The following is a 57,132-nucleotide window of genomic DNA, read 5'->3' as shown; positions in this document are numbered from 1 at the left end:
GCAAAGGGAGCAGGCTGCGCGAATTCCTGAAGATCAGGCGCCGATCAAACTACACGCCAGGAGGGGCCGGCGCGTAAGCCGCACGCGGAATGTGGCCGTGGTACAGGCACACGCCGACGACGCCATTCCGCTGGCCGGCCATGCGTGATCCATCACATCGCCGCTGCGCCACAGGGCATACGCCGGCCATTCCGCATCGATCCCGGTCGTGCAAATCGGCTCAGAGGGCGAACGTGTAGGTGTATTTTACGATCAGCGTCCGTGCGCCGGAGACCGGCAACACGGCGATGTCGCTGAACCGGTTGCGGTCCGAATTGAGCTGCTCGTCGTACACGATCCAGAGGTCGTTCCCCTCGCGGAAGTTGTAGCGGAGACGTAGGTTCGTCGAGAACCGGTCGGCCGCGCTGTTATACTGGATGAAGGCGTTGGCCGAAAGCATGGTATTCAACGCTGTGCCGATGCGAAGCCGGCTGACGTGGACGTCGAGGGCCTGGTCGCGGTCCGGGAAACGGATGCGGCTGTATTCGTATTCCCCCGTGAGTTCGAGAAATTTGGAGACGTACCAGGTGGGCGTCAGCGTGATCGTGTTGCGCCAACCATCGAAGAATGAGCCGGAGTCTAGGGCGAAGCTGACTTTTTTGAGCTGGGTCTGCGGCATCCCGTACTCGATGGAGATGCCGGCATTGGTGTACGAGCCGGCCGGCACCTCGGCATCCTCCGAGAGGACAAACGGGACGAGCAGATCCTCGTACACGACGCGTCCTTCGATGAGGCCGCTAGACAGCCGTTTGTCGCTGAACGACCACGCGAGGGTGCCTTCGGCGGACTCGGCGGTGCCGTCGGCATTGCGGAGGTAGGAGTTGCCACCCAGGGCGAGGGTGTGCCAGATGAACTTCGAAGCTTCACCCGGGAGCCAGGTGTACGAGACGCTCTGATCGGAGAGCAGAAAGTCATTCCGTTGGATGAAGCCGATGCCCGGGTTATAGTTCTCGCCGGACCACACCCAGCCGCTCCGGTATCCGAAGCCGGCGCGGCGCCGGCGTTCGACCTCGGCCGTGAGCCGGCCGCCGCTGGTGACATCGGCGCCGGCGAGGTCGCGTTTGTCGAACGTCTGCGCCCACTGGACATTGAGGAAGTCATCGCCGAAGAGGCGAATCAGGCCGTCGAGGCCGTAGGCCACGTTGTAGCTGCCATCGACCCCGATACGCGAGGTGCCCATGACGCCGGCGTACGATTGCGAGTTGATCACCTGCCGGCGCGCCCGCAGCACGCCGAAGTTCTCCGACGGCAGGGCATCCGCCTTGGCGGTGTGCATATCCAGGAAACCAAATTCCCAGCCGCCCACGCGGCCGACGACGCGTGCGCCGCCGACGATGCGAACGGGCACGCCGCCTTCGGTGAGGCCGATGCGCCGGCTGTGGAAGAGCCGGCTCTGGCCGCCCGTTCGGAAGTCGAACAAGCTGGAGCGCTCCTGGAAAAACTGGCGTTTTTCGGGGAAGAACAACGAAAACCGGGTGAGATTGACCTGCTGGTCGTCGGCCTCGGCCTGGGCGAAGTCCGTGTTGACGGTCAGGTCCAGGTTGGTGTTGCTCGTCAGCCCGTATTTGATGTCGATCCCGACTTCGTGCTTCCAATCGTTCTGCGCGATGTACCGCGCGCTGGGTTCGTCGAGGTTCTGGACCATGCCGCTGCCGCCTAGGGCATAGGGCGTGATATACACCGGATTGCTGGGGGTGATGTCCTCCATGACGATCTTCTTCGCCTTCGAGGGTTTCAGAAAGGCCCAGTTTACCGTTGGGGGGATATCGGGATAGATGAGCCGTTCGCTGCGGCGGGCGACCTTGCGCTGGACCGTCATCCCCATGATTACCTTGCCGTCTTGCGGTTCAAAGCGGAGGCTCGAAAAGGGGATGCGCATCTCGGCAAACCATCCCTCGGGGGTTATCTGCGTTTTTACGTCCCAGAAGGTGTTGAAACTACGGTTCATCCACCCGCTGGTCGAGATGCCGCCGCCTGTGGCATCGTTCGAGATGGCCCCATCGAGTCGGTTTCCTGCCGGCGTCGTCGTGAAGAGGACGCCGGTCTCGTTGTCGTTGTACGTGTCCAGCAGGATCTCGAAGTGGTCGTCGCCGCTGAGGCGGTCCCGGTAGAGGGTATTGGCCCGGATGCCGTCCTGGTCTTTGTCGAACGCGCGGAGCGAGGCGTAGATGTAGGTGTCGTCGTAGCCGAACCGGATTTCCGTGTGTTCGGTGGCCGGCTCGGCGTACCGGGGTTCGTACTGGACCATCGGTAGCGGGTCGATGGCCTCCCAGTCCGGCTCGTCGCTAAATCCATCGAGGACGATGGTTCCGGTCATTCGGTGCAGGACGAGGGGGGAATCGTCCTGCTGGGCAAGGGCGGCTTGGGGCGCACAAAAGGCGGCCAGAACAACAAAGAAGGGCAGGCAGCGCAAACGCATGGCAAAAAACCACAAACATGAAGGGGTAGGGGATGTCCGCTAAGCTACACCCCTGCTCTTCGTGAAGCAATCGGCCGCCGTTATTCGATGCTCGTCAGTTGTTCGGCGAGTTCTTCCCACGATGCGTAGAGCGATGCCAGTTCGTCCTTGATCGTCTGATAAGCAATGGTAGTGGTGCGGGCCTTTTCGGCGTTGTCGTAGAGTGACGGGGAGGCGAGGGCTTCTTCCAGCTTCAGTTTTTCAGCCTCTTTCCTTTCGATGCGCGATTCAAGATCGCGGTGGGCCGAACGAAGCTGCTGCGGCGAGAGGCTGGATCCGTTCTTTTTGGGCGAAGCAGCCGGTGAGTGGCCTCCCGACGCGCCGCCATTCCGGTCCGCATCGCGGCGGCGCTGGCGTTCCTCGGCCTCCAGGCGTTTCTGGTCCTTCGTCTTGGGGCCGCCAGCGCGCTTGACGCCCTTGTCTTCCCCCGAGTCATTTTTGACAAACGCCTGCGTCTCCTCGCGGCGCGCCACCTGGCCGGCGGTGCCGTGTTCGATCTGCCATAGGTAGTCGGCGTAGTTGCCCAGGTATTCCCGTGCCTCGCCATGTTCGACGCGCCAGACCTTATTGACGATCTGGTCGAGGAAGTGGCGGTCGTGGCTGACGACGACGAAGGTGCCGGAATACTGCTTGAGCGCCTCGATGAGAACGTTGATCGAGCGGATGTCCAGGTGGTTTGTGGGCTCGTCGAGGATGAGGAAGTTCGCCGGCCGGAGCAGGGTCCTAGCCAGGGCGACGCGGCTTTTTTCACCTCCCGAGAGCACCTTCGTATACTTGAAGACATCGTCGCCCGAAAACAGGAACGCGCCGAGGACGGAGCGCAGCTCAGTCTCCGTATGGCCACGCCCTACCTCGTGCATCGATTCAAGGACCGTGTAATTCGGATTGAGTGTGTCCGCCTGGTGCTGGGCGAAGTAGGTCATCTCGACCTGGAAGCCCAGCTTGCGGGTGCCGTCGAAGTCTTCGGTTCCGTTGAGGATACGGGCGAGGGTGGATTTACCCGCCCCGTTTTTACCCGTCAGCGCGATTTTGTCGCCGCGCTCGATGGTCATGCCCCGGGCATTCTTGAAGACCTCGATGCGCCCTTCCGCGGTCTCGTACGTCTTGGAGAAGTCCGTCAATTCGAGGACGACGCGCCCCGACGCCTTGGGCTCTGGGAAGCGGAAGTGGATGCCGGCTTCTTCGTCGGGCGGCGGCGGGACGCGCTCGAGCTTGTCGAGCATCTTCACGCGGGACTGCGCCTGTTTCGCCTTCGTGGCTTTGGCCTTGAAGCGCGTGATGAAGCGCTCGGCTTCGGCGATCTGCTTCTGCTGATTTTCGAAGGCCGCGCGCTGGATGTCGCGCTGGAGGATGCGATCCTTGAGGTAAAACGTGTAGTTGCCGGCGTATTCGATGATCTTTCCCCGGATGAGTTCGGCCGTGGTGCGGACCATCCGGTCGAGGAAGTACCGGTCGTGCGAGACGATGACCACCGTGCCAGGGTAGGCCTTCAGGTACTCTTCGAGCCAGGCGATGCTGTCGATGTCCAGGTGGTTCGTGGGCTCGTCGAGCAGGAGGAAGTCGGGCTGGCGGAGGAGCAGCTTGGCCAGGGCGACGCGCATGCGCCAGCCGCCGGAGAAGGTCTGCAGCGGGCGGTCCATGTCCTCGGGTTCGAAGCCGAGGCCGGCCAGGACGGACTCCGTCCGGTCCGAGATCCGGTGCGACTCGAAGCCGGCGAGACGGGCGTGGGCGTCGTCGAGTGCGTGGAGGAGCTTCAGGTAGGCCGGCGACTCGTGGTCCGGGTGCCGGTCCAACTCGTGGGCGATCCGCTCCTCGTCGGCCTGGAGTTTCAAGATTTCAGCGAAGGCGAGCATGCCCTCCTCCTTGATCGTCCGGTCCGTGGGGGCTTCCTGGATGTCCTGCTCGAGGAAGCCAACGGTGGTGGTGCCGCCCATGGTCACCTCGCCGCCATCGATCGGCTGGCTGCCGGCGATCGCGCGCAGCAGTGTCGACTTGCCGGCGCCGTTGGGCCCAATGAGTCCGATGGACTGGCCGGGCTTGACGGTCCACGTCAACCGGTCGAATATCTGCCGGCCGCCGAAGGCGAGGTCTATGTTTTGAAGCTGGATCATGATAGGTTGCAAGTTGGCAGGTTCCAGGTCGCAAGTTGGCTCTGGAACGGGCCGAAAAGGGCAGGGCTGAAAACTCGAAATGGGCGGGGATGATCCGTTAACTTTGGGCTAACCCGCGGGGCGTCTGACTTCGGGCACCCCCCATTTCAGGTCGCACCTCGCATGGACAACGTGGCCGGCTCGGCGCCGGACGTATTGTCGCAGAGACGCCGTGACCCGTGAACATGCACCCCGTCATTCCGAGATTGAAGCGGAGAAGTGTAGCAGTAAGCGCCAAAAATGAATGGAGGTTCATCCATTCCCCCTCCATGACTATCGCACGTTTGGCTAGCTTCATTGCTGATCCCAAAGTGTCATTTCAAGTCTCCCTTCCTCTCTTGCATTACCCATACCATCTGGTCACGGGGCAGCCTGTCCCTTTTGCCTGATTTATATATGAGCAGCTCACTAACCTGGATGAGTACCCTTATCCTGGTTGTTTTATTCGGGCTCCCCGCTCAAGCCTATCCCGTCAATCACAACCCGGATGATCTGGCGTTGCGTCGATCAACGGCTCTTGGGGTGGCTGATCGTTCAGGCGAGGTCGCACAGGCTGTCAGTGCCCCACTGCTACTTCCCCCTATTTTTACATCCGGGGCTGTGCTGCAGCGTGATGTGGTTTTTCCCGTCTGGGGCACGGCCCTGGCCGGGGCTAGCGTCACGGTCTCGTTGAACGGAATCAGCGAGACGACCGTCGCGGAAGCCGATGGCAACTGGCGGGTTGATTGTCAGGCTATGAATGCCGGCGGACCTTACACCATGGTGATTGCCTCGTTAGCGGAAACGATTACGCTAACAGATATGTACATCGGCGACGTATGGCTCGCCTCGGGGCAGTCCAACATGGAGTGGAAAGTCAGCCAGCTCCCGATCGCTTCTGACGTGATTGCTGCCGCCAATGACCCGCGGATTCGTCAGTTCAAGGTCTCGAGTTCGCTAAATAGCGAGCCCAAGAGTGCATTGCCGGCTAGCAGTTCCTGGACTGAGGCGACACCCAGTTTCGTAGGTAACTTTAGCGCGGTCGGTTACTTTTTTGCAAAACATCTTCGCGAACATGTTGATGTACCCATTGGAATCATCAATGCTACCTACGGAGGCAGTCGTATCGAGACCTGGATGAGTGAGGGGATGCTGGGCTACGACGAACAAGATGTCATACTTGGCGACGGCGCGGCTCATCGGCAACCTACCATGGCCTACAACGCGATGATCCACCCATTGCTTCCTTTCCCGGTTAAAGGCTTCCTGTGGTACCAGGGTGAATCCAATAACGCAACGCTGGCGGATGTGACCGCCTACGCTTCACAATTTCAGACGCTGATTCAGGGTTGGCGCAGCATCTGGGGCCTCGGAGATCTCCCCTTTCTCTGGGTCCAGCTCCCGAACTTTGGCGGGGTGCCCGGTCCGATTCCTCCTCAAGGACACCTGTGGCCCCTCTTTCGCGCAAGTCAAGATGCTGTACGGGTACTTCCCAATACGGGCCAGGCCATCACCATTGATGTCGGTGATCCTACCAATATCCATCCTGCGGATAAAGAACCCGTTGGCTACCGGCTCTCTTTGATCGCCCGCAAGATGGTGTATGGAGAGCATATCATTTATTCCGGCCCACTCCATACAGGCGATGTCTTCCATGAGGACGGGCGAGTGAGTATCCATTACGACCAGGTAGGCGCCGGATTCGTTGCGGATCCAGATGGTGTGCCGGGCAGCTTTACCCTCCTGGGGGAAGATGGCACCTACGTAAGGGGAGAAGCCGCTATCGAGGGTGACCGGATTGTTGTATGGCACGATGACGTACCGGAGCCGGTGCTCGTTCGTTATGCCTGGGAAAATAATCCCATCAACCCAAACCTGTACAACAGCGAGGGGTTACCCGCGGCACCTTTTGAAGCTGTCGTGTCCGCGCCCGTCGAGCCACCGGACGAACCGGTAACCATTCCACTGGGAGATTTGAAACGAGGCGTTTCCGGTCAGGATGGCGCAACGGGTACCGGGTACATGATGTACTCGGAAGAAAATATGAAGACCCGCTTTGCGGCCTTTCCACCCAGTTTCTGGGCGGCCGATCACCTGATCGTGGTTCGATATAAAAATGGTCAGTGGGAGTATGACACCAACCGCGATTACTACGCCTTCACGCCCCGATCCACCGACCGCCTGTTGGCTGAGCTGGACTTCACCAACGACACGGCCACGTTGCTGGTCGGAGCATTAGACACGATAGAAGGAATCGGTAGCGGCTATACCTCCGGCGACCTGGTCATCACGCCCAATGTGTGGAATGGGAGCCCTGATATGGGCGAATTCTATGTGGAAGGAACGGAAGTGGCCCTTGTTTTTGAAGCGGATAACTGGCCACCGGTGCTTAATGCCATTGGTGACCAGGCCAATGAGTTGCATGATGTGGTCAGTATGACACTGAGTGCCAGCGATGCCGATGGCGATCCGCTAACCTATACCGCCTCGGGTTTGCCCGATGGCCTCACACTTTCCGGCGCCATCCTTTCAGGCACGGCCCATACCGCCGGCAGCTATACCGTAACGGTAACGGTAAGCGACGCGGACGGGGCCACGGATAGCGAAACCTTTGCCTGGATCGTTACCGAAAGTGAGCCGGCGATTTTGCTGCTGGGAGATCTCAAAAGAGGGATTTCAGGCCAGGACGGTGCTACCGGTACCGGCTATATCATGTATAGCGAGCAGGATTTACATGAACGCTTTGCCGGCAATCCTCCCAGCGTCTGGGCGGCAGATCACCTGATTGTCGTACGTTTTTCCGGGCAGTGGCAATACGACACCAATCGGGATTACTACGCCTTTACACCCGTTGAAAGTGACCGCCTCCTCGCGGAAGTCGACTTTACCAGCGATACCGTGACCATGCTTCAGGGGATCGACACGCTGGTGGAAGGCATAAGCAGCGGCTACGTCAGCGGCGACCTGACCATCGCGCCGAACATCTGGAATGGCGCGCCGGACACGGGAGAGTTCTACCCACAAGGTACCTTCGTGGTTGTTACCGGGGTGGCAGCAAAAGCCGCGGATCAACCCTACGCATTGGCATCTGATGTGCCAGACCGCTTTGCGCTGGGGTCCATCTACCCCAACCCATTCAACAGCACAACAACGATCGCGTATCAACTGCCCGAGGAGAGTCCGGTGCGGATCGAAATCTTCAACATGTTCGGTCAGCGCGTGAACGTACTCCTCGACAACGGCGCCATGCCGGCCGGAAGTTGGACGAGCATCTGGGATGGGACGGCTGAGAGCGGCATGCCGGCGGCGGCCGGGGTATACATGGTGCGCTTGCAAGCGAACGGGTATACCGAGAGCCGCACGGTAGTGCGGGTGAAATAGCGCGCCATGTCCGTGGTGAGCCTTTGCGGCGTGACGATGAATCGCATCCCTGTTATCCCGACGCGACTAATCCGATCTGTATCCGTTGATAGAGGACTACCACCCAAGCGGAGAGCGGCAGAAAGCCTATAGCGAAGCCCACGCTAAAGATAGCATCCATCCTGTCGGGGAAATAAAGCCGAATCCCTGGGGACTATATGACATGCTCGGCAATGTCTGGGAAAGGGTGGAAGATTTGAAAAGGCCCTACCGAATCGAATCTGAGACGGATCCAGTCGGGCCCAAAAGCGGGGCCGGGCGCGTGCTCCGGGGCGGCGCTTTCCTCAGCAATGTTGACTACTGCCGCTGCTCCTACCGCTACGGCGGCGATCCGGACTTCCGCTACGACGATGTGGGTTTTCGGCTTGTGCTGCGCCCTTTTCCCTCTGACCGATGAACCTCTGATCTCTGGTACTCTGAACCGTGTGGGGGATAGGTGGGGAGATCAGACCGCCCGAAGGGCGGCGGGTTTTTTCAGCGGGTTTCCTTCCGGGCGGCGTAAATCTCCTGGATGACGTGATCGATCGTCACATCCTTAAAAAGCTCCTTTCGTTCGGCCGTATAGTCCCCATATCCCGTCGTAAACTGACCGATAAAACGCGCTGCGTCGGCGGCGCCCAGCTCGCGGACCAGTACGCGGATGGCCTGCTCGGTTATTTCTTGTAAGGATCTTACCGGGACTCCCATAATTCCAATTCCTGTGCGAGTTCCAGAGGGGAAACGGCTTTTACCCCTGTGAGCTCGCGTTTGGCTTTTCTGAGTAACGCATCGTCGCTCGTGCAGAAATAACTGGCACCGCCCGCTTCGGCGCAGGCCAGATGTAAACTATCCAACGTATCGACGCCTTTTTGGTTTAACTCGCGCGCCCGCTTCTCGATTTCGGCGGTAACCAGTACGCTGATTTCAGCCGTTGATACGGTTTCCGAGGCGAAATCCAAACGCGTCCGATCCGGGTTTTTTGCAATCTCGAAGTCGAGGACTTCTGACGACACGAGACCGCATGTGCCTGAATGGATGCGTTCCAATACATAGAGGATGGCTTCCGCCTCCTGGCGAATGCGAAGCTGCGATCGGTCGTCCAGAGGGCGCTGCAGACTGCACGTGTCGAGGTAGATTCTCATGGCGAGAAGCTATGACCGAGTTGTGCCGCCTGCAACTGTTTATGCAGGTGATCTCCTTGGGCGGGGCATGGCCCGCTCGATCCCCCTGTTAATACGCATGCTCACTCACAAACCCCCGCCACAGCGTCAGCCACATGATCTTTACATCCAGCCCGATGGACCAGTTCTGGATGTAGTACAGGTCGTACTCGATCCGGCGCTCGATCGAGGTATCGCCGCGGAGCCCGTTCACCTGGGCCCAGCCGGTGATGCCGGCCTTCATTTTATGGCGCAGCATGTACCCCGGCACCTTCCCCCGGAATGCCTCGATAAACACCGGCCGCTCGGGGCGGGGGCCGACGACGGACATATCCCCCTTGAGCACGTTGATGAACTGAGGCAACTCGTCAAGCGACGATTTGCGGAGGAATGAGCCGAATCGCGTCGCTCGCGCCTCGCCGGCTTTCGCCCATACGGGGCCCGAGGTGGACTCGACGTTTACGGGCATCGAACGGAACTTGAGCATGTCGAACACATGCCCATTCAGCCCCATCCGCTGCTGGCGGTAAAACACGGGGCCGGGGGAGGAGAGCTTGACGCCGACCGCGATGACTAGCATCGCCGGCGCGGCGATCAGTAGGAAGAGGGCGGAAAAAACGACGTCCACAGCCCGCTTCACGAACCGCCGGAACTCGACCGGGGCCTCGTCGATGAGATGCAAAACGGGCAGCCCGTCGATGTCGGTCACGCGGCTGTTCAGGAGGTCGAACTGGAGCAGATCCGGCACCAGGCAGACGTGGGTCAGCCGGGTCGAGAGCACGTTCACCATCTGCTCGATCTTCCCGGTGGCGGCGAGGGGGAGGGCGATGTACATGTAGTCGATGGACTTCCCCTCCGCCGCGAATCGATCCACGATGGCTGAAGCATCTTCCACGCGGCCGATGACATCCGTCTCGGTTTTGTGGTCATCCAAAAAACCCACCACCTGGAGGCCCATCCACGGGTAGGCCTCGAAGGCATTCTGTAGCCGCCGGCCAGCTTTACCCGCGCCGGCGATCAACACCCTCCGCTGGTACTTCCCCCGCGCCCGCGCCCGGCGAATCAGGGTGAACAGGATCACGCGCACTACGATCATGAGCCCCGGCGTCAGCAGGCCGAAGAGGATCATGTGCAGGCGCGAGAAATAGAGCGCACGGTAAAACGAAAGCGACGCGGCGACGATGAGCAGCCCCAGTAAGACGGCGCGGGCGACGGTGAAGATGAGCCTCGGGAGCCGCTGCGCGCGGTCCGGCGCATACAGGCCCGAGAGGGTGAAGACGCCCATCGACAGAATGAGCACCCACGGGAAAATCGCCATATAGCGCTCGAGGGGGAGCCACTCGGGCGGGGTGAGGAGCTGGAAGCGGATGAACCACGCGACGATCCAGCCCAGCGTGACCATCACCAGGTCCGCCGCGAACAGCATGCGCTGAAAAAGCCGGCTTTGCTCCTGTAGCATAAGGCCTTCTGGGGTTGGAGCGTTGGATGTCGACTGTTTAACGCCCCACCGTTTAAACGTTCAATGCGTCCATCGCAAGGGCGATCGCTCCCAAGACGCCGGCCCGGTCGCCCAGGCCGGGCGGGACAATGTACGCGTCCATGTTCTGCAGGATGGCGGGATGCTGGACGTACCCGTTGAGCGCCTTCTGGACGCGCGACCGGATCATCGGGAAGAGGTGCTGCTGGTCCATCACCCCGCCGCCCATCACGATGCGTTGCGGCGACAGGGTGAGGATATAATTGACCAGCGCCATGGCCAGGTAATGGGCCTCGATGGCCCAGGCCGGATGGTCGGACGGAAGCTGCGGCGCCGGCTTCCCCCAGCGTGCCTCGATCGCCGGACCGGTAGCCATCCCTTCCAGGCACGGCCCGTGGTACGGACAGTGGCCGGCGAACGTGTCGCCCTCGGCACGAGGCAGCATCAAGTGACCCATCTCGGGGTGGACGAGTCCATGAAGGCAGCGTCCGTTAACAATCGCTCCGCCCCCGATACCCGTGCCCACCGTGAGATAAAGCACCGTGTCTAGCCCGCGAGCCGCGCCCCAACGCGCCTCCCCAAGCGCGGCGCCGTTGACGTCCGTGTCGAATCCGACCGGCACGCCCAGTTCCCTTCCGATGTAGCCGCCGAAGTCGGTGTTTGCCCACCCGGCTTTGGGTGTCGTGGTGATGTAGCCCACATACGGCGACGACGGATCGGGGTCGACCGGACCAAACGAGGCGATCCCGATGGCTTGCAGACGCACGTCGTGCGCACGAAAAAACGCCAGCGCACGGGCAAACGTCTCCGCCGGCGAGGTCGTCGGAAACCGCTCGATCGCACGGACGTCGTCGGGTCCAGAGGCGATGGTGCAGACAAACTTCGTACCGCCGGCCTCGATGCCTCCGTATAAGGGTTGGTCGGTGTTCATGGACTCAAAGGAAAAAGGCAAAGTGTAAAAGGCAAAGTGTAAAAGGAAAAGTGAAAAAGGCAAAGTGTAAAAGGCAAAGTGAAAAAGGCAAAGTGTAAAAGGCAAAGTGTAAAAGGAAAAGTGATAAGTGGAACGTGAAAAGTGGGAAATCTAAAGCTGTTTCCGGCACTCGCTTCATTCGCTAATCACGAATCGCTAATCGATTAATCGCTAATCAAGGAGCCAGCCGGCGCGCTCGAACCCGGCGTGCATCGTCATCTCGGTCGAATTCGGCCCCGGGATGAGGTTAGTCGCGCCCACCAGATCCAGAGAGTGCTCACGCGTCAACCAGCCCCGGCGCGTCACGAACTCATCTTCCATCATGGCCGTGTGGGCCGCCGGCCCCCCGAACGAGATCAACCCGAGTCGGAAGAAATGCCCTGCGAGTTCTAGAAGGGACGTTCCGTCAAGATTCATGGCCTGTGCGTCATTACGTTCAACGTTAAACGTTCGTGAGGTCGATCTTAAGTGCGATGTCTAACGCCTCAACGGAGTGCGTCAGGGCGCCGCTCGATATAAAATCTACCCCCGTCGCGGCGATGGCCGGCACGGTGGCGAGCGTCACGTTTCCCGAGGCCTCGGTGACGAGCCGGCCGGCGATGAAGCGCACAGCCTCCTCCAGGAGCGAGGTGTCTATCGCGCCGGCGTCGGTGAGGCGGACCATGTTGTCGAGCAAGATGATGTCGGCCCCGCCGGCGGCCAGTACGGCGCGCACTTCGTCGAGCGTCCGGGCTTCGATTTCGATCAGGAGGGAATCCGGGCGCCGGTTTCGGAAGGCGAGTGCGGCGGCGAGGACGGTCGCGATCCCGCCAGCGGCGGCGATGTGGTTGTCTTTGATGAGGATGCGGTCGTACAGCCCGATCCGATGGTTCTCGCCGCCCCCCAGCTTCACGGCCCATTTGTCCAGCAACCGCAGCCCTGGCGCGGTTTTTCGAGTGTCGAGGATGCGAGCCCGATGCGGCGCCGCGGCGTCGGCCATGCGGCGCGTGAGGGTGGCGATGCCGCTCATGCGTTGCAACAGGTTGAGCGCGAGGCGTTCCCCGATGAGCAGACTGTGCGCTCGGCCGCGGATGACGCCCGGGACATCGCCGCGTTTGATCGGCGCGCCGTCGTCGACGGCCCAGTCGATCGCTACCTCGGGATCGACCCGCTGAAAGACACGCGTCGCGACGAACACGCCGGCGAGTACGCCCTCTTGCCGGGCGATAAACCGACCCGTGGCTCGCTGGCCGGTGGGAACGGTCGCCCTGGTGGTCACGTCGCCCGGGCCGACATCTTCAGCCAGCGCGTTATCGATCTGGCGATCCATTTCAGCGAGCGAGAGATAGGGAGGGAGCGAATTCACAGGCATGCGGGCCGGAGTCAGACCGAAGGGAGCGCTTCAAATAGCCGGCGGATCCGGGCGGGGGCGACGACGGGGCGGTTACGGGCGGCGTCGAAGAAGCAGAGGGTGACGTGGCCGGAGACGAGGAGGTCGGGCTCACCCTGCCGGCGCACCTCGTAGTCGATGCGGATCCGGGTGGACGGGACGCCGGCGAAAACGGTCTTGATCTCCAGTAGATCGTCGTATTGCGCGGAGCGTTTGTACTGGACGGCGAGGTCGATCACCGGCATGCGGATGCCTTCGTCCTCGAGGGTCTTGTAGGCGAGGCCCAGTTCGCGGAGGCCTTCCGTGCGCGATGCCTCGAAATAATCCAGGTAGTGGGTGTGATACACGACGCCCATCGGGTCGCATTCCCGATAGCGGACCCGGTGGAGATAGGTGTAGACGAACATGGGCCTGGGAGGGGTTGGAGGCCGGTTACGCTGCCGGCTTTTTCTGGCGAGACGTCGCTTTTTTCCCGACGTCCGAGTGGCCGTTATGGGACCCGGCAGGGGCGATCGGGTCATAGAATACCCCCATCGCGTCGAATTTCTCGAGACGGCTGGCGATGAGTTCGGCCGGTGAGCGCGTTTCGAGTTCTTTCAGGTGGCGCGCAATAGCCGAGCCGACGGAAGTGAACGCTTGCTGCGGGTTGCGGTGGGCGCCGCCGATGGGTTCGGCGATGATCTCATCGATCACGTGGACGTCGATCAGGTCCGGCGCCGTCAGTTTCAGCGCACGGGCTGCCTCTTCCTTGAAATCCCACGACCGCCACAGGATCGACGAGCAACTTTCCGGTGAAATGACAGAGTACCAGGCATTTTCGAGCATGAGGATCCGGTCCCCGACGCCTATGCCCAGTGCCCCGCCGGAAGCCCCCTCGCCGATCACAATGGTGACGATGGGCACCTTCAACCGGGCCATTTCGAACAGATTCCGGGCGATAGCCTCCGCCTGGCCGCGTTCCTCGGCTTCGAGGCCCGGGTACGCGCCTGGCGTATCGAGGAGGGTGACGACCGGTTTGTTGAACTTCTCGGCGAGTTTCATCATCCGGAGCGCCTTGCGGTATCCCTCGGGGTTCGGCATGCCGAAGCGGCGGTATTTACGGCTTTTTGTGTCCCGGCCTTTCTGGTGACCGATGACCATGATCGTGGCATCGCGGTAACCAAACTGGCTCCCCCGAAACCGGGCGAAGCCGCCAACGATGGCTGGATCGTCCGCGAACGTGCGGTCGCCATGCAACTCGATGAAATCGCGCGTCAGCGTTTCGATGTAGTCGAGCGCATAGGGCCGGAGCGGGTGCCGCGCGATCTGGACGTGTTGCCACCGGGTAAGGTCGGCATAAATGGACACGCGCAACTCCTCGACACGACTCGAGAGGGCGGCGATCTCTTTGGAGAGGTCTATCGAACGATCTTCTTTATCGAACGCACGCATTTCATCGAGTTTCTGTTCGAGCTCGATGAGGGGCTTTTCGAAATCCAAAAGATACGTAGGGCTAGGCTTTGCCATGGGGCGATCAGGGTGGGCCGGCCGCGCGATGGGCTTCGGAGGAGAAGGGCGCGGCGAGCCGGAATGTCCAGCTAGTTCGTTGGATGGATGCGCGTCTAATGTACGACGAAGCCGGCAAAGAACACAGAGAAGGGGGAATTGTTGATGGTCAATTGACAATTGTCAATGAGGTCATAGCCATTGACCATTGATCATAGATCAGCGTTGCAGCTTCTTCTTGATTGTATGGAGGATAATGTCGAGATCGAGGGTGGCGCACTGGTGGCGGACGTAGAACCAGTAGGCGCGGTTGATCTCGTGGTCGTCGGGGTCGTCGGTGGCGAGGGTCTCGGTGATGGTGAAGACGCCCGGCTTGAGGTTCCACTCGGTGGGGATGGCGATGGGTTCGTTGACGCGGTAGCCGACGAGCGACCGGCTGCCGTTGAGGACGGCGGGGAACTGGCGGGTCCGCCGGCGTAGGCCGCGGAACCAGCGGGACTGCTCCCAGGTGTCCGAGCACAGCACGATGAGCGGGTGCAACGTTATTCCGATGAGGGCTACAGGCACCTCGAAAAGCCGCCGGCCCAACTGGCTTCGGCGCCGACCCAACGTGTAGTCGGCCGTGACGCGCGTCGGGTAGGAGAGGTCGTCTACGGTAGAATGGCCGATGATATGTTTGCCGCTTTCGCTGAGGATCTTGAACTCAATATCAAGGTCCCGCAACTCCTGGATCTGTGCGAAGACGACCCGGTTCGAGATGCCGTTTGAAGCGAATACGACGGCGTCGATCTGCTGGAGCCGGATAAAATCGCGTATATGGCGTAGCGCTCCAAGGTAGGGCACCATACGTTCCGCCGGCCGGGGCGGCTCGTCATCCAACGATACATACCCCACCAGCTTGCAGGGCGGGTTGGGATGGCTGATGAGCGTCCGTTCCAGCCGGTTCGCTTCCCCGGCGCCGCCCACCAGGATGGCCCGGTGGAAGCCGTCGCGCATCAAGTGCCGGCGGACGCGCAATACGACCCGCATGAGAAAGCCAAACGCGAGGCTGGCCGAAAACGCGATCAGCACGACCAGACGCGAAAACGCAATGCTCGGTAAAAAGACGGCGGCTGTCGCCAGCGTCATGATCCCCAGGACGTTACCCACCACGATCGGCCGGATGCGGGTATGCCCGGACCCTCGGTATCCCCCGGCGGCGGCCGTTCCGGCGACGGTGCTGAGGACGTAGATCGGGATGACGACGGTGAGGAACAGGGGCGGCATCGCGATATCGAGCGACGAGAAGCGCAGGATGCCGGCCAACAGCATCAGCAGGTAGATCACGACGGCGTCGACGATCGGCCAGCGATACCGCCGGTAGCCATTAATGAGGACCTGCGCCGCGGCCCGGATGAAGATACCCACATGGAGCAACGGCCGAATCAACCAGGAGTACCCGCTCTGAAAATGTTTTTCGGTGAACAGCAGCATGGCGCCGTAAAAAAGCTGCACGTAGCGCAATTCACCCTTCTTGGTGCTCTCCCCTTTATAATGGATGATCTGCGTTTCGGGGGTATAATAGATCTTCCAGCCGGCTTTCTGGATCCGGTAACACCAGTCCAGATCCTCGCCGTACATAAAGAAGTCCTCGTCCAGTAAGCCGGCGCCGGCCGAGCCGTTCAGGTGCTCGAGGTCGTCGAAGGAAAACCCCGGCTGTTCCTGGCTGAGACGCTCGGCGTGCTCGCGTGAGAACAAGAGGGCGGCGCGGCGAACCATCATGCAGGAGCCGCTGAGTGCGTCTACCTCCGACGTTTCGGTGTTCGGTATATAACTCAGGTTGTAGCGCGCGAAGACAGGGCTCTTCGGGAAGAGTTTGCTCAGGCCAATGAGCCGGTAGAAGGCCACGCTCGGGGTGGGGAAGGCGCGCCGGCTCTCGGGCGCGAACGTGCCGTCGGGATTCAGGATCTTGCAGCCCAGCGCGCCGGCGTCCGGGTGGCGCTCCATGAAGCGCACCATGGTCGACAACGTGTCCTCCTGGACAATCGTATCGGGGTTCAGGATAAGGAGAAAGCGGCCGCGCGCCAGCCGAATGGCCTGGTTGTTGGCCTTGCTGAAACCGGTGTTGGCGGTGTTGGCGATTAGATGCACCCGCGGAAAGCGGGAGCGCACCATCGACGTGGAGCTGTCTGCGGAGTTATTGTCTACGACAAAAATTTCGACGGAGAGGTCGGCACAGGCCCGCTCTACCGAACGGAGGGCCTGCTCCAGGAATTCGCGGACGTTATAATTGACGATGATGACAGAGAGGTCGATCAGATCGGCGTCGGCGTCGAGGCCTGGGCCGCTCCCGAGCGGATGCGGGGGGGACGCAGTGTACATAGGCTCCGAATCGTGCTTGCGGTAGATGGATCGGCGGGGTGAGCCGGCAGGGTGAGCCAGCAAGGTCGACCGGTGGAGGCCATATCCGACGCAAGCTGCAATGCCTCGGAAAACGACACAGCCTGAAACTCGGCCCGGGAAACGTCAACTGTTTCGCTCGTTCGAGGAGTATACTGAGCCGTGTGGAGAGTATCTACATCAAAGTTCGGGCCACGCCGGCATGATCATCATTTTTTTACTTCCTCCCATCCAGGACCTCCCGACCGGTGGAAACCGGTACAACGCGGAGGTGATTCGCCGGCTGACGCCGGCGCGGTGCCAGCCCGAGGTGTGGACGGACGGCAACGCGCCGGCGCCGTGGCCGGCGGAAGCGGTCGTATTGGTCGATAGCCTTCTGGCGTTGAATCCGACTCCGCTGGCGGCGATCCGCGCCCGTGCCGGGGCCCGCCGGATCGCGCTGCTTGCCCACTATTTGCCCCACTGCGACCCTTCGGCGACAGGTTATAATGCGCTTCCATCGGGCATCGACCGGTACGTGGTTCCAAGCCGGTTCATGCGAGAGGGATTGATTCGAAACGGCGTGGATCCCGGCTGCATCGCCGTGGCCTACCCCGGCACTGACCCCGCTCCTCCGGCCCCGCGCCGGCCCGCGGACTCCTCGCTTCGGTTACTCACCGTGGCTTCCCACCTGCCCGTAAAAGGACTGATCGAGGCCGTCGAGGCCCTCGCGATGCTCTCGAATCGAGACTGGCAATGGGATATCGTAGGAGACAATTCGCTTGACGCGGCGTACAGCCGGCGCCTGGCGGTGGCCGCTTCCGCGCCGCCGTTTGCCGGCCGTGTGCGCCTGCTGGGATCTCGACCCCATACCGAAGTGCGGCAACGGCTGGCCGTGGCAGATCTTCTCGTCGTGCCTTCCCGATTCGAGTCCCTGGGCATGGCAATCCGCGAGGCGATGGCGGCCGGCCTCCCGGTCGTGGCGTTTGACGTAGGCGGTGTATCGGAGAGCGTCGCCCACGAACGGACGGGCTTGCTCGCGTCGGCCGGCGACTTCGGTGGGCTGCGTGGCGCCGTGGAGCGACTCATGGACGACCCGGCCCTGCGTCATCGCTTCGGGGCCGCCGCCCGGGAGGCCAGCCGGTCTTTCCCGCGTTGGGAAGACGCGGTGTCGGTGATCACGCGTCACCTCACCGACGCCCCGTGAACGGAGCGGTCTGCGTACAGCCAGTGGAAATAGCGCAGAAAGGAATAAACGAGCGCGACCGTGCCGGCCAGCGCGAGCACCTTCGCCGGCAAGGGCGGCAGTACGTAGACGGCAATGAACGACAGAATACACCCCGTATAGATGTATCGGGCCCAGGAGGACTTGTATTCGCGTTGTGGACCCTCGACCGGGGCGAAGTGCATTGCCAGGACAAAGACATAGCGCATCGTGCCGGCGATCAGCACCCAGGGGCCTAGTAGACCCTGAACATACAGGCTGAACCCCAGCAGCAATACAAAAAGCGCGTCGCTCTCCTTGTCGAAATACTCCCCGAAGAGCGAGGTCTCGCCATGCCCTCGCGCGATGTAGCCATCGAGTCCATCCAGGGCGAAGACGGCGAGCCAGACCAGCACATATACCGGGTGAGGGGCCAGGAAATCGGCCGAGACGGCGGCGGCGAGGCTGATGACCAGGCGCAGGGTGGTGAGTCCGTTGGCCGGCCCGAAGCGGCCGGTCGGCGTCCAGCTATCCCTACATGCAACGACGAGTACCACGAACGAAACAGCAGCGACCAGTGCGGTCACAAGCGTTCGGTCAGCGGCGAACGCGGCGACGCCGGCGGCAAGCAGGGCGATAGCGTGGAAGAAATTCCAGCGCTCAAGGCGCTCGGTATCGTTCATGGGTGAGCAGGAGTGGTTAAACGTGAACAAGGTACGAAGATTCTCCACACCGAGAGATGCGGGGGATCGCCGGCACTAGAAAGGTGTTTCGAAACCCAGCATCATCCCTTTGCGCTCCATCGATCCCCGAATCCCTTGCCGCACTACCGTATCCCAATCGTTCGTCGCGAGCTCAAAGAGACGCTGGCGCTGGCGTTGCCCGTCGTGGGATCGCAGTTGGGGCTGATGTCGATGGGATTTGTGGATACGGTGATGGTGGGCCGGCTCGGACCGGAGGCGCTGGCCGCGGTGGCGTTAGGGAGTACGCTGTATTTCTTCATGGCGATTGTCTGCATGGGCGTCGTATTTGCCGTTGGGCCAATGGTTTCGCAAGCGTATGGCGCGCGGGATTACGAGGTGATCGGGAGGAGTGTGCGTCAGGGGTTGTGGATGGGCGTCGTGCTGGCTGTGCCGTCCATCTTCCTGCTTCGGAACGCCAACCTGGTGTTTGAATGGATGGGCCACGAGCCCGCTACGGCGACGCTTGCCACGGCGTATCTGCGGGCGATCGTGTGGGGATTCGTGCCTTTTTTGTGGTTCGCCGCACTCCGTGGGTTTGTCGAAGGCGTCTCCCGGCCGTTTCCGGTGACCGTCATCACCCTGATGGGTCTGGGGCTAAACATCGTGGCCAATTACGTGCTCATGTATGGAAAGCTCGGTTTCCCGGCCCTCGGCGTGGTGGGTGCCGGGTATGCAAGCGCGACCGTGTTCTGGGTTATGTGCGGCGTACTGGCCATGTTGGCGCGCCGTCACCCCACGTTGAAGCCGTTTGCCGTATTCACGAAGCTCCGCAAGCCCGACCGCGAGTACTTCGGTAAACTGTTTCGCATCGGCTGGCCGATCGGGGCGTTGCACGGGGTGGAGGCCGGCCTCTTTGCCATCACCGCCCTGCTCATTGGCGTGATCGGCACGACGGATCTGGCGGCCCATCAGGTGGCCATCCAGTTCGCCGCGTTTACGTTCATGGTGCCTCTCGGTATCGGGATCGCCACGTCGGTGCGCGTGGGCCAGGCGGTGGGGCGAGGAGATCCTGTGGGTACGCGCTGGGCGGGTTATGTGGGCATCGCGCTGGCGATCGGCTTCATGGGGTGCGCGGCCATCCTGCTCTGGGCGGCGCCCGAAGCAGTTGTCGCGTTGTATCTGGATGTGGACGACCCCGCCAATACGGAGGTGGTGGCCCTGGCGGTGCGGCTGCTGGGGTTTGCCGCGCTCTTTCAGGTATTCGATGGCGCCCAGGTCAGTGCGGCCGGCGCGTTGCGGGGGCTGAAAGACACGCGCGGGCCCATGGTGATCGGCATCCTGTCGTACTGGGGAATCGGCTTGAGCACGGGATGCCTCCTGGGATTCGGGTTCGATCGGGGCGCCGTCGGCCTGTGGACGGGGCTGGTGCTGGGGCTGGTGTTTGCGTCGGTGGCGCTCATCTGGAGGTTCGCCTTTGCCTCGCGGCGGGCGAGTAACCGGATGGTGGAAGAGGCGTCGGCCTGATTCGAGCGCGGGGTAACATTAGCGCAGGTCGATCGGAAAAAGTGACCGGCTTTCCGGCGGCGGTTGGTGGACCGGCGATCCGGGACTGCCGGGTTGGGCGGGGAATTTGATTGGTTCTGCGCGACGGCGAGGGTGCGCGCCCTCCTCGACCCGGCGCCGCCGAGGGCGGGCACAGACGTTGATCAGGGGTTGTCCGCTTGTCTCCCGACAGCCCCCCGCGCCCCTGGGTGCGGGGGTGTCAGAAGTGAATGTTCAATGAGTTTCAGGAGCGCGTGAAACTATAACGATGCGCTTTCTTTTTACTCGAAATTCAATCGAAACAGGGTAAAATATCCATTCGATTAGGCTAAATTCGCAGCCACTAATTTTCTGAAGGTGCGCAACGAGCCTAGGGATCCCCTCGCGCGCACCGACAGGGATTTCATAACCCGTGTCATGAACTGAGCGTCGATTTCGAATGCCGCAGTCCTTCTCTAAGGGGGCCAACTCGTTGCCGGCCCTATCCCTTCTCGGAGCCCTCGTCAGTGGTGTTCTTCTCATAGGGCTCGTGTGGTACTACTTTTCACCCGAGTTCATCGACGTGGGGCACGCACCGGTGCAACCGGTTCCGTACAGCCACCGGCTACATGCGGGGCAGCTCGGGCTCGATTGCCGCTATTGCCATACCAACGTCGAGGTGTCGCCCATCGCCAATGTGCCGGACACGCAGACGTGTATGAACTGCCACGCGCAGATCAAGCCGGAGTCGACGAAGCTGCTGCCCGTGCGGGAAAGCTGGGCGTCGGGCGAGCCGTTGGAGTGGGTAAAGGTAAACTACATGGCGGAGTATGTGCAGTTCAGCCATGCCGTTCACGTGAACCAGGGCGTGGGCTGCGAGACGTGCCACGGTCGGGTCGACCAGATGGAGGTGGTAGCTCAGGTGGAACCGCTCTCGATGGGGTGGTGCCTCGAGTGCCACCGTCAGCCCGAGCTGTACCTCCGCCCGAAGGAAGAAGTCACGACGATGGGATATGTGCACCCGTCGGATTTTGTGCAGCGCAACCTGGATCGGGTTGCCAACGAAGGGATCACGCCTCCCACCAACTGTTCGGCCTGCCATTATTGATCGGCCCCATGGGGCCGTGTTGTACGTTCGGGTATCTGCCCGACGTTCGGCTGAGAACTCCGGCGCATATTGTCTGAAACGATAGCCAGTTATGATCGAACTACCCGTGATTGACGCCGCCTCGTCGGCAGAGGGAGACCAGAAGCAGCACTTTTGGCGCAGCCTGCAGCACCTGCGGCAGGATCCACAGTTTAAGCGCCTCGGGAATGAGGAGTTCATGCCGGGCGCGAGTGATTCCCCCGGCGGCAGCTCCCGGCGTCAGTTCCTACAACTGATGGGTGCTTCGGTGGCGCTGGCCGGGTTGACGGGGTGTCGCCGGCCGGTTGAACTTACACTGCCCTATGCGCGGAAGCCTGAGGAGATCATCCCCGGGATTCCGCTTTTTTACGCGACGGCGATGCCGTTCCGCGGCGTGGTGTCGGGCCTGCTGGTGCAGAGCTTCGAAGGCCGGCCGACCAAGGTTGAAGGTAATCCCGAACATCCGGTCAGCCAGGGCGCGTCCGGTCTGTTCGAGCAGGCGTCAGTCCTGAATCTGTACGATCCGGACCGCTCCAAGCACGTGCTGCGCGACGGGAACGAAGCCACCTGGTCGGACTTTGTCGCGTTCTGCCAGGGCTTCCTCGCCCAGGCCGGTACTCGCAAAGTGGCGGTGTTATGCGAGCAGACCTCGTCGCCAACGGTGAACGCGCTCCGCGGCCGGCTCGCGCAGGTGTACCCGCAGCTTCGCTGGGTGACCTACGCCGCCGAAGGGGACGACCCGGCCCGCATGGGCATGCAAGAAGCGTTCGGGATGGCGCTGCGCCCGTCCTACCGTTTTGAATCGGCGGAAGTGATCGTCAGCCTCGACGCCGATTTCCTGAGTCCCGCCGAACGCAACTTCGTCGCAAATACGCGCGGATTTGCCGCCAGCCGGCGCATGACCTCCGCGCAGGACGACATCAGCCGGCTCTACGTCGTCGAAAGCACCTATTCGGTCACCGGCGGCACGGCGGACAACCGGCTCCGCCTGCGCTCCAGTCAGATCCCCGCGTTTGCCGCCGCCCTGGCGGTGCGCCTCGGGGTTGAGGGCGTCCAGGGGGTGGGCGCAGAATTTATCGACCACCCGTACGTCCAGGCCATCGAGCGCGATCTGCTCCGCGCCGGCTCGAACGGGGTGGTGCTCGCCGGCGAAACCCAGCCGGCCTCGGTCCACGCGCTGTGCATGGCCATCAACAAGCGGCTCAGCAGCATCGGCAATACGGTCTTTCTGTACGAGACGAACGAAGAAGTCAAGCCCGCGCAGGCTGAACAGCTCCAACAGCTGGTGTTCGACATGAGCAACGGCTCGGTCGATGCGCTGCTCATGATCGGTGTGAACCCGGTGTACGACATGCCGGGTGAGATCGATTTCGCCGGCGCCCTCGCGCGGGTACCGACGACGATCCACCTCGGCTTCCATCAGGACGAGACGGCTGTCGCCAGCGGTTGGCACATCCCGCTCGCGCACTACCTGGAAGCCTGGGGCGACGGACGCGCCTACGACGGCACCCTCTCGGTCATCCAGCCGCTCATCGCCCCGCTGCACGACGGAAAGTCGGACATAGAAGTGCTCCACACGTTCGCCACGGGCCTCGACGTGTCGGGTTACGACCTCGTTCGCGAGCAGTGGCGGACGGTGCTCGAAGGCGATATCGAGGCGGCCTGGAAAAAGGTGATACACGACGGCTTCCTCCCGAACAGTGGCTTCGCCATCGTAGACCCGGCCCTTCGCCCCGTCGCGGGCGCCAGCCCGTATACGGTCAGCGGCGATGAAATCGAAGTGGTCATTCGGCTCGACAACAAGGTGCTCGATGGCAGCTTCTCGAACAACGCCTGGTGCCAGGAACTACCCGATCCGGCCTCTAAGGTGGTGTGGGATAACGTGGCCCTGATGAGCCCGGCCACGGCGGAACGCCTCGGCCTCGAAGTGCCCTACGATAAAGGCATGCACTACGCCGACGTGGTCGAGATCACGGCCGGTGGCGGTGTCGTGCAGTTGCCGATCTGGATCCTTCCCGGCCATGCGGACGACTCGGTTACCGTGACGCTAGGCTACGGTCGCCAGATCGTTTCACATCGTGCGGAGCGGATCACGAACTTCTTCGATACAGACGATAAGACCGACATCTACGGCAAGGGGGCGGTCGCTACGGGCGTGGGCGCCAACGTCGCCACGCTCCGCACCCCGGGCGCCATGCGCATCGCGACGGGTGCAACGGTGAGCAAAGTGTCGAGCGGTTACCTGGTGGCCACCACGCAGGATCACGGCTACATGGAAGGCCGGCCGTTTTACCGCATGGCCACCGTCGACACGTATCGCGAAGACCCCGGTTTCGCGGCAGACGCCATCAAGACCTTGCCGGGCGGCGAGCCCTGGGCGGATTATCCCGCCCTGTGGCAGGAGCGCCACCCGACGACCGAGCCGGCGCTGAAGGACAACCCGTACCATGTCTACCAGTGGGGAATGGTGATCGACCTCAACACGTGCACCGGCTGTAACGCCTGCGTGGTCGCTTGCCAGTCGGAAAACAACATCCAGGTTGTCGGAAAAGACCAGGTGAGCCGGGGCCGCGAATTGAGCTGGATCCGAATGGACCGCTACTTCGTGAGCGAGGAGGGCCAGGAGGCAAACCCGAAGATGGTCATGCAGCCTGTGTTGTGCATGCACTGCGAAAACGCCCCGTGTGAGGCCGTCTGTCCGGTGGCCGCGACGGTCCATTCGCCGGATGGCACGAACCAGATGATCTACAACCGGTGCATCGGCACGCGCTACTGCGCGAACAACTGCCCGTACAAGGTGCGCCGGTTCAACTTCTACAACTGGGCGAAGACACTGCCGCTCGAAGTACACATGGTGCAGAACCCCAACGTGACGGTCCGCTCGCGCGGCGTCATGGAGAAATGTTCGTTCTGTATCCAGCGCGTGCGTCAGGCGAACATCCGCACCAGCCTCGAGAATCGCGCGATACAGGATGGCGAGGTGAAGACGGCCTGCCAGCAGGCATGCCCCGCCGGCGCCATCGTGTTCGGCAATATCAACGATCCGAATAGCGACGTGTCGAAGGCGCGCCAGGACAACCGGCGCTACGAGATGCTTGCCGAACTCAGCACGAAGCCCCGGACTTCCTACCTGGGGCGCGTGATGAATCCCAATCCAGAACTTGAGGCCGCCACGGCCTGATCCGAAAGGATCGGCCCGATCGGTTGACCCGCTACCCAGCGCATTAGCAACAGAACGTATCGTGAGCAAACCAGCAACGACACACGGAGAAGGGGTCCACCTTGATCCCCCGCTTATCACCGGAAACCTTTCGTTTCACGACATCACCACCATGGTGTCGCTGCATACGGAGAAGAAGACGCCGCTGGCGTGGTACGCCGCCTTCGGCTTTGCGAGCAGCATCGCGGGGCTGCTGCTAATCATGATCGCCTACCTCGTCTGGAACGGCACCGGCGTCTGGGGCCTCAATAACCCGGTCGGCTGGGGGTGGGCTATCGTCAACTTCGTGTTCTGGGTGGGTATCGGCCACGCCGGCACGCTGATTTCGGCGATCCTCTTTCTCTTTCGGCAGAAATGGCGGACGTCGATCAACCGCGCCGCGGAAGCCATGACGCTCTTCGCCGTCATCTGCGCGCTCGTCTTCCCGGGTATTCACGTCGGCCGTATCTGGGCCGCGTACTGGATGCTTCCCATTCCGAATCAGATGGACATGTGGCCGCAGTTCAAGAGCCCGCTGCTCTGGGACGTGTTTGCGGTTTCCAGCTACTTCCTCGTGTCGCTCGTGTTCTGGTATGTAGGTCTCATTCCGGACCTCGCCACCCTGCGCGACCGCACCCGGAAGGTGTGGCGGCATAAGGTGCTCTCGTTCTTCTCGATGGGCTGGACGGGTGCGAACCGGCACTGGCGCAACTACGAAAAGACGTACCTGATCCTGGCAGCGCTCGCCACCCCGCTGGTGCTTTCGGTGCACTCGGTCGTGTCGTTCGACTTCGCCGTATCGGTCGTCCCGGGCTGGCACACCACCATCTTCCCGCCGTACTTCGTCGCCGGCGCTATCTTCTCCGGCTTCGCCATGGTGGTGACCCTGATGGTCATCTCGCGGAAGGTGTATGGCATCGAGAACCTCATCACGATCGCGCACCTGGAAAAGATGAACATCATCATCCTGGTGACGGGCACGATGGTCGGTTTTGCCTACATCACCGAGTTCTTCATCGCCTGGTATTCGGGCAGCCAGTACGAATTCTACGCCTTCCTCAACCGCGCGACGGGGCCGTACGCCTGGGCGTACTGGACCATGATGTCCTGTAACCTGCTCTTCCCGCAGTTCTTCTGGATCAAGAAGCTTCGCCGGAGCATCCCGTTTATGTTCGTGACGTCGATCATCGTCAACATCGGGATGTGGTTCGAGCGCTTCGTGATCACCGTTATCTCCCTGCATCGGGATTACATGCCCAGCGCGTGGGATTATTACTCGCCGACCTTTGTCGACGTCTTTACGTTTGTAGGCACGTTCGGCCTCTTTCTAACGCTTTTCCTCCTCTTCTTGCGCTGGGTGCCGATGGTGGCCATTGCCGAGGTGAAGGGCGTCATGCCCGAGGCGGATCCTCACTATTATGACGAGCATCACGGCGACGGCCACTCCGGCCACGCTGCCCACCAGGTGAAGCCCGGCGGACATTAAGCCGGCGCGGCCCATCTGGACAACGGTTTTGACGACACGCGATCTCTCGAGCCATGTTTAAAAATCTCATCCGCTCCTCGAAAACCTCGATGGGCATCTTCGACAGCAATGCCGACGGTGTCTACGGCCTGCTCGCCGAGTTTTCGAACCCGAGCACGCTGCTCCACGCCGCCGCCGATACACACCAGGCCGGCTACTCGGATTACGATGCCCACAGCCCGTTTCCTGTCCACGGCATGGATAAGGCGATGGGGCTGGGTAATTCGAATATCGGGTATGTGGTCATCCTTGGCGGAGCAACCGGCCTCGCGCTGGCCACCTGGCTCCAGTGGTGGACATCGCAGATCGACTACCCGATCAACATCAGCGGCAAGCCCTTTTTTGCCGTCGAGCCTTCCATCCCGGTGATGTTCGAGTTGACGATCCTGTTTTCGGCCTTTGCGGCGGTGGCCGCGATGTTTGCCTTCAACGGCCTCCCTCGTCCTTACAATCCGCTCTTTTATTCGGAGGCCTTTACCCGTGTGACGGACGACGGCTTTTTTCTCCATATCGCGGCTTCGGATGCGCAGTTTGATCTGGAGAAGACCACGGAATTCCTGAAGCGCATCGGTGCGATGAGCGTCGAGGTTATCCACGATCACGGTGTTGCCGACATGGGCATCGCCCCCGCCCCGGCCGCCGCCGATACCCACGCGGCAACCCACTGACGTTCCGAGTTATTCACGATCCGATCGATCGATACTGATGAAGCGCATACCGATGAAGCGAATCCCGTTAAAGCGAATAGTGGCGACATACGGACTACTGGCCAGCCTCCTGGTGCTGACGGGATGCCGCGGAACGGAGTCCAGCAAGCCTCCGATCCACATCAACCCGAACATGGACCGCCAGGAGAAATTTATCGGCCAACAGGAGAACCGATTCTTTGAGAACCGGATGGCCATGCGGCCGCCCGTTCCCGGAACGGTGGCGCGCGGATTCCTTCGAGAAGACAGCCGGTTTTATTTCGGCCGCGAAGCGAGTGGCGCGCTGGTGGCCGCCATGCCGCTTCCGGCCACGGCGGACCTGCTGTCCCGTGGTCAGAATCGGTACGACATCTACTGCGCCGTGTGCCACGGCCAGGCCGGCGACGGCAAGGGCATCATCATGGTGGGCAACGGTGGGGCCGGCTACGGCTACGTGCCGGCGCCGGATTTCCATGTGGACCGCCTGCGCACGATCGAAGACGGCTATATCTACGATGTGATCACGAACGGCATCCGAAACATGCCGCCGTATGCGCCGCAGATTCCCGTGGCCGATCGGTGGGCCATCGTCGCCTATGTCCGCGCGCTCCAGCGCAGCCAGAACGCGCCGGCGACCGATGTGCCGCAGAGCGAGCTGAGCCGGCTACAAACCGGCGGCTGAACCCCTTCACGGATTCGACTTCCTAGCGAGCGCGGGCGTAGGCCCGCCGCATACTGAGTTTCCATGGCTGAGATCAAATCTAATTCGCCCCTGACCTGGCTGGCCGACCCCTTTCGGCCCACCGGCGCGGATACCGACGCGACCTATCGCTTCTCCGGCGGGTCGGCGTGGTGGCTCGCGCCACTCGCGATCGGCATCGTGTTGCTGGTCATCACCGCCATCGGCGGCGCGGCGGACCGGCAGCAGTTCTTCTTTTCGTACCTGATCGGCTGGGTGTTCTGCCTGACGATCGCCCTCGGCGCGCTCTTTTTCGTGCTTATCCAGCACCTCACGAGGTCCGCCTGGAGCGTGGTCGTCCGCCGTATCCCGGAAGCGCTCATGTGGACCTTCCCACTGCTCGCGATCCTCGCGTTCCCGGTGATTTACGGGATGCATGACCTCTACCACTGGACGCACCACGAGCTGTTCGATCCCACCAATCCGGCCTACGACCGTGTCATCGCCGGCAAAGAGGCGTACCTGAACGTTCCCTTCTTCCTCCTCCGTCTGCTGTTTTATTTCGCCGTCTGGACCCTCGTCACCTACCGGCTCTACAGCCTATCTCTGCGTCAGGACGTCACCGGCGATCCGGCGATTCCTGCAATGCAGCGCAAAACGAGCGCCTGGGGGCTCCCGCTCTTTGCCATAACGACCGCCTTTGCCGGGTTCGACCTGCTGATGTCGCTGGATCCGCACTGGTTCTCCACTATGTTCGGCGTGTATTTCTTCGCTGGCTGCTTCGTGAGCGCCCTGGCCCTCATCACATTTACCTCGCTCCTGGTGCAGGGCCCCGGCGGGATGCTGCCCGGCGTCGTCACCCTGGAGCACTATCAGGACCTGGGCAAGCTGCTGTTCGGCTTTACCGTTTTCTGGACCTACATCGCGTTCAGCCAGTACATGCTCATCTGGTACGGTAACCTCCCCGAGGAAACCGTCTGGTTCCGGCATCGCCTGGAGCATGGGTGGGAGTACCATAGCGCGGCCCTCCTCGCCATGCACTTCATCATCCCGTTCATCGTGCTGATTTCGCGCGGCGCCAAGCGGTCGCCGGCCGTGCTGGGGTTCATGACTGTCTGGATGCTCGTGATGCACTGGTTCGATCTGCACTGGATCGTCATGCCGGTGCTCGATATCGCCCGTGGCGGTCATGCCGGCTTCCACTGGCTCGACTTCACCAGTTGGCTCGGCCTCTTCGGGGTGTTTTTCGGGGTGTTCATGTACCGCCTCAGCCGGCACAGCCTGGTGCCCGTGAACGACCCGAATCTGCAGAAGTCGCTCCGCTTTACAAACTCGTAATCGTCACTTTGCCAGGTACAACGCAGTGAATCCTACCTCTCCTACGACGCACGACGCGCACGACCACCACGGCGGCCCGACCGATATCGAGAACGAGGGCATCAATGCCAGCTTTGTCTTCGGCATCATGCTCGGCACGATCGTCATCGTGATCATGCTGGTCGCGGTGGGCTTCACCGTCACGAGCGTGAAAAGCCTGGAAATCCGGAACGTGGCTACCGCCGCCATCCAGTATCCAGAATTACGTAGTCTTCGCGCTGATGCCGCGAGCCGGCTTTCGCACTACGCCACCGTGGACGCGGGAAGCGGGGTCTACCAGATCCCCATTCAGGAGGCCATGAAGGCGATCGCAAACGAAGCTTACGCGAAGGGCATGCAAGCGGCCCATTCGTCGGAACCCCGACTCGCGCAACCGATTAAGTAACAAGCAGAACGGACACCGAAGCGGCATGCCGCGAGCCCTATCCCTCATATCGCTCCTCGTCCTACTGGCCCTACATGCGGGTGCCGGCGCAGGGAGGGTGTACGCCCAGAAATCAGGCGAACTCCCGGCGGTGTTTGATGGGGTCGGGCTGGATCAACGCCTCGGCGCCGCTATTCCCGATACGCTGGTTTTTTATAACGAAGCCGGCGAGCCGGTGACGCTGGGGAGTTATTTCACGACCGGAAAACCGGTGCTGCTCTCTTTTGTATACCACACATGTGAGATGGTGTGCAGTATCCTGCTGACGGGCCTGACAGGCACCCTGGGCCAGATGGATTGGACACCCGGGGTGGAGTTCGAGGTGCTGTCGATCAGCTTCTCGGCTCAGGATACGCCCGCAGATGCGGCGCGCCAGAAGGCGCACTACCTCGCTATGCTCGGGAAACCCGAGGCCGGCGCGGGCTGGCACTTTTTGACAGGGAGCGAGGCCTCCATCCTCGCCCTGGCGAATGCGGTCGGCTTTCGGTTTAAGTGGATCGAGGAGATCCAGCAGTATGCCCATCCGGCGGCCCTCACGTTCTTGACGGCGGATGGCCGGATTTCCCGGTATATTCAGGGACTCAGCTTCGAACCTCGTGCGGTACGGCTGGCCCTGCTCGAAGCCTCGAACGGTACGATCGGCACACCGATCGACCAGATCATTCTCTACTGCCTCAAGTACGATCCGGATGCCAATTCGTACGTCTTGCAGGCCTCCAATGTAATGAAGCTCGGAGGAGGGCTGACCGTGCTGGCGCTCGGTCTGGCGCTGACTCTGTTCTGGCGACGTGAGCGAATGCGGCTGGCCGCGGCGGCTCTCCATTAACACCAATACCATGGAACCTAAAGGAACCCTCTGGCTGCCACCGGCAGAATCGACGCTGGCGCCCGAGATCGACAGTCTTTTTTATTTCGTCTACTGGATCAGCGTGATCATCTTCGCGCTGGTGGTGCTCGCCATGTTAATCTTCGTGGTGAAGTATCGCCGGCGCAAGGCCGACGAGATGCCGCCGCATGTCGAGGAAAATAAGCTCATGGAGCTCTCCTGGATCGTAGTGCCGACCATCCTCTGCCTCATCGTCTTCACCTGGGGCTTCCAATCGTTCCTGCGACTTAGTACCGCGCCTCCGGATTCGTACGAAATCACGGTGCGCGCCAAGAAGTGGCTGTGGGAGTTCGAATACCCGAACGGCACCCGCGCCACCAACGAACTGCGCGTGCCGGTCGGTCGGAATGTCCGCCTCGTGATGAGCAGTGAAGATGTGCTCCACAGCTTTTTCGTGCCGGCCTTCCGCGTCAAACACGATGTGCTGCCCAACCGGTACACAGCGGTCTGGTTCAACGCAACCACCGAAGGGGAGAAGCATATCTTCTGTACGGAATATTGCGGCACGCAGCACTCCGGCATGTTAGCCAAGGTGATCGTGTTGCCGCAGGAAGAGTTTACCGAATGGGTCGAGTCTGGAGGTGGGAATTTCGACGAGATGCCCCTGCCAGAATACGGCGCGACGCTGTATCAGCAGCAGGCGTGTTTCACGTGCCACTCGATCGACGGCACCCAGGTCATCGCACCTTCGTTTAAAGGTCTCTACGGCTCTCAGCGGACGTTTGAAGATGGGTCGACGGCAACGGCCGACGACAACTACATCCGCGAATCGATTCTGAATCCGATGGCGCATATCGTCCAGGGATTCTCGCCGATCATGCCGGCCAGCTACAGCAGCCTGGACGAACGTCAGGTGTCGGCCCTGATCGAATTTATTGAGCTGCAGCAGTAACGCCCCGCCTCCCCGAATGCGTTAATACACCCTACGAACATGAGTCATTCTGCCTCGTCGGCGCACAGCGCTGAAGCCACGGCAACCCATCAGGGGTCGGAGAACTACCTCAACCACGTCAAGACGGTGTGGTCGTGGATGTCTACGATCGACCACAAGCGGATCGGCGTGATGTATATGATCACGCTCTCGATCATGTTCTTCATCGGCGGCATACTCGCCCTGCTCGTACGTCTCGAGTTGATGACGCAGGGGCAGACGATCATGGGGCCGGATGCCTATAACCAGGTCTTCTCGATGCACGGCATCGTGATGGTCTTCCTGTTCCTGGTGCCCTCGATTCCGGCCATCTTCGGCAACTTCATCCTGCCGATGCACCTGGGCGCGATCGACGTGGCGTTCCCACGGCTAAACCTGGCGAGTTATTATGTGTACCTCGCCGGCGGAGTGTTAGTCCTGCTGGGTCTGTTCGCCGGCAGCGTGGATTCGGGATGGACGTTTTACGCGCCCTATTCGACCACGACGAACTCTTCGGTCCTATTCCTGACGATGGCGGTCTTTGTAGCCGGCTTCTCGTCAATCTTCACCGGTATCAACTTTGTCGTGACGATCCACAAGATGCGCGCCCCGGGCCTCACCTGGAATCGGCTGTCCCTCTTTTCGTGGAGCATCTACGCCACCAGCATCGTGCAGGTGCTGGCGACCCCCGTGATCGGCATCACGATGATCCTCCTGTTCGCCGAACGCTTCCTGCAGATCGGCATCTTCGACCCGCTCCTCGGCGGCGATCCGGTGCTCTACCAGCATTTCTTCTGGTTTTACTCCCACCCGGCCGTTTACATCATGATTCTGCCGGCGTTCGGGGTGATCTCGGAGCTTATCGCGCCGTTCTCGCGCCGGGCCATCAGCGGCTACAAGTTCGTCGCGCTGTCATCCGTGGCCATCGCGTTCCTGGGCTTCCTCGTCTGGGGCCACCACATGTTTGTCTCAGGACAGTCCGCCGTCTCGTCCATCGTTTTCTCCCTGATCACCTATCTCATCGGGATTCCTACAGGTGTCAAGGTGTGTAACTGGGTGGCCACGATGTACAAGGGCTCGATCTGGCTCATGACGCCCATGTTGTATGCGCTGAGCTTTCTCTTTCTGTTTACCATCGGTGGGCTTACAGGCATCATGCTGGGTGTGCTGGCGATCGACGTACACTTGCACGATACGTACTTCGTGGTCAGCCACTTCCACTACGTAATGATGGGCGGCACCGTGATTGCCGCCCTGGGCGGGTTACACTACTGGTGGCCCAAGATCACGGGCAAGATGTACCACGAAGCCTCGGCCCGCATCGCGGCGCTGTTGATCTTCTTCGGATTCAACCTGACGTTTTTCCCGCAGCTGATCCTCGGCAGCCAGGGCATGCCGCGCCGGTATTACGATTATGTGCCGGAATTCGCGAACCTCCACCTGGCCTCGACGATCGGCTCCTGGGTGCTCGCGCTCGGGTTGTTCACTGTGCTGGGATGCCTCATCCATTCGCTGAGGCGCGGTCAACGCGCGCCGGCCAATCCGTGGGGCGCCGCCACGCTCGAGTGGACCAACGCCACGTCGCCGCCCGTCGCGCACAACTTCAGCGCGCAGCCGATCGTGACGCACGGACCGTACGACTTCGAAGTACTCCGCGACTCCTTCGCCGGTGATGGCGCGAACCAGGCCGAGCCTGAACCTCGGATCCGCCACTGATCCTCGACTACCGTTTCAATACACCCTTTTGGGAAACCGCGCCGCTTCGGCGACGCACTCCAACCAACAGCTGACGTATGGCAACGACTTCAACCGTAACATCCTCCATGGGTAGCGGACACGCGGAGCCGGCGCATCCCTCGCACCTGCAACACCACTTCGTGACGTCCGAACAGCAATTTGACGCTGCGAAGATGGGCATGTGGCTCTTCCTCGTTACGGAAATCCTGCTTTTCAGCGGTATGTTCGTGGCCTACACGGTCTACCGCGTATGGCACCCGGAAGTGTTTCAGGCCGCCAGCAAGCTGCTGGACTGGCGCCTCGGCGGCTTTAACACGCTCGTCCTGCTGGCGTCTTCGCTTACGGTCGCCATGGCCATCCACTTTGCACAGAAGGACAACCGGAAGATGCTGATCACCAACCTGGTGATCACGGTGCTGCTCGCCGGCGTCTTCATGGTCGTCAAGTATTTCGAGTATACATCCAAGTTCGAACACGGTATCTTCCCGGGGGCGCATTACGCCAGCCACGACCTCGAAATGCTGTATGCTCCGCAGTTCTTCAGCATCTACTTCATCATGACCGGCATCCACGGCGTACACGTGCTCGTCGGGATGTTCTTGATGAGCTGGCTGGTCTTTCGCGCCATGCGCGGCCACTTTTCGAGCAGCTGGTACACCCCGGTCGAACTCACCGGTCTGTACTGGCACATCGTCGACATCATCTGGATATTCCTCTTCCCGTTGATGTATCTCATCTAGCGCGCGCATAAACGCACACCCACTGTTGTATCAGGACACGCTTCCAGATTTCTTCCAGGCACTATGGCACACGCACACGCAGCGAATCACGGACACCACATCATCCCGCTCAAACTGCTGCTCTCCGTATTCGGCGGGCTGGTGTTCCTGACTATCTTTACCGTGTTGACGGCCGAATTCGTTGATCTCGGGCCGTTTAACATTGTCCTCGCTATCGTGATTGCCATCATGAAGGCGGGTCTGGTCGTCACGTTCTTCATGGGGCTGAAGTGGGACAACCGGGTGAATGCCCTCATCTTCGCCGTAGGCTGCATCTTTGTCATCGTGTTCCTCACCTTCACCATATTCGACACCGCCTTCCGCGGCGATATCGGGAATGTGGGTAAACAGACGATCGAAGAAGAACGACGTGCGCTGGAAGGCGTGGATGAGGCCGCGCCGCCGGCGGCTCACTAAGCTCCTCTAGCGCTATTTTGAATGATGATTCCGGGCGGTGCGGCTTTTGTCGCACCGCCTATTTTGTATCGGAACCTCGAGCAAAGCGCGTTGTCAGATAGGCTGTTCCTCCTCCTGTTGGCTTTTCTGTCCGCACCTCGTCAGGGTTTTTGCAGCACCCCTTGAAAGAGTGCCGGGAAGCAACTACAATCCAGTGAGATAATCAGATTGGTTTCCGGCCCCTCTGTGCTCCATGCTGACTGTTTTTGCACTATTCGCCATCATCGCTGTTCCGATTCTGTTTTTCATGCTCACCTGGGTCGTGGTGACAGCATGCCGGATCTTTTTTCCTGAAAAGCCGCTTCTGGTCGATCGTGATGCCGCCTTATTCCGCCGGCACGCCACCCAGGAGGGCGCCAGCATCCCCGTCGGGATCCGGGAAATACGGGAGGACCAGCGTTACCTCAGCCATGATGCGCCGCAGTCGACCTATCACTTCGCGCACGGCGACTCGGAAGGGCTTCCGCTCTGCTGGTTCGAAGACCTCCACGGCCGCCGGAATTGACGCGCCTTGCCCCGCGCGGGCTCCCTTTTTCTCCCCGTTCCGTGTGCTGACGCCCCTCCGCTCCTCCACTTTCCGTCTCATGGTTGCCGGTAGCCTCATGCTGATATCGGGCGCTTCTTGCGGCCCTTCCGCTGATTCGCAAGATGCTTCGGCCGTGAAGACTTATACGGGTATCGGTGTCGTCGAGCGCATCACCCCGTCACGCCAGTTCGTCCAGATTGATCACGAAGACATCCCGGGGTTCATGGACGCAATGTCCATGCATTTTGCGGTGATGGACACGTCCCTGCTCACCGGCATTGGCATGGCCGATTCCGTGGTTTTCGACGTTCGCGTGGCGTTGGATGGCGTCGCGATCGTCCGGGTCGACCGGCTCCCGGGGTAACGCCTTCAAGGGCTTTTAACGGAACTGCCTCTTCCCGGTCTCGTTGTTGGAAGCAGGATTAACTACGGGGCTCTCGAATCTATTCAGCCCGCCTTCCGATTTGCACCCTCTGTGCTTCACATGCCCGATCAGGCCACGCTTCTCTCTCCCGATCTGCGCCGGCGGCGACGCTTCACCCTTGTTACCCTGGGCTGCACGATTGTTCTTCTTTCCTGGGGAGCGGTCGTGACCAGCATTGATGCCGGCCTGGCCGTGCCCGACTGGCCCACTTCGTTTGATTCTTACGACCCCATCAACCCGATGCCCCAGTGGTATGCCATTCCGCCGGTACTGGCCGAACATGGCCATCGGTTGCTCGGGATGCTCGTGGGCTTTTGTACGATCGTACTGGCGGGGTGGACCTGGTACGCAGATCCACGGCGCTGGATGAAGTATCTGGGGATGATAGCCCTTGTCCTCGTCATCGTACAGGGGACACTCGGTGGTTTTCGCGTCCTATGGCAGTCGCTTAACCTGGCGGTGATCCACGCCTGCGTGGCGCAGCTATACTTCTCACTGTTAGCGGCCATGTGGGTGTTTACGACCCCAACGTGGTTAAACAGGGAGGGGCTTGCGGAAGGAGAGGCGGGCGATGCGCTGCGTCGCTACTTCTGGCTACCGGTTAGCGCATTGTATGGACAGGTCGTGTTGGGCGCGGTCCTGAGACATGTCGGGCAGGGAGTGGATGTGGCCCTGGCGATGATTCACATGACCGGGGCGTTTCTGGTGTTCGGCATCCTCCTCATGGCCATCCGGTGGGTGCGCCTGTCGTCCACACGGGGCACACTGGTGCACCATGTGTCGGGTGTCATGGCCGTTTTATTAGTAGCGCAGATCGGTTTAGGGTTTGTTGCGTATGCGGTGCTGCTTCAAGAAGCGGGCATCGGACGCAGCGGCCTACAAGTGTTACTGAATACCACTCACATGGTTGTGGGCGCCAGCCTGATGGCGGCCACCGTTATGTTAACGATACTGGGAGTACGAAAACCACTCCCTGAACAACACCTGAGAGAGTAGGCGTTCGATCTACGACGCCGTCATTCGGGCATCAAGACAAGGAAAACGATTATGAAACGATATACCGTACCCGTACTGGTTACCCTGCTCGCGCTCGGCGCTTGCACCACGGAACCGAATTCCCAGGTTGCCTCGGCGCCTTCCGATGAACAGGATACGATGCGTGCCGTATCCGTTCGCGAGGAAGCGGTTCAGGAGATTATCATCGAACCGGTGGGTGACGAGATGAAGTTCGCCACGACCGAGTTCACGGTGAAGGCCGGCACGACAGTCAAGCTGACCATGAAAAACACGGCCAAGAGCCCGGCGATGCAGCACAATGTCGTGGTGCTGAAACCAGCATCGGACATCAATGCTGTGGGCATGGCCGGCATGCAAGCTGGCGCGGCCAAGCAGTATGTGCCAGAGAGCGACGCCGTTCTGTTCGCGACGGCCATCGCTATGCCGGGTGAGACCAAATCGGTCGAATTCACGGCCCCGCCGGCCGGGGACTACCCGTTTATCTGCACCTTCCCCGGGCACTTCGCCCTGATGAAAGGCGTGATGCACTCGGTCGAGTAGTTGGTTCTGGTCGACATCTTACTCGAGCCCCGGTTCGCCTACGCGAGCTGGGGCTCTACTTTTTTACCCGTCAGCAGCGATCGCGAACAATCCAGCAACCGGGTGATCTGAGGCTTGGCCAGCTGCGCGTCCGCCCCGACGTGTTCGCCGTGGTGGAGGTTGTCATCACTGATCATCGAAGAGAAGATCACGACCGGTATCCGCTTGAGAATCTCATGGGTTTTGATGTTCTTGGTCAACGTGTACCCATCCATCCGCGGCATCTCGATGTCGGTGATGACCAGATTGACGATATCGGATAACGCGTCGCCCTCGCTGACGCGCCTGGCGTACGACTGGAGTAGTTCCCACGCCTCCTGCCCATCGTTGAGCGAGATGATCTGGAAACCGACCGAGTTGAGTTCGTTATGAATGAGCTTGCGGATGATGGCGGAGTCCTCCACGGTCATGACACGGTGCTTGACGCCAAAGTCCGCGGGCACATTCGAGGTGTTGACAAACGCGAACTTCGGATGGATCTCGGCGAGGATGCGTTCGATATCGATCATCATGATCGTGCGGTTGTCGATCATGAGGATACCCACGATCGAGTCGCAGTTGGGGGCGACACCTTTAAGCGATTCTGGTGGCGTAAATGCCTGCCAGCTCAAGCGGTGGATGCGCTTGACGGAGTCGATGACGAGGCCCAGGCGTGTCCCGTTGAACTCACTGACGATCAAGTGCTCTGCCTTTGAGATTCTTGCCTGGCCGTACAGGAAATAACCTAGATCAATTACCGGGATGATTCGATCGCGCAAATGGGTGATCCCGCACACGCCAGGGGGCATCTGGGGGAGGCGCGTCAATGTCGGCATGGGAATGATCTCCCTAACCTTGGCAACATTGAGGGCGAGCGATTGGATGACCTCCTCGCCTTCGTCGGTGACATGTCCCAGAGCAAATTCGATGATCTCGAATTCGTTGGTACCTGGCTTCAGTATATTGGATAGTGCGGCCGACATGGGATCCCCGGGGTTTGTTCTCGACACGATAAACCTGGATCATCGGCTTTTTCTCGCAAACGCTTAACGCAACTGTATCCGTCTCGCCCGAAGTGGTCATCCGTATGTTTGAATCCAGCAGAGCCGGCGACGGCGCCATCCGTACAATCCTGTTGGCCAGTGCCGCGGCCAGTGGGTTTCTCATCTGGTTGATCTACTTCAACGAGCCGGCGGCGGGCGAGGCGGTCGATGTGTCGTTTTTACCCGCTGTGAACGCGCTCCTAAATTCGCTGAGCGCATTGTGCCTCCTGATCGGCTACGTGTTCATTCGTCGCCGCAATATCCAGATGCACCGCCGGTTTATGCTAGGCGCATTTGTCTTCTCCGGGCTGTTCCTCGTCAGTTACCTCATTTACCACTACCACCACGGCGATACGCCGTTTACGGGTGTGGGCTTTATCCGGCCGGTCTATTTCAGTATTTTGATCAGCCACATCGCCTTGTCGATCGCGGTGCTCCCCCTCGCGCTGATTACCCTGTTTTTTGCGCTCAAGGGGCGTTTCGACCGACATCCTCGTATCGCCAGGATAACCCTGCCGCTCTGGCTGTACGTGTCGGTTACTGGCGTGCTGGTATTCGTTCTACTGCGTGTCTATTCCTGAATGGGCGGCTCAGGCGGTAGCATGGCGCATCAGGAAGTCTCCGATGGATTCGTGGGCCCGCTCGAGTGAGCGCTGGAAGTTCTCGTCTTGCCCGAAGAGATAGCCGGCGATGGCCTTAATGATAAAACAGGGTACCCCGTACGTGGCGGAAACGTAAGCGACGGCATAACCGGACATATCGCTCATCTGGGCGATGCGCTGCCAGTAGGTGCGCTCTTTTTCGTCCTGAGGAGTGTGATCCTGGGTGACCAGCGTCCCCTGCTTCATCGAGGGGTCAAACACGTCCAGCGGCATCCGAGGGTAGGTGGGGGCGGACAATTCGATCCGATCGCCCTCAAACACCTGATCCGCTGCGACCAACTCGCCCAGGGCAAGGCTTGTGGTCAGGGCGGTACAGGTGCCGGCGTGGATGAGCCGGCGGACACGGTGGCCCCGCAGCAGCTGGTCCGTGCGAAGGGCGGCTTTGATTTTGCCCAGGCCGGTGATGGTGACCACCAGTGCGTCGTCTCGCACGATCTCTCCTTCCTCAAGGCCATCGAAGCGTCCCCGTTCGTACTTCTTGAGGAACGGGCGAGCCTCCTGCTCCGTGGCAAAGACAATAGCATTCATCGAACAGAAGGAGTGGTTGCTGGTTACACGTCGCTCGGCCGGTTGCCAGAGATGCCCGCCATTGGCATCAAGGTCGGGCCCGCAAGCTATGATATTTTGCCTGTCTCGCCAAATCCTGAACCGTTAATCTGTTTGAGTACATGAAGATCAGCGAAATCCTCGATCGTACCTCCGAGACGCTCATCTCCTACGAGATTGTACCGCCCAAACGAGGCAGCTCCGCCCAGCAGATCATGCGGATCGTGTCGGATCTGGTGGAGTTCGAGCCCCCATTTATCGATGTCACGAGCCATTCGGCGCAGGTATATTATGAGGAAATGCCCACCGGGGCCTGGCGCCGGCACGTCAAACGTAAGCGCCCGGGTACGCTGGGTCTCTGCGCGGCGATCAAACATCGCTATAACATCGAGCCCGTCCCTCATCTGCTGTGTATGGGGTTCACCCGGGAAGAAACGGAGGACGCCCTCATCGAGCTGAACTATCTGGGCATCCAGAATGTGATGGCGTTGCGAGGCGATACCTCGGAGTATCAGAAACGGGTGGCGCCGGATCGTACGGTTAATGAGTACGCGGTAGACCTCGTGAGCCAGATCCATGAGATGAATTGCGGGCATTACATGGAGGATATCATGGACGCGACGCCGACGGAGTTTTGTGTGGGCGTGGCCGGTTATCCCGAAAAGCATGTTCAAGCGCCGAATATCACCTGGGATATCCTCAATCTGAAACGAAAGGTGGACGCAGGGGCGGAATTTGTAACGACGCAGATGTTTTTTGATAACCGACACTACTTCGAGTTTGTCGAACGATGCCGCGAAGTGGGCATCACCGTGCCTATCATCCCGGGCTTAAAGATCCTGACGAGCAAGGCGCAGTTGCAGTCGCTGCCAAGTAAATTCTACCTGGAAATCCCAGAAGCGCTGGCCGCGGAAGTGGAAGCCGCCAGGCCCGAGCATGTGATCGATATCGGGGTGGAGTGGACGTTGCGTCAGGTGGAGGAGCTGATGAGCGCCAATCTGCCGTGTATCCACTTTTATATTATCCAGTCGGCGGATGTGGTGAAGCGCGTGGTGAAAGCGTGCCGAAAGATGGCCTGAGAGGATGGTCGGCAGATTGCAGGATGCAGGGTGTGTGCCGCCTGAAAGGCGATCGTACCGGTACATCCTGCAATCTGCCGTGTGGTGAACGGGCTACCGGCTTGATGCCGGCGTGATGGCAGGGTGCCTGTGGCGTTTAATTTCCCCGAAGCTTGTCTTTATACCTGAGCACTTGCCGGCGAAGACGAAGGACGCAGCGGTCGACAGCTTCTTCGAAGGTAGAGGCGCGATCCTGAGCGGTCAAGGCTTGTCGATACACTTGCACGGTGATTTCAGCGGATTTACTGACGCTACCGGTATTCGGCAAGCTCAACACCACGTGGGCGTCGGTGATGCCGTTGTAGTACCGTTCCAATTTTGACATCCGCATGTTCACATGGTCTTTCAGTTTGGGGGGTGCGCTGAAGTGCCGTGCCGTGATTCTTGTGTCCATAAGTAACCTCCTGGATATGAAGTGGTGTAAAGGAAGGTATTTGAAGACGCGGTGAAGGAACGATAAGAAATTGTTACCCTTGAAAAAAGAGGGGGTGTCGGAGAATGGGGGACTGTCTGGAAACAAGGGCACGCCAGAATGCCCCTAGCGAACATGAAACGAAGGTAGGGTGCAGTAGTTGGTCTATCGCGTGACGACTTTGTTGCACTTTCTTCACGGGCGCCCGAGGTACCTGTTCTCGATCTCATGCATTCGCTGCCTCGCATCCTGCGAGTCGTCCTCGTATCCGAGCAGGTGAAGTAACCCATGGATCACATACCGCAGGGCTTCATCCTCGAAGGACGCGCTGAATTCTTCGTGGCGTTCGAGGGCGGTATCAAGGTCGACGTAGATCTCTCCCTGAAGTGGCGAAACGCCGTCGTCGGGTTCGAGGAGGAAGGAGAGGACGTCGGTAGGGTAGTCGTGTTGGAGATAGGTCTGGTTGAGTTCGAGCACCGTCTGGCGGTCGGCGAGGATAACGCCGAGTGACTCGCAGGTGCGGTTTTCATCCTCCAGGAGCGCCAGGATGAGTCGGGTGAGACGGTCGTCGTCAATCCGGAGCGTCGCGTGGGCGTGGACGAGTTCGAGCCAGGGCAGCGAGGAGCGTGTCACGCGGTCGGGAGCTTCAGCCCAGATCGTTGAAGAGGGTTTCCGCCAGCGAGAGGGCGACACTGCTCATGATCATCTCCGGCGGCAGCTTCTCGAAGTCGGTTGACAACAGACGTTCGTCCACATGTGCAAAAAGCGAGGCGCCGGCCTGGCGCTCGACGACGAGGCCGCTGGTGGTCCCGGAACGGCGGGCTACGAAGATCACCTCCCCGAGCTCCTCACTGGCGATAAAGCCTGTGCAGCCCTGTAGTTGCAGGAATGAGCCGGCTGTATAGACGGACACCAGGTTCGCCGGCTGATCCTTGAGTAACCCGATAGGCAACACCAGCTCGCGGAGCACCTCCAGCGCCAGCGATCGCCCACTTTCTTCGTCGTATAACTCCAAGCGCACCAGAGCGGCGTCGTATTTGGGCGTAACGCCCAACACCGCCGCGATACGATTCATATCCCCGTCGGAAAAGGAAAAACTCATCGATTCCGTACCACGTGGTTAGTGCCGTTTTAACAGGAGCTGCCATCCTACGGCCTTCCGGCAGCCGCCGCAAAATAGGGGCTGCGATGTGCAAATACAACGTACAAAAGCCGGAACGTCAGGTGAGATTACCTGCGCCTGGGTTCGAAGCAGCCTCGCCCGAACCCGGTAAGGGGGTCGGGCGACGATACACACCACCTGGCACCCGACGGGACGCCGGGCGAGGCCTTTCAGGGAATTGGGGATGAGACGGTCGTTATAGGAAGAAGCCGCGTCGAGGTGCGGCCGGCCTACACGCCGGAACACCCGAGGTGTGGGGGGCGCTCCGGCGGAGTCATACGAATCGTGCCCAGGGACGGGGACGCGATTCGTGGGCTCAGTGTGCCTCGTCGTGCGCTAATAGCACACCTTCTTCCGCTCCTTCGCTCTCGTCGCCGAATGCCATCACATTGTGTGCGTGGAGGCCTTTGGGGCCATTGACAAGATCGAACGAAACTACTTCTCCCGTCCTCAGGGTTTTGAATCGCTTACTTGAATCGATTTGAGAGTAGTGCACGAAGATATCGCTGCCATCGTCCGGATGGAGAATGAAGCCGTACCCTTTCTTCGCGTCGAACCACTTGACGACACCAGTAATGTCAGACATAGAAAGCCTCCTTCTACGTTTTATGTTGCGCGCGCCTGAGGCCTACAGATGAGCTTCGTCCCCTGGCGCTGGGTGATAGAGTGGAGTTCAGGGTTATCGGCATTTTTAGTGCCGGAATACGCATTATAGAACCCTGTATGCCTCTATGTCAACCTGAAAAAGCAACATCCCTGCAAAAACTTGATCATAAATCCCGAGAAAATTAGGGAAATCTCCATATGAGTTCAGTAAGTAGACGCTTACTGAGAATGGGACATCGAACGTGGCGGTCGATCAGGGTGCAGAGGCGGAATCCGGGGAGAAGAGGCGGTCGCGTTCGGCGCGCAGCTGTTCCGGAGTCTGACGGTAAATGTCGTCGTCGAGGGCCTCGGCGATGCGGTCGCTGAAGGTCGATGCCGCCTCGAAATCGCTTACTTCGATGTAGCCGAGCTGGATCATTTGAATAAAGCGAATGAGCGAGTCCACCTGCCGGCGCGTCTGGGCGCGCTTCAGCTGGTCCAGCACAACCGGCTCGGCGTTTTTCCATACGGACACCGCGCGCTCGGTCTCCCCGATCAACTGGAGCGCGCGGGCGACGACGAGGTACGACTGGGGTGTGCCGGGGATGGTCTGGAACGGGACTTCGTTCATGAGCCGATCCATCAGTGCGACAGCCTGCACCTGGTCGCCCGCTTCACCCACCGTCTGTGCGGTCGTTGCAAAAATATTGCGGTAATTGTCGACCATTCGCCGCACGTTCTCGTCGAAATATACCTCCGGGTCGTTCAGTCCGGTAAACTTGAACTGACTCAACCGCTGCGGCGTGATCCCAGGGACCACGCGCCCCAGTTGCTCATTGTGTTTGATCGGGACGATCCGGAAGGCCTGGCCTTCGAGTTGAAAGTAGTTGTCCAGATCCATCAACCCATCCGAACTCACGGTCACGGCAAAATAAAACGGCCGCTCCCAGTTCTTCTCGGCGTTCGTCAAGAGGATATCGTAGAGCGCGAGGTCCGATATATACAGCAGGTTCATGCGCTCGTCGTACGGCCGGCCCTGCAGTGTCCATGACATCGGGCTTTCGAATCGGCTCGTATCGCCCGGCGCAAGCGGCACTTCGCTATCCTGCATCAACGCATCGACATCCACCGGAAGGCTAATTTCCCGAGGCTGCCATGGCCGGATGTTCAGCTTGTCGATTTCCTCGTCGCTCATCGAAAACGGCAACGGCGCGGAGTCCCGTGAGGACTGGTTCTTGAGCTGTTTGATATACCAGGGTGTGTTTAAGAGCGATACGTTCACGACTCTCACATCCCGGCGCACGGCCTCGACCTCCTGCAGGTACCACAGCGGAAAGGTGTCGTTGTCGCCGTTGGTGATCAGGATCGCATCGTCGGCGACGCTCATCAACATATTATAGGCATACTCCGGGGCGACATAGTTGCCCGAACGGTCGTGATCGTGGTAGTTCTCGATCGTCATCCAGAGCGGAACGGCCACACATAATAACGCGGCGACGCCGATCAGGATCGCGTTGCTGGCGCCGTCTCGTAACGACTTCTCCATCGACTCGCGGATCAGCTGGAGGACGCCTGTCGCGCCGATGCCGATCCACAGGGTGAAGGCAAAAAAGCTGGCCACGTACGAATAGTCGCGCTCGCGCGGTTGCATCGGGGTCTGGTTCAGGTACAGGATGATCCCGATGCCGGTCACGAAGAAAAGGACAAAAATACTGAACGCGCGGCGCCAGTCGCGCATGAAGTGGAATATGGCTCCAAAGAGACCCAGTAGGAGCGGCAGCGCGAAATAGGCGTTGCGACTTTCACGCTCGCTGGGGGTCTGAACGAATCGATCGGGCCCGTAATCGGGGTGGTCGATGGCGCTGATCCCCGTGATCGCCGGCGCATCTTGCTCGTCGCTCCCTCGTCCAGAGAAATTCCAGAGGAAGTATCGGAAGTACATGTCGCGCACCTGGTACTCCCAAAAGAAATCCCAATCGGAATCGAATTGGGCGTAAAACGCGAGGTGCGGTGGGGCAGGGGAGTGCCGGCGCGGGAATAGGGTCTCCTCGTCGTAGTTGATCTTCGCGGTGGCGTTGTCGTATGTCGACCCCTTCAACAGCGGCGTATCGCCGTATTGTTCGCGCTTGAGGTAGGATACGATGGCTTCTACCGTCTCGGGATCATTCTCGTCGATGGGCGGGTTGGCCGCGCTCCGAATGAAGATCAGCGCATAGGTCGTATAGCCAATCAGCGCCATCGCGACATAGAGGAACGCAAGATTGGGCACCTGCATCTGCCGCTTCTGTGTAAAATAGATGCCGGCCACGACGGCCAGGATCAACGCTACCGTCAAGAAAATGGGCGCGCCGCTATCCCCGATCAGCGACGGCAGCCACTGGATCATGCCGGGGTAGATCAACAGGAAGATGAGCACCGATACGACGCCGGTGACGATGAGGCCGACGATCCGCTGCCCGGTCGACCAGTCTCGTCGGTCGATCTCCTGGAAGAAGAAGATGAGCGCGACAAAAAACACCGCCAGCAGGTTCAGCAGGTGCACCCCGATCGCCAGGCCAAACATGTAGGCGATCAGAATGAGGTAGCGATTGGCGCTCAGGCCAAATGGGTGCTGGTGTTTGCCGGTGAACTGGGCTTCTTCCCGGCGGGCCAGTTCGCTCCACTTCATGATGAGCCACACGACGACGGCCGTGAAGAACATCGACATGGCGTAGACTTCGGCCTCGACGGCGTTGAACCAGAACGAGTCCGTGGCCGCGTAGGTGATGGCGCCGATCACGCCGCCGGCCCAGACGGTGATGTGGTCCTGAAACGTCTGCTCCCGATCCGCCGGCTGCCATTCGCGGGCGATACGCACGATGATAAGAAACGTCAACAACACGGTCAGCGCGCTGGAGAGTACGGAGACCAGGTTGACGGCGAGTGCTACATACGCCGGCGACGAAAACATGGAAAAGAGCCGCCCGATCAACATGTAAAACGGTGCGCCCGGCGGATGCGACACCTGGAGCTGGTTGGCGATCGCGATAAACTCGCCCGAATCCCAGAACGATGCCGTCGGAGCCACGGTCGCGAGGTATAACACGAGCGCCCAGAGAAAGACGAATGCGGCCAGGATGCGTTCGGTTTTATTCCAGTTCATGCGTTCGGTGGGCGGAGTGGTCCGGCCGTCGGAATGGGTGGGACGTACGTCGTCGTGTCAGGCGTGCGGAGACCGGGATGGCGCCGGCGTGCGTCGGCCGGCCGCTCAGGTCCGCGCATCCAACGCCATATCAGGGGGTGAAGTTGCTCGGAAGCAGGTCTCTGCTTAACGCACCAACGAGGGCGCTTCGTATGGGTCAGGCATCCTCTTCACTTTCATCGGGAAGCGCACGGGGTTCCCGGCCGCTGCCGGCTACCACCACGACACATTCGCCACGGACTTTCTCCTGCGCACCGTAGTGCGTGAGCAGTTCGGCGAGGGTGCCGCGGCGAACTTCTTCGAACTTCTTTGACAGCTCACGAGCAACCGCCGCCGGCCGTTCTTCGCCGAAGGCGTCCTTTAGCTGCTCCAGCATCCGGGTCAACCGATGCGGGGATTCGTAGAAGATGATCGTGCGCGTCTCGGCCTGGAGGCTGAGCAAGCGCGTCTTTCGCCCTTTTTTTGCCGGCAGAAATCCTTCGAACACAAAACGTTCGGCCGGTAGACCGCTAGCTACAAGCGCCGGGACAAAGGCAGTTGGACCGGGGAGCGCGACGACCGGGATACCGGCTTCGTGGCAGGCCCGCACGAGATAAAAGCCGGGGTCGGAAATGCCGGGCGTGCCGGCGTCGGTGATGAGGGCAATATCGTCGCCGGCCTCCATCCGTGCGATCAGGTGAGGCGCCTTGTGTCGCTCGTTGTGGTCGTGGTAACTCGTCCGCGCCGTGGTGATGCCGAAGTGATCGAGCAACACGCCGGACGTGCGAGTGTCCTCACAGGCGATGAGCGGCACCTCTTTGAGAACCCGCAGGGCGCGCAGTGTGATGTCTTCGAGGTTTCCGACGGGAGTAGGGACGAGGTAGAGCATCATCGGGCGAATTCAATCGGTGCGATTCAGGCCGCCCGTCGGAAGAGAGGGCGCGCCTTGAGATCGAACATGACGTAGCCGAGTAGGCCGGCGCCCAAGATAGTCATTACGATGTTGGCGCCCCACATCCCGACCCACGGAATGAGCATGCCGCGGTCCGCCAGTTTTTCGCCCTGGACGAGCGTCACCCAGTAAAAAAGGAAGATGCCCATGGCCAGGGCGCCAACCACACCGAGTCCGCCGCGCCGCATGCTCAGGCCGAGGGGGGCGCCGATCAGGACAAAGATCAGACAGGCGACGGCAATTGAATACTTTTTGTGGATCTCGACGCGGTATTTATCGGCGCGTTGTTGTTCGGAGTCGATGCTACGGTTGATCTGCTCGACCACAGAGCGGTCGGCCCGGAGGGTGCCGAGGGCGCCGTCAAAGGCCTGATTTGCCTGCAGCTCGGTCAGGCCGCGGAGGGCGATGCGGCTGCCGGCGTACGTCCGCGTGGTGTCCAGCGGGTCTGCGCCAGGAATAGGTGCGCCGACGGGTGCGTAGAGCGAATCACGCATCCAGCGCATCCCTACCGTACGCAAGGACTCCGAGCGCTCGGCGATGCTGGCCTCAAGGGAGTCCACATAGCCGATCATCTCGTCGCTCCGCATGGTGCGATCGGTTCGATATCCATCGTCCGGATCGCTGCGCTCGAAACTAAACTCACTGAGATCGAAGCTGAGCCGATGGCGGTCGAACGCCAGTCGCTCGTAACGGTCCTCCTGGACGCGCCCACGAGGATTCAACACCCGGTGCATCTCCCCATCTTCGAGGAGGAGATCCACCTGGCTGCCCTGCTCAAGCGAGACGAGCCGGCCGCTGGCGGCCTTGATCAGTACCTGCTGGACGGACTTGTCTGAGTAATCGAAGATCGTGATATCGATCAGATCGCTCGAGTCCGGCGGAATCTCCCGCACGAGGATACTATAGTCGTTTATCCCATCATAAAACACGCCGGCGGTCAGTTCGAATCCTGGCTGCTTCCGCCGAATATCCTTCCATAAACTGCTCGCCCGGAAGTTGGCGGCGGGGAGCACCTCGCTATTAAATTTCCACATGCCGGCTGTGATGACGGCCCCCAGCAGAAGCATCGGCCAGATTAGTTGAGGTACGGATACGCCAGCGCTTTTGAGTACAGTATAGACGTTGGTCTCCGCCAGCCGGCCAAAGGTCATCAAATTGGCGATGAGGACAGACATGGGTACGGCCAGTACCACCATATAGGCCAGGTTGTACGCAATGATCTCTCCGATGACGACCAGCGGCAGTCCCTTGCCCACGAGATCGGGTAAGTACCGGATCAAGAACTGCATAACCAGCAGGAAGATGAGCGTGCCGAGCCAGCCCAGGAACGGACCCGGAAACATGCGCAGGATCTGAAGATGGATCCGTTTCATGCCGCCGAGGTGCGCCGCAGGGTGAGCAGGGTGATTTCAGGGCGGATGCCGAGACGGAGCGGGGGTCCGACCGTGCTCAGTCCGCGGTTTACGTAAAGGAACTGCGGGTCGCCGGCTTCGGCGCGTTCTTCGGCATAGAGGCCGGCCCACCGGCTGTAAGCGACACGCGCAAGGCTCCAACGGAGCGGCCCCAACTCAAGGCCGATCTGGCCGCCGTGTGTATGGCCGCTTAGCATGAGGTCGATGAACGGGTACTGCTGCCGGATGTGCGCGTCCCAGTAGGTCGGGTCGTGGGCGAGGAGGAGGGACAACTGAGCGCCGGGCTCAGGCGGGGCCAGGCCCGCGAGTGCCTTCGGCATGTCGGCGAAGTGCTGGTTGAAGCCGGTATTGTCCGTACCGATCAAGTTGAGCCTGGCGCCGTTGATATCGAATGTTCGATTGGCGTTGACGAGCAGGTCGACATTTGACGCACGAACCCGTGCCGCGACGGCATCGACGTTGGCGTAGTGGTCGTGGTTGCCGAGGGAACCATATACCCCCAGTTCTGCCTTGAGGAGGCGTAAGCCGGGGGCGATGCGGTCGAACTCGGCATCGTCCCTGTTGACATAGTCGCCCGTGATGACGATAAGGTCCGGGCGAAGGGCTTGCGTGAGTGAGGCCGCCTCAAGCATGGGCCGCTCACTGAAGAATGAGCCGGCGTGGAGGTCCGAGAGTTGGGCAATGGTGAGGCCGTCGAGGGCCGGCGGGAGGGAGGGGATCGGGATGATCACCCTGTGCACCTGAAAGTCATACAGAGAACGAAACACGCCGTAGCCAGTGATGACAAAGGGGACGGAGCCGGCCGACCACCCCATTTGCCGCATGAATGCCCGCCGGCCCATCCGCTTCATGTCCGTCAGATCCAGGGATGGCGCCACCGTAACGGCGGCTTCTGATGGGATAGGTGTAGGGCTTAATTGCAGTTGAAACCAGCGGAAAAGCCAGGTGATGTAGTGCGCAAGATCCTTGAAGAGCAGGACCAAAGCGATGAGCGCCTTGGGCAAGTAGTAGGTTACCCATACGCCGAAAAACAGGGCGCGGACCAGCTTGGGTTCCACCTCCCACCACCGGGAAAATGCAAAATAGGCCGGCATCGTAAGCGGCATGGTTACCAGTGCCGCTCCATAAACAGGCAGTGTCCATCGCAGCTTCCTGTAAGCCCGCGCCAGACGTTTCCAATGGACGTACACATAGTAGTCGAGCAAAAAAAGCCCGACGACCAGGAATATGAAATAGACGCTTATGTCGGTCATATGGGTAAAAAACGCCTGCGATTTCGGAAGGTTCGAGGATGCCCGGATAATTCGCGGAACTCACCCGCCGCAACGCGTTCCACCGAACGCCCGCTACCTGTGTTCTAGCCGCACCGAATGATGACCATCCACTCCTTTTCGTTTAACCCCTTTCTCACCAATTGCTACATCTTTAGCGAAGGGAAAGAGGGGATCCTGGTAGACCCCAGCTGCCAGCGCGCCAGCGAGATCAAGTCGGTGCTTGCCTATCTGGAGACCGAACGCATCCAGATCGTCCGAATCCTGCTTACACACGCCCATCTTGACCATATTTTTGGGTGCGCGGCGCTCTGCCAGGCGCTCGGGGTGGGGTATGCCCTGCACCGGTCGGACGCCGCGTTGATCGCCCGCGCCGTCGACCAGGCCGCCTCGTTTGGCATCCCGATGGAGACGCCTCCCGAGCCGGCGGACTTTCTCGAAGAGGGTGATACCGTTTCGCTAGGCGCATCGACCTGGCACATCCTCCACACCCCCGGTCATTCGCCAGGATCGATTTGTTTTTTCGATGCCGCGAACCGCTTCGTCGTTTCCGGGGACGTGCTTTTCCACGATTCTATTGGCCGAACCGACCTGTGGAAGGGCTCGCTGCCGCAACTCATGGCCTCCATCTTCCAGAAACTGGTCCCCCTCGGCGACGATGTCGTGGTCTATCCCGGCCACGGCCCGGCTACGACCATTGGTCGTGAGCGCACTCAGAATCCCTTCCTGATCACGGCCTGATCGCCCCTGTCATCATCTATACGGCTCGGATCTGGCGTAACCCCACCCGCGGGGCCACGATATATCGTCTCTGCACGATGTGTATCGACCCTTCCAAAAATCGCTCAGGCTCCCCTGTAACCTTTCCAAATCCCGCCCCGTACTTGGTGCTAGTATTGTAGCATATGCTCACTTCTTCCCCGGATGCGCGGGGGAAGGCAACTCACGGCACCGCATGATCTCCACACTACGACTCCTCCTTGGGACCGCTTTTCTCGTGCTAGTTCTGCCAGCGCAAGCGCAACCCCAGTCGTCCGCGCCTACCACATCCGACGATCCCCTCACGGCCGACACATTTGTACCCAATGAATTTCCCCGGCTCACCATAGGCCGCATGCAGGGTGATATTGCCGTCGACGGAGAATTAAACGATACGGGGTGGCGTTCCGCGGCGATCGCGCAGAACTTCTCTGAATTTTTCCCTGTGGAGAAGGGCCGGCCTTCGATCGCCGTCCGCTCCTACCTGACGTACGACGAGCAGCATCTCTACGTGGCCTTCGTCATCGAGGACGACCCGACACAAATCCGAGCGAATCTGAGCGATCGCGATAACATCTGGCAGGACGATTATGTGGGTTTTTTGCTCGATACGCGGGGAGACGGGCGTGAGGTGTATTTCATCGCTTCCAATCCCCTGGGAATCCAGGGTGATACGCGTATCACGACGAACAACGAAGATCTGGGCTTCGACCTCATTTATAAGTCCGAGGGCCGGATCACGGACGAAGGGTATCAGGTGGAGATGGCGATTCCGTTTCGCAGCCTCCGCTTTCAGGCCGGCGAGGAACAGGCGTGGCGCGCCACCTTCTGGATCACCCACCCCAGGTCGAGCCGGAGCCAGTACACCTGGGCGGCCGTGGATCGCGATGACCCGTGCTGGACGTGCCAGTACGGTTATATAGAGGGCATTCAGGGCGTCAAGTCGGGTGGAAACCTCGAAATCATGCCCGGTCTGACCGGCTCGCAAGCGGGCGCGCTGGCCGTCCCGGGGGATCCTGATGCGGGGTTCAATAACGACAAGGTGACGGCTGAGCCTTCGCTCGACCTCAAGTACGGCTTCACGTCGGCGCTCACGGCGGACCTGTCGGTCAATCCGGACTTCAGCCAGATCGAGGCCGACGTGGCGCAGATCGACGTCAACTCCACCTTCGCGCTGTTTTTCCCCGAGCGCCGTCCGTTTTTCCAGGAAGGGAGCGATCTGTTCGATACGCCTATTCAAACCGTATACACGCGATCGATCAACGACCCGATCGTCGCCAGCAAGCTGACGGGGCAATTTGGTTCGACCAACGTGGCCTACATCGGCGCGCGAGATAACACGTCGCCGCTCCTGTTGCCTTCCGAGGAAAGCAGCGAGTTGCTGCAAGGAGGGAAAAGCTGGTCGAACATCGTCCGCGCGATGCGCACGTTCCCGAATAACTCCAACGTGGGCGCTCTGGTGACGGATCGCCGGCTGGATAACGGGGGCGCCGGCTCGACGGTGGCGCTTGATGCGTCGTTGCGGTTCCTGAAGTACTACCGCGTCCAGAGCCAGTTTGTCGTGAGCCAGACGGTGGAGGCGAATGCCCCGGAGGTTTCAGAAGGACTCAACGACGTGTTGTTTGCCGGCGGCCGGCACACGCTCGGCCTCGACGGCGAGTCGTACGGTGGCTCGGCGGTTTCCACGACCCTGAGCCGCGAGAGCCGCAACGCGTTTACCTACGTGGAATACGAACAGTTCAGTCCCACATTCAGGGCGGATAATGGGTTTGTCAACCAGAACGATGCCCGTGGCTTATTCTTGATGCAGGGGTTTAACTTCTTCCCGAAAAAGATCGCGCTGATCGATCGAATCGGTCCTCGCGTCCAGGCCATGCGGCAGTGGAATTACGGCGGCCTCCAGAAGGAGGAGTTCGTGCGAGCCAGCGTGTTCACCCAGATGAAGCGGCAGACGTTTTTGTTTGCCGGGTACACCCATTCGTGGGAGCGTTTTAGGGGTGTCGCGTTTGACGGACTCCGTAGCCTCAACCTGGAATTGGAGAGTAATTTCAGCGAGCCGGTGAGCCTGGGCGTGAACTATGAAGGAGGGCGGGACATCGCTCGTAACGTAGCGTCGCCAGAGATTGGCAAAAGCTTGAATCTGGGTGCATATGCCACGATCCGCCCGACGGCGCGGCTTCGACTTTCCCCCCAGATCAGCTATTCGCGCCTGACCGATCTGGATTCCGGCGAGGCCTTTTTTGACGGTTATATCGCCCGGTTGCTGACGACGTATCAGTTTACGCGCCAGCTTTCCCTGCGCGCCGTTGCGCAGTACAACGATTTTTCCAACCGATTGGACATCGATCCCTTGTTGACCTTCCGGATCAACCCGTTTTCTGCGTTCTACATCGGCTCGACGCATGGACTCGATTCGTTCAATGGACGAAACCCGGGCGACGCGCGGTATTACGTGCAGACGGAACGGCAGATCTTCTTCAAATTCCAGTACCTGTTCCGGTCATAATCGTGCGTGGCGTTCCGCGTTGAACGTTGGAGGGACGTTTCGCGCGTGCATGGCCGGTACGATGATTCGTTCCACAGCCGGCGCCGCGATCGTGCGTGGTGGGGCATTCAAGATGTTGGATGCTCCGGCCGATACCTGGAGGAGGCCCCAGTCTCCCCACCGTACTATCGCGACTTGCCCCCTCCAATCGCATGATGCACCGGGATAAAGTGGCGGCTTTCGTTCGTGAAGCGGAAGCGGCCGGTATCTCTCCCTGGGTGGCGGCGCCGGCGCATTTTCGCCTCTTGTGGCGACTCGGCATCGACGTTCCACCCCCGCTTTTCCATCACACGGCTCGACTGTCCGTTCTCGAAGGCGCCTTGTTCGGCTTCTTTTATGGTCTGTTTTTTCTGACGATGTTTACCCCGGGCGAGAGTCTGCTCTGCGGCCTCTGGGTGGGACTCGCCTTTGCCTGGGTCGCCGGCACGGAATACCAGCTGGCAAAAGAAGGCCTGGATCACATCCCGCAGTGGGACGATTACATTCCCGGTTATTCGTTGTACTAGATGCGTGGGTCCGGGCGGTTAGCCGGCCGATCGCACCCGTTCGATCGTGCGTTCGTACAGCGCCTCGTACATCGGGACGATGGCCGTCTCGTCGAACAGTTGCAGCGCACGCTCACGCGCGGCCTTGCTCATCCGTGCCGCCAGGGCGTCGTCGGTGAGGATGCGGCGGGTGCGTTCCACGAAGGCGTCGATATCGCCGAGCGGGCACAGGAACCCGGTTTCGCCGTCTACTACCAGTTCGGGTAGTCCTCCAATGTCGCTCGCCACGACCGGCACCTCGCACGCCATGGCCTCCAGCGCCGCCAGGCCGAAGGTCTCCGAACCGCTGGGCATCAGGAAAACATCGGAGATGGAGAGTACCTCTTCGACGGAGTCTTGTTTACCCAGGAAGCGGATATCTTCGTAGACCCCGAGTTCGCGCGCGAGATGCTCCGCCGGTACTCGATCCGGACCGTCGCCCGCCAGCAACAGCTTGATGCTGTGGCCTTCCATGCGGAGCCGGTGAAAGATCTGAACGACGTGCAACGTATTTTTCACCGGCCGGAAATTGGAGATGTGCACGAGCACCTTCTCGCAATTCGGGCACAGATGCATCCGGAGTTCCTCGGCCGCGAGCCGTCTGAACTGGCGGGAGTCGATCGAGTTAGGGATGACCTCGATGTCTTGCTTGATATCGAAGTAGTCGATGGTCTCCCGGCGAAGGTATTCGGATACCGCCGTGACGGCGTCGGATTCGTTGATCGAATAATTGACGACGGGGGCGAACGAGGGGTCCCGCCCGACGATCGTGATATCGGTCCCGTGCAGGGTGGTTACGACCGGGATCCGGATCCCTTCTTTTTGTAGGATCTGACGGGCGAGGACAGCGCTCGTGGCATGCGGGATGGCGTAGTGGACGTGGAGCAGATCCAGTTTCTGATGGCGGACCAGATCCGTCATCATACTCGTCAGGTTGAGGGTGTAGGGCGGGTATTCGAATAGGGGGTACGAGGTGACGCTGACCTCATGGAAATAGAGATTCTGTGTCAGCTTGCCGAGACGGAAGGGCAGAGCGTAGGCGATAAAGTGAATCTCGTGGCCTCTGGCGGCGAGGGCCTTGCCGAGCTCAGTGGCGACTACGCCACTTCCGCCATAAACCGGGTAACAGGTGATACCGATGCGCATGAGTTCGGATCAAAAGCCCAAATGAGCCGGCAAGAGGGTCTGGCCGGCCCCGCCACCCGGCGGGTCGACGGAGAAACTCGATAGGTTGAAGCAGGTTGCACCCCCTACGAATCCGCCCGGGCTTTGGGTGAGTGGTTGCGGCTTGCTTTTTGTGTGGCGTGGTCGTCGACGTTTCGGCATGTTCGTGCGGAGCCTCCGTGGCCGTGCACTCTTCTCACGATAAATGGGCCTGTGCTCTGGACCGATGAAAATGATACGTTTGTATGGTATAGCGGTACTCGTTGGAGTGATGATGGGTCTGACGCCCGCGCAAGAGGCGGCCGGCCAGTTGGGCTTCTCGGTGGGCGTGAACTATAGTAAATTGTCGGATATCGACCTCGGCAGCGGGGCTACTCGCTTCGAAGATGCCTCCGGGTGGCATGCGGAGATCTGGTTCGATATGCCCATCGGCCCCCTGGCGATGCGGCCCGGTTTGCGGTACATGCAAGCGGGCAGCGTGTTTGAATTCGCCAACGACGCGAACGCCAACTTCAGGGATGATTTTAACGTGAGCATGTTTGAGGTGCCGCTGGATTTCCGGTTTCGATTCAACATGGAAATTGCCACGCCGTACGTAGCCATAGGGCCGGTGATCCGGTTTCCGTCCGCCGGCCGCGGGGAGGTCTCCGGGATGAAGTCGCTCAACATTGGTGGCGGCTTCGGCGTTGGGCTTGAGATGGACCTGGGCGCCGTCCTGCTTTATCCGGAGCTCAAGTTCACCTTCGGCATCACCTCGTTCACCGAAGAAACGTTTGAGATCGAGAACATCGCCTTCACGGCTGACGAGAATCAGCAGTTGAACGGCGTCATGATTCGCCTCGGAATCGGGTTGAAGTAATATATGACGGGATGCTCATCGGCAGCCGTGGCCCACGAGTTGTCGTAATGGTAACGTGAAAAACCCTCCGAGTGCCTGGCGCTTGGAGGGTTTTTGCTTTACAGCCTCGTCTATGTTGGGAACGTCGCCTCGCCTGACGGCTTCTGACCTCGTATGTAGAGACGCCCCGCGGGGCGTCTCGGCAAGGTTTCCGTAGGTCAGGAACGGCACGGCTAAACTGAAAACCTCCGGGCGTCTGGCGCTCGGAGGTTTCTGGGGATGGCTCCAATCAGTCATTTGCGATTCGCCACCGCTCTCACGAGATTCCCGCAAAGAAGCGGAAGCGGCGATCGTCGAGCCGGAAGTGTTCGGGCGGCCGGATGGGGGTCAGCCCGCGGGCCCAGACCGGTTCGCGCTGGCCGATCATCGATTGCTGGCTGTAAAAATGTAAGGTCTCCGCCGAGAAGGGCCGATACTGGGGGCGTGCGTGGCGTACGTAATACGCTATACTGAGGGCGCGTTGCCAGCCCGTCTCGTCGTACTGTAGCGGAATCGACGAATAGTAGGTGGACTCCGTCGATTCGACATTAAACGCGCTGAACTGGAACGGATCGAGCACGACATCCCGGTAGGATGATTTGCCCCGATAGGCGGATTCAACCCGGTTCCGGACCACCCATGCGATCAGTTCCTGTTCTTCCGGGCGCTTGGTCTCCGAAAAAATGCAGCGGGCGAGCCAGAGAGTTTCGTGGTCGATCACGGAATCCGGAACGACAGGCAGGCGGTGAGGCTGGAGTTGAATGGAGCCATCGGGAGCCGGCCACACCGCAAGCGAATCGAAACGCGAGGCGAATGGGTCTACGTTCGAAGTCTCCGTTCGCGCCATCAACGGTACCATAAAGGTGCTGGCGGACAACTGGGAGAACGATCCGCTGGTGCTTAATACGATGGCGACTAATGCCAGAACGTATATGATCGTACGAGCTGTATGAGATGTACTCAATGCCCTGTTGGGATGGTTTCAAAGGCCGAGAATACTCATTCGTGTGAACCCGAAACTGACGGGTTTCACGTACTGGTTACGGCATCTACAGAGTAGTTTGCCAATCAGCATATATCATGCCGACCCCTCGGGAAGCCTGCTCAACGATGAAAACCGGCCGGTGTTTCATGCGGCTGGGGCTCACCCCGGGTCTCAACGTGGGAGGCAAGGGTCAATTGTAACGTAGTAGTGACTATGGCTTGAACAGGAAGTGAATCCGTTATCGCCAATCGCCGGGACTACGCGAATCCCCGCGTGTTTTTCGATATTTCAACCCCGAAACCCGTGACCATAACCCCCGAAACTATGCTTCGCATACTCTGTGATGAAAAGATGCCGCACGCACGGGAGGCGTTTGCGAGCCTTGGAACGGTCGTTACGTTACCCGTACATAACATTGTGCGCGAAGCCGTAATGGAAACCGACATCTTGTTGGTCCGGAGTGGGCTCCGCGTCGATGCTACGTTGCTGGATGGGACGCCGGTGCGGTATGTGGCCAGTGCAACGGCCGGCACCGATCACGTGGATCGCGCCTACCTGGCCGGCCGGGGCATCCCGTTCGACTTTGCACCGGGATGTAATGCGGATTCGGTGGTCGAGTATGTCTTCGCGGCGTTATTTCATCTGGCGGCGGAACGGGGGAGTCAGCTTGAAGGCAAGACGCTCGGGATCGTGGGATGCGGCCATGTTGGCGGCCGGCTGGCGCGGCGGGCGCCGGCGCTGGGCCTCCGGGTGCTGTGCTGCGATCCCCCTCTGGCCGAGGCGACGGGTGGCGCGGAGTATCACGCCTATGCGGACATTCTCGCGGCTTCGGATATCATCACCTTACATACCCCTCTCGCTCGGGAAGGCGAGCACCCGACCTTTCACCTGATGGATGCCGATGCGCTGCGGAGGATGAAACCGGGCGCCTGGCTTATCAATGCGTCGCGCGGCTCCGTAGTTGACGGCCGTGCCCTGGGCGAAGCGATCGACCATGGCCGGCTAGGGGCCGTCGTGCTGGACGTGTGGGAAGGAGAGCCGGAGGTCGACCTCAGCCTCATGCGCAAGGTCGATCTCGCGACCCCGCATATCGCCGGGCACTCGTACGAGGGCAAAGTGAATGGCACGATCCAGTTATACGAAGCGTTGCAGCGCTACCTTGGCGTTCGGGGCGACTGGGATGCCCAAACGATGCTCGCCCCGGGGCCTGGCGACCGGCTCTCGTTGACCTGGCCGGCAACGGCGCGCAGCCAGGAGGCCGGTCTGCGTTTGGTTGTGCGCGCCATGTACGACATTCTGGTAGATGACCGGGCTTTTCGCGAAGCACTGACGACGCCGGCGGACGACCAGGCCGCACTGTTTCGACGGCTGCGTCGGGATTACCTCCGGCGGCG

Annotated in this window: 49 protein-coding genes and 1 pseudogene; 26 read left to right on the top strand and 24 right to left on the bottom strand. The window is 60.3% G+C overall.

Annotated elements, in window-relative coordinates; translation table 11 throughout:
• Window positions 1-220 precede the first annotated feature (220 nt).
• Both SH809_14540 and SH809_14535 read right to left on the bottom strand, forming a co-directional pair.
• Window positions 221-2,356 (bottom strand): DUF5916 domain-containing protein, encoded by a 2,136-nt coding sequence (locus SH809_14540; GenBank protein MDZ4700924.1) that lies wholly within the window; start codon window positions 2,354-2,356, stop codon window positions 221-223.
• Window positions 2,357-2,538: 182 nt separating this feature from the next.
• The gene (locus tag SH809_14535) at window positions 2,539-4,608 is read right to left on the bottom strand and encodes an ABC-F family ATP-binding cassette domain-containing protein (GenBank protein ID MDZ4700923.1); all 2,070 of its coding nucleotides are present in this window, start codon (window positions 4,606-4,608) and stop codon (window positions 2,539-2,541) included.
• A gap of 456 nt (window positions 4,609-5,064) precedes the next feature.
• On the opposite strand from SH809_14535, the gene SH809_14530 reads away from it, so the two are divergent.
• A complete protein-coding gene (locus SH809_14530) occupies window positions 5,065-8,007 on the top strand; it encodes a sialate O-acetylesterase (GenBank protein MDZ4700922.1) in 2,943 nt (980 codons plus the stop codon).
• Between the two features lie 513 nt (window positions 8,008-8,520).
• On the opposite strand, the gene SH809_14525 is transcribed toward SH809_14530, so the two are convergent.
• The 9 genes from SH809_14525 to SH809_14485 form a co-directional block, all read right to left on the bottom strand.
• Window positions 8,521-8,733 (bottom strand): hypothetical protein, encoded by a 213-nt coding sequence (locus SH809_14525; protein ID MDZ4700921.1) that lies wholly within the window; start codon window positions 8,731-8,733, stop codon window positions 8,521-8,523.
• Window positions 8,718-9,167 (bottom strand): PIN domain-containing protein, encoded by a 450-nt coding sequence (locus SH809_14520; GenBank protein ID MDZ4700920.1) that lies wholly within the window; start codon window positions 9,165-9,167, stop codon window positions 8,718-8,720. The genes SH809_14525 and SH809_14520 overlap by 16 nt, the downstream gene beginning before the upstream one ends.
• Before the next feature lie 88 nt (window positions 9,168-9,255).
• Complete coding sequence (locus SH809_14515; protein ID MDZ4700919.1) at window positions 9,256-10,644, bottom strand: undecaprenyl-phosphate glucose phosphotransferase; 1,389 nt, start codon at window positions 10,642-10,644, stop codon at window positions 9,256-9,258.
• Window positions 10,645-10,696: 52 nt separating this feature from the next.
• Entirely contained in the window at window positions 10,697-11,593 is an 897-nt protein-coding gene (locus tag SH809_14510; GenBank protein ID MDZ4700918.1) for an ROK family protein, read from the bottom strand.
• A 210-nt stretch (window positions 11,594-11,803) separates the two neighbouring features.
• The gene (locus SH809_14505; protein MDZ4700917.1) at window positions 11,804-12,049 is read right to left on the bottom strand and encodes a chromate transporter; all 246 of its coding nucleotides are present in this window, start codon (window positions 12,047-12,049) and stop codon (window positions 11,804-11,806) included.
• Between the two features lie 25 nt (window positions 12,050-12,074).
• The gene (nadC, locus tag SH809_14500; protein ID MDZ4700916.1) at window positions 12,075-12,983 is read right to left on the bottom strand and encodes a carboxylating nicotinate-nucleotide diphosphorylase; all 909 of its coding nucleotides are present in this window, start codon (window positions 12,981-12,983) and stop codon (window positions 12,075-12,077) included.
• A gap of 11 nt (window positions 12,984-12,994) precedes the next feature.
• Complete coding sequence (locus tag SH809_14495) at window positions 12,995-13,408, bottom strand: thioesterase family protein (GenBank protein MDZ4700915.1); 414 nt, start codon at window positions 13,406-13,408, stop codon at window positions 12,995-12,997.
• A 25-nt stretch (window positions 13,409-13,433) separates the two neighbouring features.
• Complete coding sequence (locus SH809_14490) at window positions 13,434-14,507, bottom strand: acetyl-CoA carboxylase carboxyltransferase subunit alpha (protein ID MDZ4700914.1); 1,074 nt, start codon at window positions 14,505-14,507, stop codon at window positions 13,434-13,436.
• A gap of 198 nt (window positions 14,508-14,705) precedes the next feature.
• A complete protein-coding gene (locus SH809_14485; protein ID MDZ4700913.1) occupies window positions 14,706-16,847 on the bottom strand; it encodes a glycosyltransferase in 2,142 nt (713 codons plus the stop codon).
• Window positions 16,848-17,067: 220 nt separating this feature from the next.
• Between SH809_14485 and SH809_14480 the strand changes: the two genes are divergently transcribed.
• Window positions 17,068-18,051, top strand: coding sequence for a glycosyltransferase family 4 protein (locus tag SH809_14480; GenBank protein MDZ4700912.1), 984 nt, complete (start codon window positions 17,068-17,070; stop codon window positions 18,049-18,051).
• Here SH809_14480 and SH809_14475 read toward each other — a convergent pair.
• Complete coding sequence (locus SH809_14475; GenBank protein ID MDZ4700911.1) at window positions 18,030-18,731, bottom strand: CDP-alcohol phosphatidyltransferase family protein; 702 nt, start codon at window positions 18,729-18,731, stop codon at window positions 18,030-18,032. The genes SH809_14480 and SH809_14475 overlap by 22 nt on opposite strands.
• A gap of 135 nt (window positions 18,732-18,866) precedes the next feature.
• On the opposite strand from SH809_14475, the gene SH809_14470 reads away from it, so the two are divergent.
• The 17 genes from SH809_14470 to SH809_14390 all read left to right on the top strand — a co-directional run bounded on the left by SH809_14470 (window position 18,867) and on the right by SH809_14390 (window position 36,543).
• Window positions 18,867-20,255 (top strand): MATE family efflux transporter, encoded by a 1,389-nt coding sequence (locus tag SH809_14470; protein ID MDZ4700910.1) that lies wholly within the window; start codon window positions 18,867-18,869, stop codon window positions 20,253-20,255.
• 457 nt (window positions 20,256-20,712) lie between these two features.
• Entirely contained in the window at window positions 20,713-21,360 is a 648-nt protein-coding gene (locus tag SH809_14465) for a cytochrome c3 family protein (GenBank protein ID MDZ4700909.1), read from the top strand.
• Window positions 21,361-21,451: 91 nt separating this feature from the next.
• Window positions 21,452-24,559, top strand: a complete 3,108-nt coding sequence (locus SH809_14460) for a TAT-variant-translocated molybdopterin oxidoreductase (protein MDZ4700908.1) — start codon at window positions 21,452-21,454, stop codon at window positions 24,557-24,559.
• 61 nt (window positions 24,560-24,620) lie between these two features.
• Complete coding sequence (nrfD, locus tag SH809_14455; GenBank protein MDZ4700907.1) at window positions 24,621-26,063, top strand: NrfD/PsrC family molybdoenzyme membrane anchor subunit; 1,443 nt, start codon at window positions 24,621-24,623, stop codon at window positions 26,061-26,063.
• A 53-nt stretch (window positions 26,064-26,116) separates the two neighbouring features.
• Window positions 26,117-26,770, top strand: a complete 654-nt coding sequence (locus tag SH809_14450) for a DUF3341 domain-containing protein (GenBank protein ID MDZ4700906.1) — start codon at window positions 26,117-26,119, stop codon at window positions 26,768-26,770.
• A gap of 37 nt (window positions 26,771-26,807) precedes the next feature.
• On the top strand, window positions 26,808-27,470 hold the full coding sequence (locus SH809_14445) for a cytochrome c (GenBank protein MDZ4700905.1): 663 nt from the start codon (window positions 26,808-26,810) through the stop codon (window positions 27,468-27,470).
• A gap of 63 nt (window positions 27,471-27,533) precedes the next feature.
• Window positions 27,534-28,805: a hypothetical protein gene (locus SH809_14440; protein ID MDZ4700904.1), complete on the top strand. Its 1,272-nt coding sequence runs from the start codon at window positions 27,534-27,536 to the stop codon at window positions 28,803-28,805.
• Window positions 28,806-28,830: 25 nt separating this feature from the next.
• Complete coding sequence (locus SH809_14435) at window positions 28,831-29,229, top strand: hypothetical protein (protein ID MDZ4700903.1); 399 nt, start codon at window positions 28,831-28,833, stop codon at window positions 29,227-29,229.
• A 25-nt stretch (window positions 29,230-29,254) separates the two neighbouring features.
• Complete coding sequence (locus SH809_14430) at window positions 29,255-30,094, top strand: SCO family protein (protein ID MDZ4700902.1); 840 nt, start codon at window positions 29,255-29,257, stop codon at window positions 30,092-30,094.
• A 10-nt stretch (window positions 30,095-30,104) separates the two neighbouring features.
• On the top strand, window positions 30,105-31,046 hold the full coding sequence (coxB, locus tag SH809_14425) for a cytochrome c oxidase subunit II (protein ID MDZ4700901.1): 942 nt from the start codon (window positions 30,105-30,107) through the stop codon (window positions 31,044-31,046).
• Window positions 31,047-31,085: 39 nt separating this feature from the next.
• The gene (ctaD, locus tag SH809_14420) at window positions 31,086-32,780 is read left to right on the top strand and encodes a cytochrome c oxidase subunit I (GenBank protein ID MDZ4700900.1); all 1,695 of its coding nucleotides are present in this window, start codon (window positions 31,086-31,088) and stop codon (window positions 32,778-32,780) included.
• A gap of 107 nt (window positions 32,781-32,887) precedes the next feature.
• Window positions 32,888-33,541, top strand: coding sequence for a cytochrome c oxidase subunit 3 family protein (locus SH809_14415; protein ID MDZ4700899.1), 654 nt, complete (start codon window positions 32,888-32,890; stop codon window positions 33,539-33,541).
• Window positions 33,542-33,604: 63 nt separating this feature from the next.
• The gene (locus SH809_14410) at window positions 33,605-33,997 is read left to right on the top strand and encodes a cytochrome C oxidase subunit IV family protein (protein ID MDZ4700898.1); all 393 of its coding nucleotides are present in this window, start codon (window positions 33,605-33,607) and stop codon (window positions 33,995-33,997) included.
• Window positions 33,998-34,229: 232 nt separating this feature from the next.
• Window positions 34,230-34,541: a hypothetical protein gene (locus SH809_14405; GenBank protein ID MDZ4700897.1), complete on the top strand. Its 312-nt coding sequence runs from the start codon at window positions 34,230-34,232 to the stop codon at window positions 34,539-34,541.
• Between the two features lie 154 nt (window positions 34,542-34,695).
• Window positions 34,696-34,926, top strand: a complete 231-nt coding sequence (locus tag SH809_14400) for a copper-binding protein (GenBank protein MDZ4700896.1) — start codon at window positions 34,696-34,698, stop codon at window positions 34,924-34,926.
• Between the two features lie 120 nt (window positions 34,927-35,046).
• A complete protein-coding gene (locus SH809_14395; protein MDZ4700895.1) occupies window positions 35,047-35,982 on the top strand; it encodes a COX15/CtaA family protein in 936 nt (311 codons plus the stop codon).
• Between the two features lie 51 nt (window positions 35,983-36,033).
• A complete protein-coding gene (locus tag SH809_14390; GenBank protein MDZ4700894.1) occupies window positions 36,034-36,543 on the top strand; it encodes a plastocyanin/azurin family copper-binding protein in 510 nt (169 codons plus the stop codon).
• Window positions 36,544-36,581: 38 nt separating this feature from the next.
• Here the strand turns inward: SH809_14390 and SH809_14385 are convergent, their stop codons facing one another.
• On the bottom strand, window positions 36,582-37,544 hold the full coding sequence (locus SH809_14385; GenBank protein MDZ4700893.1) for a chemotaxis protein: 963 nt from the start codon (window positions 37,542-37,544) through the stop codon (window positions 36,582-36,584).
• A 104-nt stretch (window positions 37,545-37,648) separates the two neighbouring features.
• Here SH809_14385 and SH809_14380 point away from each other — a divergent pair, with 104 nt between their 5' ends.
• Window positions 37,649-38,185 (top strand): DUF420 domain-containing protein, encoded by a 537-nt coding sequence (locus SH809_14380; protein ID MDZ4700892.1) that lies wholly within the window; start codon window positions 37,649-37,651, stop codon window positions 38,183-38,185.
• A gap of 9 nt (window positions 38,186-38,194) precedes the next feature.
• Here SH809_14380 and SH809_14375 read toward each other — a convergent pair whose 3' ends face one another.
• Complete coding sequence (locus SH809_14375; protein MDZ4700891.1) at window positions 38,195-38,794, bottom strand: 5'-methylthioadenosine nucleosidase; 600 nt, start codon at window positions 38,792-38,794, stop codon at window positions 38,195-38,197.
• Window positions 38,795-38,934: 140 nt separating this feature from the next.
• Here SH809_14375 and metF point away from each other — a divergent pair, with 140 nt between their 5' ends.
• Complete coding sequence (metF, locus tag SH809_14370) at window positions 38,935-39,891, top strand: methylenetetrahydrofolate reductase [NAD(P)H] (protein ID MDZ4700890.1); 957 nt, start codon at window positions 38,935-38,937, stop codon at window positions 39,889-39,891.
• A 136-nt stretch (window positions 39,892-40,027) separates the two neighbouring features.
• Here metF and raiA read toward each other — a convergent pair whose 3' ends face one another.
• The 8 genes and pseudogenes from raiA to SH809_14330 form a co-directional block, all read right to left on the bottom strand.
• Window positions 40,028-40,324, bottom strand: coding sequence for a ribosome-associated translation inhibitor RaiA (gene raiA, locus SH809_14365; protein MDZ4700889.1), 297 nt, complete (start codon window positions 40,322-40,324; stop codon window positions 40,028-40,030).
• Between the two features lie 213 nt (window positions 40,325-40,537).
• Entirely contained in the window at window positions 40,538-40,975 is a 438-nt protein-coding gene (gene ybeY, locus SH809_14360; protein MDZ4700888.1) for an rRNA maturation RNase YbeY, read from the bottom strand.
• 13 nt (window positions 40,976-40,988) lie between these two features.
• Entirely contained in the window at window positions 40,989-41,444 is a 456-nt protein-coding gene (locus tag SH809_14355; protein ID MDZ4700887.1) for a hypothetical protein, read from the bottom strand.
• Between the two features lie 439 nt (window positions 41,445-41,883).
• Window positions 41,884-42,090 (bottom strand): annotated as a pseudogene (locus SH809_14350) (cold shock domain-containing protein).
• Between the two features lie 273 nt (window positions 42,091-42,363).
• Window positions 42,364-45,231, bottom strand: a complete 2,868-nt coding sequence (locus SH809_14345) for a DUF2723 domain-containing protein (GenBank protein MDZ4700886.1) — start codon at window positions 45,229-45,231, stop codon at window positions 42,364-42,366.
• Window positions 45,232-45,427: 196 nt separating this feature from the next.
• Window positions 45,428-46,141 carry a 16S rRNA (cytidine(1402)-2'-O)-methyltransferase gene (gene rsmI / locus SH809_14340; GenBank protein ID MDZ4700885.1) on the bottom strand — a complete coding sequence of 238 codons (714 nt, stop codon included), beginning with the start codon at window positions 46,139-46,141 and terminating at the stop codon, window positions 45,428-45,430.
• A 23-nt stretch (window positions 46,142-46,164) separates the two neighbouring features.
• Window positions 46,165-47,574, bottom strand: a complete 1,410-nt coding sequence (locus tag SH809_14335) for an LptF/LptG family permease (GenBank protein MDZ4700884.1) — start codon at window positions 47,572-47,574, stop codon at window positions 46,165-46,167.
• A complete protein-coding gene (locus tag SH809_14330; GenBank protein MDZ4700883.1) occupies window positions 47,571-48,866 on the bottom strand; it encodes a metallophosphoesterase in 1,296 nt (431 codons plus the stop codon). Before SH809_14330 ends, SH809_14335 begins: the two co-directional genes overlap by 4 nt.
• A gap of 117 nt (window positions 48,867-48,983) precedes the next feature.
• On the opposite strand from SH809_14330, the gene SH809_14325 reads away from it, so the two are divergent.
• The 3 genes from SH809_14325 to SH809_14315 all read left to right on the top strand — a co-directional run bounded on the left by SH809_14325 (window position 48,984) and on the right by SH809_14315 (window position 52,694).
• Window positions 48,984-49,625 carry an MBL fold metallo-hydrolase gene (locus SH809_14325; protein ID MDZ4700882.1) on the top strand — a complete coding sequence of 214 codons (642 nt, stop codon included), beginning with the start codon at window positions 48,984-48,986 and terminating at the stop codon, window positions 49,623-49,625.
• Window positions 49,626-49,881: 256 nt separating this feature from the next.
• A complete protein-coding gene (locus tag SH809_14320) occupies window positions 49,882-52,149 on the top strand; it encodes a DUF5916 domain-containing protein (GenBank protein ID MDZ4700881.1) in 2,268 nt (755 codons plus the stop codon).
• A 191-nt stretch (window positions 52,150-52,340) separates the two neighbouring features.
• Window positions 52,341-52,694: a DUF6404 family protein gene (locus SH809_14315; protein MDZ4700880.1), complete on the top strand. Its 354-nt coding sequence runs from the start codon at window positions 52,341-52,343 to the stop codon at window positions 52,692-52,694.
• An 18-nt stretch (window positions 52,695-52,712) separates the two neighbouring features.
• Here the strand turns inward: SH809_14315 and bshA are convergent, their stop codons facing one another.
• A complete protein-coding gene (gene bshA, locus SH809_14310; protein MDZ4700879.1) occupies window positions 52,713-53,858 on the bottom strand; it encodes an N-acetyl-alpha-D-glucosaminyl L-malate synthase BshA in 1,146 nt (381 codons plus the stop codon).
• A gap of 244 nt (window positions 53,859-54,102) precedes the next feature.
• On the opposite strand from bshA, the gene SH809_14305 reads away from it, so the two are divergent.
• A complete protein-coding gene (locus SH809_14305; GenBank protein MDZ4700878.1) occupies window positions 54,103-54,735 on the top strand; it encodes an outer membrane beta-barrel protein in 633 nt (210 codons plus the stop codon).
• 295 nt (window positions 54,736-55,030) lie between these two features.
• On the opposite strand, the gene SH809_14300 is transcribed toward SH809_14305, so the two are convergent.
• Window positions 55,031-55,600, bottom strand: a complete 570-nt coding sequence (locus SH809_14300; protein MDZ4700877.1) for a cell wall hydrolase — start codon at window positions 55,598-55,600, stop codon at window positions 55,031-55,033.
• A 462-nt stretch (window positions 55,601-56,062) separates the two neighbouring features.
• Between SH809_14300 and SH809_14295 the strand changes: the two genes are divergently transcribed.
• Window positions 56,063-57,132, top strand: a 1,070-nt coding sequence (locus tag SH809_14295; protein MDZ4700876.1) for a 4-phosphoerythronate dehydrogenase, incomplete at its 3' end; no start/stop codon positions are given.

The sequence above is a fragment of the Rhodothermales bacterium genome, from assembly GCA_034439735.1.
GTDB lineage: Bacteria > Bacteroidota > Rhodothermia > Rhodothermales > JAHQVL01 > JAWKNW01.
This window is presented reverse-complemented; position numbering and strand designations above follow the sequence as displayed.

Excerpts from the sequence above, each read along its gene's own strand:
- SH809_14540 (MDZ4700924.1), bottom strand. The coding sequence starts at position 2,356 with ATGACCGGAACCATCGTCCTCGATGGATTTAGCGACGAGCCGGACTGG.
- SH809_14535 (MDZ4700923.1), bottom strand. The coding sequence starts at position 4,608 with ATGATCCAGCTTCAAAACATAGACCTCGCCTTCGGCGGCCGGCAGATA.
- SH809_14530 (MDZ4700922.1), top strand. The coding sequence starts at position 5,065 with ATGAGTACCCTTATCCTGGTTGTTTTATTCGGGCTCCCCGCTCAAGCC.
- SH809_14525 (MDZ4700921.1), bottom strand. The coding sequence starts at position 8,733 with ATGGGAGTCCCGGTAAGATCCTTACAAGAAATAACCGAGCAGGCCATC.
- SH809_14520 (MDZ4700920.1), bottom strand. The coding sequence starts at position 9,167 with ATGAGAATCTACCTCGACACGTGCAGTCTGCAGCGCCCTCTGGACGAC.
- SH809_14515 (MDZ4700919.1), bottom strand. The coding sequence starts at position 10,644 with ATGCTACAGGAGCAAAGCCGGCTTTTTCAGCGCATGCTGTTCGCGGCG.
- SH809_14510 (MDZ4700918.1), bottom strand. The coding sequence starts at position 11,593 with ATGAACACCGACCAACCCTTATACGGAGGCATCGAGGCCGGCGGTACG.
- SH809_14505 (MDZ4700917.1), bottom strand. The coding sequence starts at position 12,049 with ATGAATCTTGACGGAACGTCCCTTCTAGAACTCGCAGGGCATTTCTTC.
- nadC (MDZ4700916.1), bottom strand. The coding sequence starts at position 12,983 with ATGCCTGTGAATTCGCTCCCTCCCTATCTCTCGCTCGCTGAAATGGAT.
- SH809_14495 (MDZ4700915.1), bottom strand. The coding sequence starts at position 13,408 with ATGTTCGTCTACACCTATCTCCACCGGGTCCGCTATCGGGAATGCGAC.
- SH809_14490 (MDZ4700914.1), bottom strand. The coding sequence starts at position 14,507 with ATGGCAAAGCCTAGCCCTACGTATCTTTTGGATTTCGAAAAGCCCCTC.
- SH809_14485 (MDZ4700913.1), bottom strand. The coding sequence starts at position 16,847 with ATGTACACTGCGTCCCCCCCGCATCCGCTCGGGAGCGGCCCAGGCCTC.
- SH809_14480 (MDZ4700912.1), top strand. The coding sequence starts at position 17,068 with ATGATCATCATTTTTTTACTTCCTCCCATCCAGGACCTCCCGACCGGT.
- SH809_14475 (MDZ4700911.1), bottom strand. The coding sequence starts at position 18,731 with ATGAACGATACCGAGCGCCTTGAGCGCTGGAATTTCTTCCACGCTATC.
- SH809_14465 (MDZ4700909.1), top strand. The coding sequence starts at position 20,713 with ATGCCGCAGTCCTTCTCTAAGGGGGCCAACTCGTTGCCGGCCCTATCC.
- SH809_14460 (MDZ4700908.1), top strand. The coding sequence starts at position 21,452 with ATGATCGAACTACCCGTGATTGACGCCGCCTCGTCGGCAGAGGGAGAC.
- SH809_14450 (MDZ4700906.1), top strand. The coding sequence starts at position 26,117 with ATGTTTAAAAATCTCATCCGCTCCTCGAAAACCTCGATGGGCATCTTC.
- SH809_14445 (MDZ4700905.1), top strand. The coding sequence starts at position 26,808 with ATGAAGCGCATACCGATGAAGCGAATCCCGTTAAAGCGAATAGTGGCG.
- SH809_14440 (MDZ4700904.1), top strand. The coding sequence starts at position 27,534 with ATGGCTGAGATCAAATCTAATTCGCCCCTGACCTGGCTGGCCGACCCC.
- SH809_14430 (MDZ4700902.1), top strand. The coding sequence starts at position 29,255 with ATGCCGCGAGCCCTATCCCTCATATCGCTCCTCGTCCTACTGGCCCTA.
- coxB (MDZ4700901.1), top strand. The coding sequence starts at position 30,105 with ATGGAACCTAAAGGAACCCTCTGGCTGCCACCGGCAGAATCGACGCTG.
- ctaD (MDZ4700900.1), top strand. The coding sequence starts at position 31,086 with ATGAGTCATTCTGCCTCGTCGGCGCACAGCGCTGAAGCCACGGCAACC.
- SH809_14415 (MDZ4700899.1), top strand. The coding sequence starts at position 32,888 with ATGGGTAGCGGACACGCGGAGCCGGCGCATCCCTCGCACCTGCAACAC.
- SH809_14410 (MDZ4700898.1), top strand. The coding sequence starts at position 33,605 with ATGGCACACGCACACGCAGCGAATCACGGACACCACATCATCCCGCTC.
- SH809_14405 (MDZ4700897.1), top strand. The coding sequence starts at position 34,230 with ATGCTGACTGTTTTTGCACTATTCGCCATCATCGCTGTTCCGATTCTG.
- SH809_14395 (MDZ4700895.1), top strand. The coding sequence starts at position 35,047 with ATGCCCGATCAGGCCACGCTTCTCTCTCCCGATCTGCGCCGGCGGCGA.
- SH809_14390 (MDZ4700894.1), top strand. The coding sequence starts at position 36,034 with ATGAAACGATATACCGTACCCGTACTGGTTACCCTGCTCGCGCTCGGC.
- SH809_14385 (MDZ4700893.1), bottom strand. The coding sequence starts at position 37,544 with ATGTCGGCCGCACTATCCAATATACTGAAGCCAGGTACCAACGAATTC.
- SH809_14380 (MDZ4700892.1), top strand. The coding sequence starts at position 37,649 with ATGTTTGAATCCAGCAGAGCCGGCGACGGCGCCATCCGTACAATCCTG.
- SH809_14375 (MDZ4700891.1), bottom strand. The coding sequence starts at position 38,794 with ATGAATGCTATTGTCTTTGCCACGGAGCAGGAGGCTCGCCCGTTCCTC.
- metF (MDZ4700890.1), top strand. The coding sequence starts at position 38,935 with ATGAAGATCAGCGAAATCCTCGATCGTACCTCCGAGACGCTCATCTCC.
- raiA (MDZ4700889.1), bottom strand. The coding sequence starts at position 40,324 with ATGGACACAAGAATCACGGCACGGCACTTCAGCGCACCCCCCAAACTG.
- SH809_14355 (MDZ4700887.1), bottom strand. The coding sequence starts at position 41,444 with ATGAGTTTTTCCTTTTCCGACGGGGATATGAATCGTATCGCGGCGGTG.
- SH809_14345 (MDZ4700886.1), bottom strand. The coding sequence starts at position 45,231 with ATGAACTGGAATAAAACCGAACGCATCCTGGCCGCATTCGTCTTTCTC.
- rsmI (MDZ4700885.1), bottom strand. The coding sequence starts at position 46,141 with ATGATGCTCTACCTCGTCCCTACTCCCGTCGGAAACCTCGAAGACATC.
- SH809_14335 (MDZ4700884.1), bottom strand. The coding sequence starts at position 47,574 with ATGAAACGGATCCATCTTCAGATCCTGCGCATGTTTCCGGGTCCGTTC.
- SH809_14330 (MDZ4700883.1), bottom strand. The coding sequence starts at position 48,866 with ATGACCGACATAAGCGTCTATTTCATATTCCTGGTCGTCGGGCTTTTT.
- SH809_14325 (MDZ4700882.1), top strand. The coding sequence starts at position 48,984 with ATGATGACCATCCACTCCTTTTCGTTTAACCCCTTTCTCACCAATTGC.
- SH809_14315 (MDZ4700880.1), top strand. The coding sequence starts at position 52,341 with ATGATGCACCGGGATAAAGTGGCGGCTTTCGTTCGTGAAGCGGAAGCG.
- bshA (MDZ4700879.1), bottom strand. The coding sequence starts at position 53,858 with ATGCGCATCGGTATCACCTGTTACCCGGTTTATGGCGGAAGTGGCGTA.
- SH809_14305 (MDZ4700878.1), top strand. The coding sequence starts at position 54,103 with ATGAAAATGATACGTTTGTATGGTATAGCGGTACTCGTTGGAGTGATG.
- SH809_14300 (MDZ4700877.1), bottom strand. The coding sequence starts at position 55,600 with ATGGCGCGAACGGAGACTTCGAACGTAGACCCATTCGCCTCGCGTTTC.